We start from the raw sequence: 57,671 nt of genomic DNA, 5'->3' as shown, positions 1-57,671 counted from the left end.
CCCGAAGTGCTGGCAATCAAGGATAAGGGTTGCGCTCGTTGCGGGACTTAACCCAACATTTCACAACACGAGCTGACGACAGCCATGCAGCACCTGTCTCAGAGTTCCCGAAGGCACCAAAGCATCTCTGCTAAGTTCTCTGGATGTCAAGAGTAGGTAAGGTTCTTCGCGTTGCATCGAATTAAACCACATGCTCCACCGCTTGTGCGGGCCCCCGTCAATTCATTTGAGTTTTAATCTTGCGACCGTACTCCCCAGGCGGTCTACTTAACGCGTTAGCTCCGAAAACCACGGCTCAAGGCCACAACCTCCAAGTAGACATCGTTTACGGCGTGGACTACCAGGGTATCTAATCCTGTTTGCTCCCCACGCTTTCGCATCTGAGTGTCAGTATCTGTCCAGGGGGCCGCCTTCGCCACTGGTATTCCTTCAGATCTCTACGCATTTCACCGCTACACCTGAAATTCTACCCCCCTCTACAGTACTCTAGCCTGCCAGTTTCAAATGCTATTCCAAGGTTAAGCCTCGGGCTTTCACATCTGACTTAACAGACCACCTGCATGCGCTTTACGCCCAGTAATTCCGATTAACGCTCGCACCCTCCGTATTACCGCGGCTGCTGGCACGGAGTTAGCCGGTGCTTCTTCTGCAGCTAACGTCAAGAATGGTGTCTATTAAACACCACCCCTTCCTCACTGCTGAAAGTACTTTACAACCCGAAGGCCTTCTTCATACACGCGGCATGGCTGCATCAGGCTTGCGCCCATTGTGCAATATTCCCCACTGCTGCCTCCCGTAGGAGTTTGGGCCGTGTCTCAGTCCCAATGTGGCTGATCATCCTCTCAGACCAGCTAGAGATCGTCGCCTTGGTGAGCTCTTACCTCACCAACAAGCTAATCTCACCTGGGCATATCTTGACGCGAGAGGCCCGAAGGTCCCCCTCTTTGGCCCGAAGGCGTTATGCGGTATTAGCCATCGTTTCCAATGGTTATCCCCCACATCAAGGCAATTTCCCAGGCATTACTCACCCGTCCGCCGCTCGTCAGCAAAGAAAGCAAGCTTTCTTTCTGTTACCGCTCGACTTGCATGTGTTAGGCCTGCCGCCAGCGTTCAATCTGAGCCATGATCAAACTCTTCAATTAAAGTTTTTTGTGGCTCAATGAATACTGACTTCAAAACTGTTATTTACCGAAGTAAATACGTAATTTTAAAGCTATTACCATTCCAACAGAATGGTAATGAATTGACTGTGCCAAGATTAACAAAGTTAATCTCGATTGGTCACTCAGTTCATTGAAACCAATTGTGCTTCCTAAGAAGCTATTGATTATCATCAACGAGTGCCCACACAGATTGATAGGTTTAAATTGTTAAAGAGCTTTGCTTTCAGTGCGTTAGCACTTAGGCAGGACGCGTATATTACGCTACCCACTTTGAAAGTCAACATAAAATTCTAAACATTTAAAACTTTATGGTGACTTGCTTGATTCTTCATCAAGCAAGCGAGATTAAAGCTTGGCGATGACCTACTCTCACATGGGGAAACCCCACACTACCATCGGCGCTATTTCGTTTCACTTCTGAGTTCGGCATGGGATCAGGTGGGGCCAAAATGCTATGGTCGCCAAGCAAATTCTTTATGACTACCGCTTACGCGATACTCATGCAATCTGGAAAGCTGTTTTTATGGCTTCTACAAAGCCGTTCTCACACACTCAAGTACTCATTTGAGTCCGTTACAAAACCTTTTTGGTGTTGTATGGTTAAGCCTCACGGGCGATTAGTACAGGTTAGCTCAACGCCTCACAACGCTTACACACCCTGCCTATCAACGTTCTAGTCTCGAACAACCCTTTAGGACGCTTAAAGCGCCAGGGAGAACTCATCTCAAGGCTCGCTTCCCGCTTAGATGCTTTCAGCGGTTATCGATCCCGAACTTAGCTACCGGGCAATGCGTCTGGCGACACAACCCGAACACCAGAGGTTCGTCCACTCCGGTCCTCTCGTACTAGGAGCAGCCCCTTTCAATTCTCCAACGCCCACGGCAGATAGGGACCGAACTGTCTCACGACGTTCTAAACCCAGCTCGCGTACCACTTTAAATGGCGAACAGCCATACCCTTGGGACCGACTTCAGCCCCAGGATGTGATGAGCCGACATCGAGGTGCCAAACACCGCCGTCGATATGAACTCTTGGGCGGTATCAGCCTGTTATCCCCGGAGTACCTTTTATCCGTTGAGCGATGGCCCTTCCATTCAGAACCACCGGATCACTATGACCTGCTTTCGCACCTGCTCGAATTGTCATTCTCGCAGTTAAGCGGGCTTATGCCATTGCACTAACCTCACGATGTCCAACCGTGATTAGCCCACCTTCGTGCTCCTCCGTTACTCTTTGGGAGGAGACCGCCCCAGTCAAACTACCCACCAGGCACTGTCCTCATTCCCGATAAGGGAACCAAGTTAGAACATCAAAACTACAAGGGTGGTATTTCAAAGACGGCTCCATGCAAACTAGCGTCTGCATATCAAAGCCTCCCACCTATCCTACACATGTAGGTTCAATGTTCAGTGCCAAGCTGTAGTAAAGGTTCACGGGGTCTTTCCGTCTAGCCGCGGGTACACTGCATCTTCACAGCGATTTCAATTTCACTGAGTCTCGGGTGGAGACAGCGTGGCCATCATTACGCCATTCGTGCAGGTCGGAACTTACCCGACAAGGAATTTCGCTACCTTAGGACCGTTATAGTTACGGCCGCCGTTTACCGGGGCTTCGATCAAGAGCGTCGACCGAAGTCTAACCCCATCAATTAACCTTCCGGCACCGGGCAGGCGTCACACCGTATACGTCATCTTACGATTTTGCACAGTGCTGTGTTTTTAATAAACAGTTGCAGCCACCTGGTATCTGCGACTCTTTTCGGCTCCAAGAGCCAGTCTCTTCACCTATATAGAGCGTACCTTCTCCCGAAGTTACGGTACCATTTTGCCTAGTTCCTTCACCCGAGTTCTCTCAAGCGCCTTGGTATTCTCTACCCGACCACCTGTGTCGGTTTGGGGTACGATTCCTTACAATCTGAAGCTTAGAGGCTTTTCCTGGAAGCATGGCATCAATGACTTCACACCCTTAGGTGCTCGACGTCGTGTCTCAGCCTTGAGTATCCGGATTTACCTAAATACTCAGCCTACGCACTTGAACCTGGACAACCATCGCCAGGCCCACCTAGCCTTCTCCGTCCCCCCATCGCAATTGTAAGAAGTACGGGAATATTAACCCGTTTCCCATCGACTACGCTTTTCAGCCTCGCCTTAGGGGTCGACTTACCCTGCCCCGATTAACGTTGGACAGGAACCCTTGGTCTTCCGGCGTGGGGGTTTTTCACCCCCATTATCGTTACTCATGTCAGCATTCGCACTTCTGATACCTCCAGCAGACTTCTCAATCCACCTTCAACGGCTTACAGAACGCTCCCCTACCCAATGCGATAAATCGCATTGCCGCAGCTTCGGTTTATTACTTAGCCCCGTTACATCTTCCGCGCAGGCCGACTCGACTAGTGAGCTATTACGCTTTCTTTAAATGATGGCTGCTTCTAAGCCAACATCCTAGCTGTCTGAGCCTTCCCACATCGTTTCCCACTTAGTAATAATTTGGGACCTTAGCTGGCGGTCTGGGTTGTTTCCCTCTCCACGACGGACGTTAGCACCCGCCGTGTGTCTCCCGGATAGTACTTACTGGTATTCGGAGTTTGCAAAGAGTTGGTAAGTCGGGATGACCCCCTAGTCTTAACAGTGCTCTACCCCCAGTAGTATTCGTCCGAGGCGCTACCTAAATAGCTTTCGGGGAGAACCAGCTATCTCCGAGTTTGATTGGCCTTTCACCCCTAGCCACAAGTCATCCGCTAATTTTTCAACATTAGTCGGTTCGGTCCTCCAATTGATGTTACTCAATCTTCAACCTGCCCATGGCTAGATCACTCGGTTTCGGGTCTATATCCAGAGACTGTGCGCCCAGTTAAGACTCGGTTTCCCTACGGCTCCCCTAAACGGTTAACCTTGCCACTGAATATAAGTCGCTGACCCATTATACAAAAGGTACGCAGTCACCCCACAAAGGAGGCTCCTACTGCTTGTACGTACACGGTTTCAGGTTCTATTTCACTCCCCTCACAGGGGTTCTTTTCGCCTTTCCCTCACGGTACTGGTTCACTATCGGTCAGTCAGGAGTATTTAGCCTTGGAGGATGGTCCCCCCATATTCAGACAGGATATCACGTGTCCCGCCTTACTCGATTTCACCACAAATACGTTGCCGGTTACGGGGCTATCACCCTGTATCGCGTGCCTTTCCAGACACTTCACCTGACGCATAAATGGCTTAAGGGCTAATCCGGTTTCGCTCGCCGCTACTTCCAGAATCTCGGTTGATTTCTTTTCCTCGGGGTACTTAGATGTTTCAGTTCTCCCGGTTCGCCTCATTAACCTATGTATTCAGTTAATGATACCTGCTTATGCAGGTGGGTTTCCCCATTCGGACATCGTAGACTCAAGTGGCTCTTACTGCCTCATCTACGCTTATCGCAAGTTAGTACGTCCTTCATCGCCTCTGACTGCCAAGGCATCCACCGTGTACGCTTAGTCACTTAACCATACAACCCAAAAAAGTTTTGGATTGATGAATCAAATCACCAAGGTTTGTCTGCATAACTCTTTGCTTTCACTTTGAAAAGTGAAGACAAAAAGGACATGTTGCAGACTCGATATTGCCGGACTCAATTTTGAATATTCACTGAAAACAGTGAATCCAAGAACACTTGAATGTGTTTTTGTTTATTTCATCTAGAACACTAGATGAAATAATTGAGAACTTTTACAAATACTCTTCTAAAAGAGTATTTTGTCAGCTTTCCAAATTGTTAAAGAGCAGAGTATTTCTTATAAAATACACTTTCTAAAGATTTTCAGCGTCAAAAATGCCAACCACGCACGTTTTAGTAGTGGTTTGGAATTGGAATCCAAAAATATTTAGAGAGTGGTGGGCGATACCGGGTTCGAACCAGTGACCCCCTGCTTGTAAGGCAGGTGCTCTCCCAACTGAGCTAATCGCCCATGGTATTTTAATTCCCATGGAAGGAATGGTGGGTCGTGCAGGATTCGAACCTGCGACCAATTGATTAAAAGTCAACTGCTCTACCAACTGAGCTAACGACCCAATGGTATCCCGTAGGGGAGTCGAACCCCTGTTACCGCCGTGAAAGGGCGGTGTCCTAGGCCTCTAGACGAACGGGACACTAAGATACTCTTTGCTTTGTCTAAACCATATCAATCTGTGTGAACACTCATCGCAATAATCATTTCGTATTAAGGAGGTGATCCAGCGCCAGGTTCCCCTAGCGCTACCTTGTTACGACTTCACCCCAGTCATGAACCACAAAGTGGCAAGCGTCCCCCCGAAGGTTAAACTACCTGCTTCTTTTGCAGCCCACTCCCATGGTGTGACGGGCGGTGTGTACAAGGCCCGGGAACGTATTCACCGTGGCATTCTGATCCACGATTACTAGCGATTCCGACTTCATGGAGTCGAGTTGCAGACTCCAATCCGGACTACGACGCACTTTTTGGGATTCGCTCACTTTCGCAAGTTGGCTGCCCTCTGTATGCGCCATTGTAGCACGTGTGTAGCCCTACTCGTAAGGGCCATGATGACTTGACGTCGTCCCCACCTTCCTCCGGTTTATCACCGGCAGTCTCCCTGAAGTTCCCACCCGAAGTGCTGGCAATCAAGGATAAGGGTTGCGCTCGTTGCGGGACTTAACCCAACATTTCACAACACGAGCTGACGACAGCCATGCAGCACCTGTCTCAGAGTTCCCGAAGGCACCAATCCATCTCTGGAAAGTTTTCTGGATGTCAAGAGTAGGTAAGGTTCTTCGCGTTGCATCGAATTAAACCACATGCTCCACCGCTTGTGCGGGCCCCCGTCAATTCATTTGAGTTTTAATCTTGCGACCGTACTCCCCAGGCGGTCTACTTAACGCGTTAGCTCCGAAAGCCACGGCTCAAGGCCACAACCTCCAAGTAGACATCGTTTACGGCGTGGACTACCAGGGTATCTAATCCTGTTTGCTCCCCACGCTTTCGCATCTGAGTGTCAGTATCTGTCCAGGGGGCCGCCTTCGCCACTGGTATTCCTTCAGATCTCTACGCATTTCACCGCTACACCTGAAATTCTACCCCCCTCTACAGTACTCTAGCCTGCCAGTTTCAAATGCTATTCCGAGGTTAAGCCTCGGGCTTTCACATCTGACTTAACAGACCACCTGCATGCGCTTTACGCCCAGTAATTCCGATTAACGCTCGCACCCTCCGTATTACCGCGGCTGCTGGCACGGAGTTAGCCGGTGCTTCTTCTGCAGCTAACGTCAAGAATGGTGTCTATTAAACACCACCCCTTCCTCACTGCTGAAAGTACTTTACAACCCGAAGGCCTTCTTCATACACGCGGCATGGCTGCATCAGGCTTGCGCCCATTGTGCAATATTCCCCACTGCTGCCTCCCGTAGGAGTTTGGGCCGTGTCTCAGTCCCAATGTGGCTGATCATCCTCTCAGACCAGCTAGAGATCGTCGCCTTGGTGAGCTCTTACCTCACCAACAAGCTAATCTCACCTGGGCATATCTTGACGCGAGAGGCCCGAAGGTCCCCCTCTTTGGCCCGAAGGCGTTATGCGGTATTAGCCATCGTTTCCAATGGTTATCCCCCACATCAAGGCAATTTCCCAGGCATTACTCACCCGTCCGCCGCTCGTCAGCAAAGAAAGCAAGCTTTCTTTCTGTTACCGCTCGACTTGCATGTGTTAGGCCTGCCGCCAGCGTTCAATCTGAGCCATGATCAAACTCTTCAATTAAAGTTTTTTGTGGCTCAATGAATACTGACTTCAAAACTAAAATTCATCCGAAGATGAACGTAATTTTAAAGCTATTACCATTCTAACAGAATGGTAATGAATTGACTGTGCCGCTATTATTTCTACTTTTGAAAAAGTAAAATCAAAACCGCTCAAGGCTGTTTCTCAATAGCTTTGGTCACTCAGTTCATTGAAACCAATTGTGCTTCCTAAGAAGCTATTGATTATCATCAACGAGTGCCCACACAGATTGATAGGTTTAAATTGTTAAAGAGCTATCTTCCAGAGTAACAGGCGTTACTGCGAAAGAGGCGGCCATTCTATAGATTTTAAAGCTCGTGTCAAACACTTTTTTAAAATTTCTTTTTAAGCTTTTCAGCTTTTTGAACACCCTTACTAACAAATTGAAATGCTTAATTAAGCTTTCCCGTGTCAGCGAGGTGGCATTATAGAGATCGAGCTCACATTGGCAAGCGCTTTTTCATGTTTTTATCTGTTTTTTATTTGTTTGGCTGTTTTTTACACTTAACGTGTTTTTTATAAGCAAAAATGCCCCTTATTATGGGATCAAATAAGAAAAGAATAGAGAGATGTGTATGAGTTCGCTAAGAAGTTATCAGGGTATCGCGCCACAATTGGGCCATCAGGTCTATATCGACGAGAGTGCGGTCATTATTGGTGACATTCATCTGGACGATGATTCCAGCATTTGGCCGTTTGTAGCTGCTCGCGGCGACGTGAATCATATCCGTATTGGTAAACGGACTAACATCCAAGATGGCAGTGTATTGCATGTCACTCATAAAAACGCAGAGAATCCGGATGGCTACCCACTGATTATCGGTAATGACGTTACCGTTGGGCATAAGGTGATGTTACACGGGTGTACTATCCATGATCGGGTTTTAGTTGGAATGGGCGCCATTGTTCTTGATGGCGCCGTCATACAAGAAGATGTCATGATTGGTGCTGGGTCTTTAGTGCCACCAGGTAAACTATTACAAAGTGGTTACCTGTATGTCGGAAGTCCAGTGAAACAGGTTCGTGTCTTAACCGAAAAGGAAATGGCTTTCTTACGTCAATCGGCTCAGAACTATGTAGCCAATAAGCAGGCCTTCTTAACGGCGGTTAAGCCAGTGAAATCATAACTTCGATTTCCCCTGCTTCATTGTAAGCTTCATCTTCTATTTGTTCTTCCGCAAGGTCTTCAATATCGAAACGACATTCTTCGAATCGTTGCAGAGCTTGCGGCCCATCTAATACTGGTCGTTGAGATAAGGCTTCAAGTCCCGCTTTACTTATCCAGCATTCTATCAACGCTCCGCCTTGCTGAGCAGTAAAGCCGACACTTTGACGTTGCTCATCCCAAACTTTCATCTCTGTAAACAAGATTGATTGATTCATGGTTACCCTTCTAAGTTACGACGCAACTCTAATAGTATTTGACGAGCGCCAGGACGTAAGCCTCGCCAAAGCATAAAACTCTCTGCTGCTTGTCCAACGAGCATCCCTAGACCATCGAATGTCTTGGCACAGCCATGATTCACCGCCCACTGATTAAAAACCGTTAATCCTTTTCCGTACATCATGTCGTAACTCACCGTTGACTGAGATACAACACTGCCATGTACTTCAGGGAGCTTTCCTTCCAAACTGGCTGAGGTTGAATTAATAATAATGTCAAATGGCTCAGTGACCTCTGTCATTGGGGAGGCACTGATTGCGCCATAGGGGCCAAACTGCTCGGCGAGTTGTTGGGCTTTACTTAATGTTCGATTGACCACGGTAATCTGCTTAGGGCGTTGATCTAAGAGCGGCTTTAACACACCGCGAGCGGCGCCACCAGCACCAATCAGCAGGATCTTCGCGTCTTTTAATAGGACTTGATTCATCAATAAATCTTGAACAAGCCCTTCGCCATCGGTGTTATCGCCAAGAATGCCGCCATCACTTAGATATTTAAGTGTATTTACCGCTCCTGCCAATTGAGCTCGCTCGGTCAAACGGTCCGCATATTGATACGCTTCTTCTTTAAAGGGAACGGTCACGTTGCATCCTTTACCGCCTTCGGCAAAAAAAGCGTTCATCGCGGGAACGAAACCATCAATAGGCGCGAGTTCTGCGGTATAGACCATTGCCTGCTCAGTCTGACGAGCAAATAAGGTATGAATAAATGGAGATTGGCTGTGTCCGATAGGATTACCGAACACCGCGTACTGATCATTATAATTGTCCATAGTAGGCCTTTATTCAAACAGAGCGGTTCATTCTCCGCTCTATTACGATAGGGATACCTATCACCACTCTCGTGGCGTAAGATAGTCATTCAACCGAGCTTCTGCACTATCGTCTTCTGGTCGATAGTTATATTCCCAACGCACTAATGGTGGCATCGACATGAGTATCGACTCTGTGCGACCACCGGATTGCAAGCCAAACAGGGTGCCACGGTCATAGACGAGATTAAACTCAACATAGCGCCCACGGCGATAAAGTTGGAATTGTCTTTCCCGTTCACCAAAAGGCAGTGCCTTACGTTGCTGCACAATGGGCAAGTAAGCTTGTGCAAATCCTTTACCGACGGCTTGCATATAGGCAAAACACGCATCAAACCCCCATTCATTAAGATCATCGAAGAACAATCCGCCGATGCCACGGGTTTCCTCACGATGAGGTAAATAAAAGTATTTATCACACCATGCTTTATGTTCCGTGTATACATGCTCTCCGAATGGTGCACATAAATCTTTGGCGGTTTGATGCCAAAACTGACAATCTTCATCAAAAGGATAAAATGGCGTTAAATCAAAACCACCGCCAAACCACCATACTGGCTCCTCGCCTTCTTTCTCGGCAATAAAGAACCGCACATTGGCATGAGAGGTCGGCACATAGGGGTTATTGGGGTGAATGACTAATGAGACTCCCATTGCTTCAAAACTGCGCCCAGCTAATTCAGGGCGATGTGCAGTGGCCGAGGCGGGAAGTTGCTTACCAGTCACATGAGAAAAATTCACACCGCCTTGTTCAAACGTCTCGCCATCGGTCAGCACCCGTGAACGGCCACCACCCCCTAACTTTTCTCCGGGTTCGCGTGTCCATGCGTCTTCTTTAAACGTCGCATGACCATCCATCGCCTCTAACTGTTGGCAAATCTCATCTTGCAAAGACATCAAGAAGGTTTTGACGGCTTCTTTATTAACTACTGTCATCGTTTTCTCCTGTGCTAGAAGGCGGACTGGCTGCCTACCCCTGCCTTACTATATGTAGTGTTTTCGCATCACGAATTTCTGTCGGCCTCTCTCGGCCCCCGGTCTCACCCGCTAATATCGCCCCCAGCCCATGACGCAATTGCTGTTCAACGTCCTGCGTGGTCATACACGGCGGCATCCCGGACAGATTGGCGCTCGTTGAGGTAATCGGTTTTCCATAAGCCTGACACAAAGACTGGACCAAAGGGTGATCACTCACTCGCACTGCCACAGAGTCAAACTGTCCTGTCACCCATGATGAGACATGCTCGCTTGCGGGCATGATCCACGTCACTGGCCCAGGCCAAGTCTGTTTTACATGAGCACGCTGCTCTTCTGTTAGTACGTTTTCATTCACATACGGCAACAGCTGTTCATAGTTAGCAGCGATTAAAATCAAGCCTTTTTCCTTGGAACGCTGCTTTAATGTCAGAAGCTTTTGTATTGCCAACGGATTGTCTGGATCACATCCTACACCAAATACCCCTTCCGTTGGGTAGGCAATCACCTCACCGCGCACTAATGCGGATACCGACTCTTGTATATTATTCACGGCATGACCTGTTCATTCATAGAAATCTGTCTCTAGTTTACAAACTATTCGTTTGATCAGCGAAAGCAAATTGCGTGTAATAGTCAATCAGAGGTCCATCTTGCGCGCAAACGTTTGCTTGATGATAAAATCCTCGTATAATGCCGGCAGTTCGCTTATTTATTTTAAAAGTTTACAGGAGTTGGAGATGAAAGTAGGAATTATCATGGGATCACAATCCGATTGGCCAACCATGAAACTCGCGGCAGAAATGCTCGATAAGTTTGGTGTTCCTTACGAAACCAAAGTTGTATCTGCGCACCGAACCCCCCAACTTCTGGCAGATTATGCCACCAGCGCGAAAGAACGCGGAATCAAAGTCATTATTGCCGGAGCGGGCGGTGCGGCTCATTTACCGGGGATGACCGCGGCCTATACCAGTATTCCGGTTCTAGGTGTGCCAGTAAAATCGCGTGCGTTAAAAGGAATGGACTCTCTACTCTCCATCGTGCAGATGCCAAAAGGGATTGCCGTGGGCACACTAGCGATTGGTGATTCTGGCGCGGCGAACGCTGGCATTCTCGCGGCGCAAATTATTGGTACTCATGATGACTCTGTCATGCAAAAAGTCGAAGCGTTCCGCACAGAACAAACCAACACGGTTCTAGCCAATCCAAACCCAGAAGAGGAATAAGGCATGCATGTATTGGTTTTAGGTGCAGGACAGCTGGCTCGCATGATGTCTCTCGCTGGGGCGCCACTCAATCTGACATTAACGGCTTACGATGTGACCACAAACCGTGTCGTGCACCCACTCACTCAGGCGACGACACCACAAACGCTTGAACAAGCCATCGCAGATAGTGATGTGATTACCGCGGAATTCGAACATATCCCCGATGACATTCTGGCGACGTGTGAGAAAAGCGGTAAATTCTTCCCAACCTCACAAGCGATTAAAGCCGGTGGCGATCGCCGCATCGAAAAAGCGCTGCTTGATGACGCTGGCGTAAAAAACGCAACCTACGCCATCATTCATACGCGAGCGGATTTTGAGCAAGCGATCGACACTGTGGGGATTCCTATGGTGCTGAAAACAGCGCTCGGTGGTTATGATGGCAAAGGACAATGGCGCTTGAAAGATCGCGCACAAGCCGACGCCATTTGGAAGGAGATGCAAGCATGCCTCGATGATGCCAAGCAACAAGCGATCGTCGCCGAGCAGTTTGTTCCATTTCAACGTGAGGTCTCACTCGTCGGAGCCAGAAATGCCAACGGTGATATTGAAACCTATCCATTAGCTGAAAATATTCATGTCGATGGTGTGTTGAGTTTATCTACAGCCATCGATGCTCCGGATTTGCAATTACAGGCAGAAACCATGTTTGCCGCCGTCGCTAAACGCTTAGATTATGTTGGTGTGTTAGCTCTGGAGTTTTTTGATGTGAATGGCGAACTGCTGGTCAATGAAATCGCACCACGTGTCCATAACTCTGGTCATTGGACACAACAAGGCGCAGAAGTCTGCCAATTTGAAAATCATCTCCGCGCTGTCTGCCATTTACCCTTAGGCAGTACCAAGCTGGTGCGCGAAACCGCAATGATCAATATTCTTGGGGAAGACTCATTACCCCCCGAATTGATGGCGATGGAAGGATGCCACATTCATTGGTATGGAAAGAGTCAGCGGCCGGGACGCAAAATGGGTCACATCAACTTAACCGCCGATTATCCGGGGCAACTCCAGCGGAAACTGTGCGAAATTGCCAATTACTTAGATAAGCAGGCGTTTCCGGCGGTGCACCGCCTCGCAAAAGACATCCAAGACTGATTGATTACCATAAAAAACGGCGCTCATCGCGCCGTTTTTTATTCGAAGATTCTCACTCATCGCCATCGTTTGACTGATAATGACCACACTGACGATTCGCGCATTGGTGCTTAATGCCCGTTGCGGTTTTCTTTTCCACCAACAAACCAAACCCACACGCCTGGCATGTTCCCTCAACCGGTGGGAGATTGACGGCGAACTTACATTTAGGATAACCGCTACACGCATAGAACATTTTGCCAAAGCGGTTTTTACGTTCAATCAAATGCCCATCGCCACATTCAGGACACACAAACTCGACTTTTGCTTCATCTTCGCTCGCACCATCGATCGATTCGATATGATGGCATTCAGGATAGTGGCTACACCCGATAAACATGCCATAACGCCCTTGGCGCAGAACTAACTCATGACCACACTCAGAACACGGCACCCCAAGAGCCTTAATAATGTGTCCGTCATTTTGATGCAGCGGTTTAATATAATCACAGTCGGGATATTGGCTACACCCTAAAAAAGGGCCGCGTTTACCGTGACGGATGACTAATTCATGCCCACACTGAGGACAAGACTCATGATGAGTAGCCTGTCCTGTGTGTGTGAAAAGTTGTGGATCAATTTTACCGCTCATAAACCTATCATTACCTAGTGAAGAATGCCTTGCTCTTTGCTGTATAGCAGCTCTTCCATCAGCGTATAAGCGTTTTCGTTACCGGGGACATTAAACAGCACCATGAGAATGATCCATTTTAAATCATCCAAACCAAATTCATTGGTTTCTAATCCCATAATACGGTCAATGACCATTTCTCGTGTCTCGGGTGTTAGCACTTTAATCTGCTCAAGAAACAAGATAAAGCCACGGCATTCCACATCCAATCGCATCATTTCTTTCTGAGCAAAAATACGTACCGAGGTGTCGGCGCTCACCGTCAGAGCTTTATGCTCATCCGTTTGCTGTAATGCCGCCAAATCTTCTAACCAATTAAGCGCTTTGTAGATGTCTTTCTTATGAAACCCTGCTCGAACAAGCTCTTCTTCGAGTTCATCTTGATTCACTTGCAACTCAACATCACTATGAATGTAAGTTTCAAAAAGATACATTAAGATATCCATCATCATCGCTAGCCCCTCCCCTTACGAATATAACCACCAGATACCGCAACAACGTGCCCAGAGAGTTCAAGCTCTAAAAGCTGCGTCATGACTTCATGCACAGGTATATTGGTCCTGCTTGCAAGAATATCAACCGGGGTGGCCTCTTCTCCTACGTTAGCGAAGAGCTCAGGAAATGGCAATTGTTCTTCACTCTCAGGCGGAGAAAAAAGTGCTTGCTGCCTTGTTTTTTGCTCAGTAAGCGCCCAATTTACAAACGTCGTTAATTCTTCGAGGATCTGCGAGGCATTTTGTACCAAACTCGCCCCTTGGCGAATTAAATCATTACTCCCACTATGGTTGGCTTGATAAATCGATCCAGGCAACACAAAGACATCACGATCTTGCTCTGTCGCATAACGCGCAGTAATTAACGAGCCACTTTTCAGCGCCGCTTCTACCACTAAGACACCGAGCGATAAGCCACTGATAATGCGATTTCGTCGAGGAAAGTGCACCGCTTTCGGAGGGGTTTGTGGACAAAACTCGGACACCAATGCTCCACGCTCGATGATGCGAGAGGCTAAGCGTCGGTGGCGGGCAGGATAAACTTGCGCGAGGCCGCTACCCAATACCGCGATGGTTTTGCCACCTCCTGCTAACGCGCCGTCATGGGCATGCCCATCAATCCCCAACGCTAAGCCACTGGTTATCGTCATGCCATGGTGCGCTAACTCCTCGGCAAATTGATAAGCCGATTTTTGTCCATCAACAGAAGCGTTACGGCTGCCAACCATGGCCACTTGTGGTTCTGTTAAGCATTGTGGATCGCCTTCCACAAACAAAACACTTGGCGCCGCAGAGATGGATTTGAGCAACGGAGGATAGGTTGAATGCAGAGGTGTAATGATATGTCGCTGCGCTGAAGCTGCTTGCCATGCTAAGCATTCATTCACTTGTTGATGTGCATGTTGGGTTAAATAGTCAATTTGATCCGCTTTTAAGCCTACCGCTTGCCACTGTTGCGGAGAATACTGCACCAAATGATGCGGGGCATCGATACTCAATAACCGCGCCAAACGTTTTGGCCCTAAGCGTGGGACAAAACTCAACATTAACCAAGCCATAAGCACTTCTTCTTGCAACATTGCAACGCTCCTTTAAAGAGAATCTCAGTGCGTCTCCCCAGACCATCGCGTCATGAAAGCCTATATGCAGAGTTAACACCTTATAACTTAATTAAAAAACGTTAAAAACCCTATAATAAATAGGGTAGAATAAGCCAACAAAAAGTCGGGTTATTCAATGTAAAAAACTCAGAATTTGAGCTTAGATGCTGTCATTTAGGGTCTAAAATGTCTAGAATTGAGCCAATAAGCTTTTTACTGCTTCGGCACAGTTCAACATTTGAGAAGATATGTCTGTATTAAACGTATTAACATTCCCTGATGACCGCTTACGCACCGTTGCGAAACCGGTTGAAGAAGTGACACCTGAAATCCAAAAAATCGTCGATGACATGATTGATACCATGTACGACGAAGAAGGCATTGGCCTTGCCGCGACTCAGGTTGACATTCATCAACGTATTGTTGTGATCGACGTATCCGAGACTCGTGACCAACCTTTGGTGCTTATCAATCCAGAAATCATCGAAAAGCATGGTGAAGATGGCATTGAAGAAGGCTGTTTATCCGTACCTGGGGCTCGTGCCTTGGTGCCACGCGCCGCTGGCGTCACGGTAAAAGCACTGAATCGCGATGGTGAAGCCTATCAATTAGAAGCGGATGAGCTTCTTGCTATTTGTATTCAGCATGAGCTGGACCACCTTGAAGGTAAGCTGTTTGTTGATTACTTATCGCCTTTGAAACGTAAACGTATCAAAGAGAAATTAGAGAAGATCAAACGCATCAACGAAAAGAATAAAAACTCATAGAGAGGTTGCTACCTTGAGCCAATCATTACGTATTGTGTTTGCAGGTACTCCGGATTTCGCCGCCCGTCACTTGGCGGCGTTATTGTCTTCGGAGCACGAAGTTATCGCAGTGTATACTCAGCCTGATCGTCCAGCAGGCCGAGGTAAAAAATTAAAAGCCAGTCCTGTCAAAGAGATGGCTTTAGCGCATCATATCCCCGTTTATCAGCCAGAAAACTTTAAATCTGACGAAGCGAAACAAGAACTAGCAGCCTTGAATGCTGACCTGATGGTGGTGGTTGCTTATGGATTATTGCTTCCTAAAGTCGTTCTGGATACCCCGAAACTCGGCTGCATTAATGTGCATGGCTCTATCCTGCCTCGTTGGCGTGGCGCTGCACCGATTCAACGCTCTATTTGGGCTGGTGATCAAGAAACCGGTGTTACGATAATGCAAATGGACGTGGGCTTAGATACGGGCGATATGCTCAGTATTGCTACCCTGCCAATTGAGAGCACCGATACCAGTGCCACCATGTATGAGAAACTGGCTGAGTTAGGTCCACAGGCATTAGTCGATTGTCTGCACAGTATCGCCGCTGGCACCGCGCAGCCGATCGAGCAAGACGATGAACAGGCCAATTACGCCAAAAAACTGAGTAAAGAAGAAGCCCGTATTGATTGGCACTTAGCCGCGGATGCGATTGAGCGCTGTATTCGGGCATTCAATCCGTGGCCAATGAGTCACTTCTCGGTGGAAGACAATGCCATTAAAGTCTGGCAAGCGCGTGTTGAGCCAACACACAGCGAACAACCCGCTGGCACCATTCTACGTGCCGATAAAACGGGGATTTATGTGGCAACAGGCAAAGATACATTGGTATTGGAAATGCTGCAAATACCCGGTAAGCGCGCCATGGCGGTACAAGATTTACTGAATTCGCGTGCCGCTTGGTTTGAAGTCGGCACACAATTGAATTAATCTCTCGCTCCCATTGGGTCGGTATTGTTTATAAATAGGTTTGCAAATGAATGTTCGTGCTGCGGCAGCTCAAGTTCTTTTCGAGGTCGTTGACCAAGGTTATTCTTTATCAGCAGCGCTACCTGCTGCCCAGCAAAAGATAAAACCGCGTGACCATGCACTACTGCAAGAGATTTGCTTTGGTGCTTTACGCTTTTTACCTCGCTTGGAATCAACAGCGAATGCCTTAATGGATAAACCATTAAAAGGCAAACAACGCGTCTTTCATCATTTGATTTTGGTCGGGATTTATCAGCTCAGTTCCATGCGTATCCCTGCGCATGCCGCCGTGGCTGAAACAGTAGAAGCCACGCGCACATTAAAAGGCCCACGTTTACGTGGTTTGATTAATGCTGTGCTGAGAAATTATCAACGCCAACAAGCCACACTCGATGCACAAGCGATGAGCCACGATGCTGGCCGCTATGGTCACCCAAGTTGGCTACTGTCGTTGCTCAAAGAAAGCTACCCCGATGATTGGCAAGCCATTGTCGACGCGAATAACATCAAAGCCCCGATGTGGCTACGTGTGAATCGTGCCCACCATACCCGAGACGAGTATCAAGCCTTACTATTAGCGCAAGACATTGAAAGTACTCCTCACTCACAAGCCGAGGACGCACTCAAACTAGAACGCCCGTGTGATGTCACCTCGCTACCAGGCTTTGCTGAAGGTTGGGTTTCGGTACAAGATGCCGCCGCGCAGCTGGCGTATCACTACCTGACACCACAAGATGGTGAACGGATCCTAGATTGTTGCGCCGCGCCCGGTGGGAAAACCGCTCACATTCTCGAACGAACTCAAGCGAAGCAAGTTGTCGCCATTGATAGTGATGAAACTCGCTTAAAACGCGTGCATGAAAACCTAGCACGCCTGCAGTTGGAGGCCAACGTTCTATGTGGTGATGCAAGAACACCACAAAAATGGTGGCAAGGTGAACAGTTTGACCGTATTCTACTCGATGCTCCCTGTTCAGCCACGGGGGTCATCCGCCGTCATCCGGATATCAAATGGCTGCGTCGTGCCAACGACATTGAAGCGCTTGCCAGTCTGCAAAGCGAGATTCTCGATGCGATGTGGCAACAGTTAAAACCGGGCGGAACATTAGTGTACGCGACATGCTCAATCACACCGCAAGAAAACCGCGATCAAGTGACGGCATTTCTTAAGCGTACCGCGGATGCGAGCCTAGTTGGCTCAGAAGCGGACAATCCTGGTCGTCAAATCTTACCAGGCGAAGAGGACATGGACGGTTTTTACTACGCCGTACTCATCAAACAAGCGTAATTTTGACAACAAAGGCAGCGTCACGCTGCCTTTGTTATGAATGAAAGAGAACTGAGTATGAAAATCATCATTCTTGGAGCAGGCCAAGTCGGTGGCACTCTGGCAGAGAATTTAGTCGGCGAAAATAACGATATCACCATCGTCGATAAAAGCAGTGAACGTCTGCGTGAACTGCAAGATAAATACGATTTACGGGTAGTCACCGGGCATGCCAGTCATCCCGATGTATTGCGTGAAGCGGGAGCGCAAGATGCCGATATGCTTGTTGCGGTCACCAATACCGATGAAATCAATATGGCTGCGTGTCAGGTCGCCTTTTCTCTTTTCAATACCCCGAACCGCGTCGCGCGCATCCGTTCGCCGCAATATCTCGCCGAAAAAGAAGCCTTGTTTCAATCCGGTGCGGTGCCTGTCGATCACTTAATTGCTCCCGAAGAACTCGTGACTCGTTATATTGGACGTTTGATTCAATATCCAGGCGCGCTGCAAGTGGTGAGCTTCGCCGAAGAAAAAGTCAGTCTCGTGGCCGTTAAAGCCTATTATGGCGGGCCATTGGTCGGTAACGCTTTATCGGCACTGCGCGATCATATGCCTCATATTGATACCCGCGTTGCGGCTATTTTCCGACAAGGCCGCCCTATTCGTCCTCAAGGAACCACCGTGATTGAAGCGGATGATGAAGTGTTTTTTGTCGCGGCCAGCAACCACATTCGTTCGATTATGAGCGAACTGCAACGCCTCGAAAAACCCTATCGCCGTATTATGATTGTCGGCGGAGGCAACATCGGCGCAAGTCTGGCGAGAAAACTGGAACAGACCTATAGCGTCAAACTTATCGAACGTAGCTATCAACGAGCGGAACAGTTGTCGGAAGAACTGGAGAACACCATTGTGTTTTGTGGTGACGCCGCCGATCAAGAACTGTTAACCGAAGAAAACATTGAGCAAGTCGATGTATTTATCGCCCTGACCAATGAAGATGAAACCAATATAATGTCGGCTATGCTCGCTAAGCGTATGGGCGCCAAAAAGGTGATGGTCTTGATTCAACGCGGTGCGTATGTCGACTTAGTGCAAGGCGGCGTGATTGATGTGGCCATTTCCCCGCAACAAGCCACTATTTCCGCGTTGTTAACCCATGTACGCCGCGCTGATATTGTCAACGTCTCTTCATTACGCCGAGGCGCTGCCGAAGCCATAGAAGCGGTGGCTCATGGCGATGAGTCGACGTCGAAAGTGGTTGGCCGTGCGATTGGTACGATTAAGTTGCCTCCCGGTGCCACCATTGGTGCAGTTGTGCGTGGCGACGAAGTCCTCATTGCGCACGATAATGTGGTGATTGAGCAAAACGACCATGTCGTCATGTTCCTTGTGAACAAGAAATACGTGCCGGATGTAGAAGCTCTTTTCCAACCCAGTCCATTCTTCTTATAGGTTATTGGCGTCATGCTGAATCTGCGCCCCATATTATTTGTTCTCGGGTTAGTGTTATCAAAACTCGCGATGTTTATGTATGTGCCGGCTCTTGTGGCTTTTATTACTGGCACTGGTGGCTTCTTGTCTTTTGCTCAAGCCATTGTCATCACTCATATTGCCGCCTTTGGCTGTTTAACCATGGGCCGAACCAAGAACTTTCGTCTCAATGTTCGTGACATGTTCTTGATCACAAGTTTGGTGTGGACCATCGCCAGTGTGTTTGCAGCGCTGCCGTTTGTCTTTATTAACCACATCAGCTTTACCGACGCTTACTTTGAAACCATGTCAGGCATCACCACGACAGGCTCTACCGTATTAAGCGGTTTAGATACCATGGCTCCGAGCATTTTGTTATGGCGTTCACTGCTGCAATGGCTTGGCGGGGTCGGATTCATCGTAATGGCGGTCGCGGTCTTACCGATGCTCAACGTGGGGGGGATGAAGCTGTTCCAAACCGAATCATCCGATTGGTCCGACAAAAGTAGTCCGCGCGCCAAAACCGTCGCCAAGAACATTGTCTCGGTCTACTTGGTGTTAACCATCTTGTGTATTATCAGCTACATGATTACCGGCATGACCGCATTTGAAGCCATCAATCATGCCTTTACGACGCTTTCAACCGGAGGGTATTCGACCTCAGATGGGTCGATGAATCACTTTTCGAAAGGCACCCATTGGGTGGCGATTGTGTTCATGTTTTTGGGCGGTTTACCTTTTTTGCTGCTCGTGTCATCGGTCAACAAACGTCGCCCCATGGATATTATTCGAGATGCGCAGGTTAAAGGGTTTTTCTGGCTATTTATGATTGCCAGCTTTACGATCGCGATATGGTTGCACCTGAATAATCATTACGCCTTTATCGATGCGCTACGGGTCTCTATGTTCAATATTGTGTCTGTGGTCACCACCACCGGATTTGGCTTAGATGACTTTACTGCGTGGGGCGCTCTGCCCAGTACGTTGTTTATCTTTTTAATGATGACCGGTGCGTGTTCCGGGTCGACCGCTGGCGGTATCAAAATTTTTCGCTTCCAGATCGCCATGGCGTTGTTAAAAAAACAAATGATGAACCTCATCCATCCGTCTGGCGTATTCATCCAACGCTATAACCAGAGACCCGTAAATGAAGATATCGTGCGTTCGGTTGTGGCTTTCGGAATTACATTTATCATCACCATTATTGTCATCGCAGCGGCCCTGTCTTCTATGGGCTTGGATCCGATCACCAGTATTTCTGGCTCGATTACTGCGGTAGCCAACGTTGGACCAGGCATGGGCGATATTATTGGTCCCACCGGTAATTTTGCCCCATTACCCGATGCGGCTAAATGGGTATTAAGTTTTGGTATGCTAATGGGACGATTAGAAATTCTGACCATATTGGTGCTGTTTTTCCCAGCATTCTGGCGCAGATAAGGATCAATATAATGAAACGATTGTGGGTTTTTTGCCTGAGTTTATCCAGTGGCCTTGCGGGGGCCACACAAATGGTGACGCTGCAAGATGGACGCAAAGTACAACTCAACAGTGACTTTACATGGCAGTATGTACAACAGCAGACGGACAGTGCAATGCAGGCATCACCAACACAACCGGCTGATCTTGCAGCGCCAATTATCGCCCATAAGATGGAGCGCGCACTCATTACCGTCGATAAGCCAACCCCTCTGATGCAGTTGAGTCGCTCTGACATTGATGTGGTTTTAGGCGCCACCACCTATCAGGATGGCAACCTGAGTATTCCCACCGCCTTAACCAATCAAGGGCAACAGTCGGCTATTGAGGTCACCCTTCAATGGCAAATCCGCAATCAGCAAGATGCCGTGATTCGCTCAGGAAAACAGGTAATTTGGCAGTCCATTAAACGGATGGGATCAACCTACCTTCGTCCTGCCACATCACAGGCTGGCAAGACGCTGCATATTGATGTGGCGGCTAATCAGTATCATACCTTTGCCGCCGAGATTAGCCATATCGAGCTGCGCTAGCTACAGCGGGGTAACGTACAAGTAAATCCCCAAGAAATGGCAAACGCACCCGCCTAACACAAACCCATGCCAAATCGCATGATTGTATGGGATGCGTTTTGCCACATAGAAAATGACGCCAAGCGAATACACCACGCCGCCTAACGCCAGCAACACCAGCCCTCGCATATCCACATGCAGTGCTAATTGATAGACCACGATCAATGACAGCCATCCCATCACCAAATACGAATACAACGAGAAACGTTTAAAGCGATAGACAAAGGCTAACTTCATAATAATGCCGAGTAACGCAATCCCCCAGATAATCCCCATCAACCAAAATGCCAAAGGAGTCCGCAAGCCGACGAGAAGAAACGGGGTATAGCTGCCTGCAATCAGTAAATAAATCGCACAATGATCAAACGTTTTTAGCCAACGCTTGCTCTTCGGATTCGCGATCGAGTGATACAGTGTCGAGGCGAGAAATAACGCGATAATACTCGCCCCGTAGACAGAAAAGCTGAGAAACGTTAAGGAATCCGCCTGCAGCGAGTGCGCTTTCAGTAGCAGCAGTACCAGTCCCACAATGCCGAGTAATAACCCGATACCATGACTAACCGCATTCGCCAGCTCTTCCTTCTGACTATAACTTTGTGACATAAGCTTCCCCACAGTGAATCCATCGCTAGGATCAGCAGTATGTCACATTGAGCATACACTTGTAAGCTGAAATTATCATCATGAGAACACCACCTCACTTTCGCAATGCGCAAACACCGCCGCTAACTGCTCGACTACGTCTGCGTGCGATAACTCGGCGTGTAAACTGACATGACGAAGGTAATGACCTTGTGCGACAGCACTGCCAAACATCGTTACTTCACCACGCTGACGGCGATCGATATCGAACCACAGTTGTAAGGTATCCTGATCGCGACACATAAAGATGGTGAGTTCTCGCAAATAACCGTGGAAAGGTCCATCAATCGGCACCCACTCAAATGTCTGTCCAAAGGGCGACCATAAGCCGTCACAAGCTTCGCAACGCACTTGGCGTAAGCGAAATCCCAATGACTCTAAATACGAAAAGATGCTATCCATCAAAGCATCCGGCCGAACAGTGAGCGACTGGTATTCCACGGTCTGCTTACCACGCTCATCAATAATCGTACTTTCAAGCCAGAGTTTTGACTCATCAATGGTGAGCGGTGTATTCCACGGTACCGTCACATCCACCGAAAGATCTTGCCGCTGACCGCCCCCCAATTCGAATGAACGACTTTGTTGCCATTGCCAGAGTGAATACCAGCTTTGTTCACGTGTGGCTACGGCCGTGTCTTGGTCTTCTTCCATGGATGAAAGGCCAGGCTCTGACCAATACCAGCACTGAAGATTAACCTTAACACTCTCAATACGCTGTGAACTGCTTCCCCCATATAAATGGACGGTCATTGTCTTACTTTGCCCAGGGCATAAAACATGATCGGTCACTTCCGCATCCACTTTTGCCTCACCAATACCAAGATTGGACAATGTCTTTTTCAATAAGGACATCAGAACCTCCTCCCCGATGGATTTATCCCATAGTAACGACAATTATTTGCGAAATTCAATCCGCTCTAGCACAGAACTAATGCTTTAGTATAAATTTAATTGGTTAGATATCGACCTATTTAAAGCAAAGTGCTACTCTTTATGTCAGATATGATGCATATCTCATCCTGAGCAATTATTTATGGAACGGCATAGGCCAGCAGAGTGAATGTGATCGCATAACGGTCATTTTACTCATTATTGTTTAGGTCATTTTTCGGCAAGGGAACGTCTAAAAATTAGGCAACACAATGCGACCAGCAAGCGTCAGATTTTCTCAGCCAAACCGTAGTGCCTCACGTCGTAGAAACGGCTTTGCATATACTCAAATGGCGAAAAAATCGACACCAAAAACAGCAACACCCGTAGAAAAAACGCTTTACACCAGCAATACCATCAACCCAAAAATTGATAATGTTGTTAAAGCAGCATAACGATTAAAAAGCGCAGTTCCTCGTCCTGCGCTTTTTTCTTGTCTATCTATTGGTCATATACGCGGCAATTTGTTAGTTTATAGATTAAACATTACAAAAATTGTGGGAATAACGATGACCTGTCACCGAATTGAAGAATTATTAGCATTACTGGAACCCGAGTGGAACCAAGCCTCCGATCAGAGTTTAGTTCAATTTCTCATGACCTTAGCCAAAGAAGCTGGCTGGAATAAGCCACTCGAAGAATTGAGTGATGATGTCCTTATCTATCATTTAAAAATGCGCCATCAAGATAAAAAAGCCGCGATTCCGGGATTACAAAAAGACTACGAAGAAGATTTTAAAACAGCGATCTTACGTGCACGTGGCCTCATCGAGTAACTCCTCATTCATGATGCGGTGCAACCTTGGCCTTGAAAAAGAATATCCAAATCTCTGCAAGCAATATCGCACTCACCTAGGTACAATGCATTGAGTATTCATTGTCTTTGGTATACCTATGACTCAAGCTGCAACGTTTCACTTTAATTCGCTCACCCCTGATTGCATGTGGAATGCCTTAGCCAGTATAGGTATTCGTGCCGAGTCTGGCTTATTACCGCTCAATAGCTATGAAAATCGCGTCTATCAGTTTACTGACGAAGAACGCCAACGCTACGTCGTCAAATTTTATCGTCCACAGCGTTGGTCTGATGAACAAATCCTCGAAGAACATCTGTTTTCGCAAGAATTGGTAGAGCATGAAATTCCGTTAGCGGCTCCCTGTCTCATTCAGGGTCACACTCTGCATCACTATGAAGGCTTCCGTTTTGCCGTTTTCCCAAGCGTCGGAGGTCGCCAATTTGAGGTCGATAACGAATCACAGTTGGAAGGGGTTGGTCGCTTTTTAGGGCGTATCCATCAAGTCGCAGGCAGTCATCAATTTCAGCATCGCCCTAATCTGGGACTCGACGAATATGTCTATCAGCCGAGAAAACAGCTTGAAAATGCAGCGTTCATTCCCGATTACCTACAAAAAACCTTTTTTAGCGATCTGGATACATTAATTCACGAGCTCGAAGCACATTGGTCTCATGACTTTACACCCATACGTTTGCATGGCGACTGTCATCCAGGGAATATACTATGGCGTGACGGCCCGATGTTTGTCGATTTAGATGACGCAAGAAACGGCCCTGCGGTACAAGATTTGTGGATGCTACTCAGTGGTGAGCGTCACGAAAAAATTATGCAACTTGATCTCCTTTTGGAAGGCTATCAAGAGTTTTGCGATTTCGATATGAACCAATTGAAACTAATTGAACCTTTACGTGGTCTACGAATGGTCAATTATATGGCATGGCTTGCAAAACGTTGGGATGATCCGGCCTTTCCGCTTGCGTTTCCTTGGTTTAATGATGCCAAATATTGGGAGAATCAAATTCTTGCCTTTAAAGAACAAATTGCGGCATTATCAGAACCATCACTATCCGTAATGCCAAACTGGTAATATTGCTTGAACAACTACATGGAGTGAACAATGAAAAAACTGATTGCACTAGCTGCAACGCTACTATTGAGTGTATCCGCTCATGCAGCGCAATTTAAACAAGGGGTGAACTACAAGGTTTTAGACCAAACACACTCAAGCCAACCAAGTGTCGTCGAGTTTTTCTCTTTCTACTGTCCGCACTGTAATGCCTTCGAGCCTATCGTGTCTAAACTGGATAGCCACTTACCTGATGGTGTGCACCTCAATAAAAACCACGTGTCTTTTATGGGGGGTGACATGGGCTTTAACATGAGCAAAGCCTTCAATACGATGGTGGTCCTAGGTGTACAAGACAAAATGATTCCTGTCATGTTTGCACAAATCCACCAGCGTCATAATCCACCAAAAGATGTAGCAGCCTTAAAACAATTATTTGTCAATCAAGGTGTGGATGGTAAAAAGTTTGATAATGCCTTTAATAGTTTTGCGGTAGATTCTATGGCGCGTCGTTCTGACCAAGACTTTGATGCAAAAGGCTTAACTGGCGTACCTTCCGTGGTTGTGAACAATAAATATCTCGTTCAAATTGGTAGCATTAAATCCGAGCAGCAATTCTTCGATCTCGTGAACTACCTACTGAAAAAATAGTGCGGCGCACATCGCCTGACATCCGATCGAAAAAGGGAGCCTATGGCTCCCTTTTTCTTATTGAGTCTTGTCTCATGCTCAACACATTACGATTGATTAATGCGCTTCAACGCTTCGTCTTTGTCTTGCCACACGTTTCCTAGCCACTGCTGAAACTGACGCTTAAAACGCTTGTCATGGAAATAATCACCCGTGACATTCTCATCCACTGGCAGTAAACGCACACGCACAACAATGCGGGTCATTTTGCCCATCAACATATCTTTAAATGGCCTATCGCGATTGTCAGGATACGCCAATGTCACGTCGATGATCTTATCAAACTGCTCTCCCATTGCCGCCAGTGTATAGGCTATCCCACCGGTTTTGGGCATTAATAAATGCTCATAAGGCATCGGGGACTTTTGCCGTTTTTGTTCGGTAAAACGAGTGCCTTCAACGTAATTCACCACCGTTGTCGGTTGATATTGAAATTTCTCACACGAGCGCCGAGTGGTCGCCAAATCTTGGCCTCGCTTCTCCGGATGGCGCAATAAGTAGGCTCGGCTATAACGGCGCATAAACGGCATATCTAACGCCCAACAGGCCATTCCAATGAAAGGAACATATAACAATTGCTGCTTTAAAAAGAACTTAGGCATCGGAATCCGATCTTTAAACACACTGCACAGCACGACAATGTCTGTCCAACTTAAATGGTTACTGATCAGCAGATACCAGCTGTCTTTTCTGAGATCCTCAAGCCCTTCGATATCCCATGTGACTCGATTCGATAGACTCAAAATTTTGAGGTTGACTGTGGCCCATAACCACATTGATTGATCCGCAACATGGGTTGCCAGTACTTTAAGACGAGGCGTTGGCAAAAAGACTTTTACCACGGCAACCATAAATATAAATAACGAATTAACAGCCGTGTTTATCAATACCAAAAACACATTTATTAACAATAACAAGTAAGCCAGCATAACATCACGACAACCGCACAAAAAAACAGCGGGGTATTATACTCGCTAAACGGATTTATGACATATCTGTTTTCATGGTCAGACGACTAACAAACGGCCTGATCAGTCATTTGTTTTAATAGTCGATCCATGGCTCGGTAACCTAATGCTTCGGCCAAATGAGCCCGCTCAATTTGTACCGTACCTTGCAGATCAGCAATCGTGCGCGCGACTTTAATAATGCGGTGATAGGCTCGAATCGACAAACCAAGGCGATGTAACGCCGCTTCCAAAAACTCCGCATCCGCTTGCTTTAATGGGCAGTATTGATCGATTTCACGGCTTTGCAATAAGGCATTCACTTTCCCACAACGGGCTAACATAAGGCTTCTGGCCCGTAAAACCCGCTGCCGAACAGTGGCAGTACTCTCACCGCGATCACCGCCATGAGCCAAAGTCCCTTGTGGTAGCGCCGGAATTTCTATCGACATATCAAAGCGATCTAACAACGGGCCAGATAAGCGTCCTAAATAACGTAACACCGTTTGTGGATTCGCTCCGACCGTTTCCCCCTCATAAAAGCCACTCGGGCTGGGATTTAATGCTCCCACCAGTTGAAAGCGAGCGGGAAAGCGGGTTTTTCCTTGCGCCCGAGAAATAATGATCTCTCCCGATTCCAGCGGTTCCCGTAATGAATCGAGTACCTTACGCTCAAACTCTGGCATCTCATCGAGAAATAATAAGCCATTATGAGCGAGGGAAATTTCTCCAGGGCGAGGGATGGAGCCACCGCCCACCAGCGCGGCCATGGAACTGGAATGATGGGGTGAGCGAAATGGCCGTAACTTCCAATTATATTGGTTGATATCTTGATGAGTGAGTGACGCTACCGATGCGGTTTCAATGGCTTCCTCATCGCTCATTTCAGGTAACAAATCGCATAATCTTGATGCCAACATGGTTTTACCAGTGCCCGGAGGCCCGATAAATAATACGTTATGGCTTCCGGCAGCCGCAATTTCTAAGGCACGTTTACCTTGTTGTTGACCAATGATGTCTTGTAAATCCCGACCTTGCTTGGGCGGTGCCTCAGTAATAGGCGCTTGATATAAAGACAAACGGTCTTGACCACACAGTTGGGCACAGACTTCCAATAATGTTTGCGCAGATTTATGCTCAGCATCGGTGACCAAGGCCGCTTGGTCACCGTTTTGCTGTGGCACCACCAAAGTACGCTGCGCTCGTTTGACGGCTAACGCAGCAGGCAACACACCTTTCACTGGTCTTAATTCACCAGATAACGCCAGTTCACCAACAAATTCATAGTCTTTCAACAAGTTGGCAGGAATTTGCTCTGACGCCGCAAGAATCCCCAGTGCGATTGGTAAATCAAAGCGGCCTCCTTCTTTCGGTAAGTCGGCCGGCGCCAAATTGACCGTGATAAACTTGAGCTTTAACGGGAAAGATTTATACTCGTTGTTTCAAGGCTTAAGGTTAATATCTATGCAAAAAATAATATATCCCTATGTTCGATTTTCGAGCGAAAAGCAATCGGCTGGTCATTCTCATGAAAGACAGATCGAGAAGATAAAAGAGTATGCCTCTGTAAACGGCTATGAGGTCAATGATACGCTAAATTTAAGAGATTTAGGGGTAAGTGCCTTTAAAGGAAAAAATGCTGAAAAAGGGGCTTTAGCGGCTTTTTTGAAGATGATTGAAGATGGAACTATCCCAACCGATGGAACATCTTATTTATGCATAGAACAATTTGACCGTTTATCACGCCAAACCGTAGATGAAGCTTATTCTCTATTTCGTAAGATATTAATCTCCAACGTAAACATTATTACCTTAATGGATGAGAAGGTTTACACAAAAAAAAGTTTAAATGAAATGGTTTCTATCATTTCATCTTTGCTTTTGATGGAACAGGCAAACGTAGAAAGTGATAAAAAATCAAAGCGAGTTTCAGCAGTATTTAAAAAGAAATTAGAAAAATTAAGAAATGGAGAAAAAATCCAATTTGCTTATATGTTGCCAGGTTGGATTGACAACATAGGCACGAAGCAAGATCCAAACTTTATCATTAATGATCAAGTCAAAACGGTAAGAATGATAATTGATATGTATCTTGGTGGTGAAACGATGGGACATATAGCAAGAATTTTAAACGAGAAACAGATTCCACAATTTGCCAGAAAAAAAACAAAAAACGCAATTAGTTCTTGGAATAGCGGAAAAATATCTCATTTATTAGTTAATAGGTGCTTAATTGGAGAGTTAAAAATAAGCAAAACCGGAGAAGTAATTAAAGACTATTATCCCTCTGTTATTTCAAAGGATGAGTGGGATATCATCCAATCTACCAAAAGAACGAATGCAACAATAAAAGTTGCAGGAAGAAAAACTATAAACATCTTCCAAGGTCGTTTATTTTGTGCAGATTGTGGAAATAAATACTATTTTGAAACAGATGATAAAACAGGGAAAAATGGAAAAAAATATATATACCATATGCTTAAATGCAGTGGAAGGCGTTTCCACTCGTGCAATTCGAAAAGTATAAAATATGATGATTTAACAAGTAATAATTTATTTTTCTTTGAAAAAGTTTTAGATCAAAAAACAGAAGATTATTACAATAAAATTAAATTAGAAGTTTTCCAATTCGAAAATCAAATAGAAGAATTGAAAAAGGAGCAAAATGAATTAGATTTATTGTTAAATAACAAATCAATTAACTTTACAGCCCACGCAATCGCAAACTCAAAAATATTAGACCAAATTGACATTTTAGAAAAAGATATTGCACTAAATAAACAACATATAGCTTTTACAATGAATACTAATATGATCGATAAATTTGATAAGAATGATCCTGTTAGCGTTGCCAAAGCAAAAAAGTTCATAAAAGACAATTATGCAGGTATTTTAATATCAAGTAAGTATGGAACAATAATTAGTTTAATGAAGAGTGGACAATTTATCATTAACCCTATACCTAATCGATTTGATGATAGTATACCCAAAGCATCTTTACAGCTTTTTGAGATAAAAGAACAAATACAGAACCAAGATAAGAAAGGTTTACTTGATGGGAAACTAAAAGAACTGTTAGACGCATTTAATTTTTTAGATAGATTTGAATAGGTTTTCTATAATTTAAAATTTCGCTACGCTCAATTTTGGTCAATCAGCTTATGAGCGCAGCGATAAAAATGACTCTTTATTATTCTTTTCTTTCTTAATATATTGTCTTCATTAATTATTATAGTCTTCATTAAATAGGATGACACTTTGGGGTATATGTTAAAGACACTTAGGGATATATGTCAAAGACACTTGGGGTAATTAGAAAAAGACAGATTGGGGTATTGACTTAAAATTATAATATGTATTAATAAGATTATGAAAATAAAAAAGCCCTCATATAAATGAGAGCAATTTTATTAAAACTTCCGGCAAGAAGAATATATAGTTTTATTTATACAACACTTTTATAAAAAGTCAACATTAATATTATTTTATTCTTTGTGAAGTTAACAAACAAATAAGGAATAAATAATATGAACAATAACCAATTTTTAGCATTACCTAACGAGATTATGAATAGAGATAACCCCTTACATTATGAATTATTTAACTTTAATAACAACATCGATTTTAAAGTATTTTTAATGGTCTTATCAATTTCAACAATGATGTATAAAGATAATGGCTTAAAAAAGCAATCATTTAGTATAAATGGACTTTTAAGCAGAAATAGTTATCTTCCAAGATCTAAATTAAATTTCGATAAATTAGAATCTATTATTAATGAGTTTGGTGAATCACCTTTTTTCAAAAAAATATGTGTGACAAAATCATTAATGAACCCAAAAACAGAAAACGGTTTAAACAATGAAGAAGATATAATTAAACATACATTAACGAATTCATTAAAAAAAGTTGTTGAATTAGAATTGTCCGATGAATACATAAAAACGCTTAATAATAAAAAATCAGGTTTTAATAAGGTTAGATTAGATGAATTAAAAGCTTGTAGAGATGTAAAAGCTACTAAGTTAAAGGTTATAACATTAATGAAGCCAACAGGATATTTACATTTAAACTACTTATTAAAGGTTTTATCTATTAAAAACAATTTAAACAGAAGTGATAAAATCAGACAAGTTAGAAGAGCATTTAATGGCATAAAATTAGAGTTTGAATATAAACATCCAAAAAATCAAAATGACGAAATAAAACCAGAACATTTTAGATTTTATTACGACTCCACACAAAAAACAGAAAACGATTTAAAAAATGAAGAACTAAATAATATACTATTCTAAAAGAGATGTATAATCATCTCTTTATTATTATCTTTTAAGCTTATTTTTGCTTTTAACAGGATCAGTAATATCATCATTACCAATATTTCCAGATTTTAAAACCTGAGTTATTCTTAAATTACTTGGTAAATCTTCAACATTATTTATTGCTTTATTTTCTGTATACTCTGCTATTTCTTTTATTTTTTCTTTTTCCTTGTCATCACAATTATTAAATAAATAAAAAGAATCCGATAAAATATTTTTTAATTTAAAATCTAATTTTGTGTCAAAATAATTTTTAACTGAAATAACATAATCAAACATTTTTATTTTAAATCTATCAACAAAACCAAGATCCTCATTCAATGTTTTTTTAACTTCTAATGATTTGTTAATAACATCGAGTTCAACATTCTTTTGAGATATATTTTTATTAATTAAAACCTTTTGCTGTTCAAACTTTTTATTTTCATCTTCAATTTGTTTTTTTATTTTGAATTTATTATCTTCAAGACTTTCAATGTTAGTAGTTAACTTATCAATTTCATCATTTAACTTTTCAACTTCTTTTTTATTTCTAACAGCATTATCTCTTATTTTTTCACCTTTATTTTTTAGACTTCTAGCATTATTAAGTATTTTTTCTCTTTGTTTGTTAATTTTATTTTTTTCTTTTTCAGCTTCATTTTTTATAATTAATGAATTTTTAGCCTCCTCTTGAAAATAGGTATATAAATTATGGCTTCGTTTTGATTTAGGAAGATCAGCTTCTGCTTTGATTTTTTCTCTCAATTGCTTTTCTTCTTCTGTTCTTTCTTTTATTCCAAGTCTAAAATCATAATTATATTTTTCTAAAATTTTGTTTGCGTGTTTATAAAATTCTTCTTGAATTGCTTCGCCTGATAATTCTCTTAATATTTCACCTGCCTTACTCCATTTTTGACCATCATATTTAAACTCTTTACCCTGCTTTCTTGCCATTTTTAAACCTAGTTGAAAACTATAATCAGGTAAATCAAAACGGTTTGTTTTTCTGCTTAAACCAGATCTTAAAATGTGAATATGGTCATCAGTTGGTTTGCCTTTTCGTGTTCGTTCGTCTTTATGTAGAACCCCGCAAATGATGCCGTAATCGCTGAAATGCTGCTCTTCCCAAGCCTGCATAATCTCAATCATATGATCGTCTTGAATGGCTTTGTCGTTGTGTCTAGGCAGCTTAAATAGCACATCTTCACAAAAGATAGATTTGACGTTTGCCGCTTCATTTCGGCTTTTGTTTTTTCCCATTTCTGCAAGCTTTAAAAGCTTTTCAAAGTTTTTTCTTTTTGCAGATAGTGAAGATATTTTTATCTCTTTTGGTGGATTAGAATAAAAATCATAAGCTTCTTTTATTAAGTCATTATCAAAATTAGTATATTTTTTTTCTTTTGCACTTTTAAAAATAATTGCTTGTTCTTTTAATTTTGAAAACTTCAATTCTTCATCTGTTAATTTATCAATATTAATTTTTGACAAATAGGTTATTGATTTAATAATTGCCTCACGTTCCTTTGTTGAAAGTAAGTCTTTATTATTTTCATCAGAAATATCTTTCAACTTTTCAAAAACTTCTTGGGAAGTTTTGAAAATGTTCTCTGTGTGAATTTCTACATTTGTTTTAGTTTCATCTTTTGGTTTACTAAACCAATTTTCATTTTTCTCGGTAAAAGAAAAATCAGAATTGATTAGTAAATTATTTTTTGATTCTTCTGGAAAGAAATCTTTTTTGTATTGTTCTGTTTCAGGTTTGTAATTACGGAAGTAATGATTTAGTAAGTTTCTTAATTTATTTTTTTCAAGGCATTTTAATCTTTTGCCTTTAAATAATGCTGTCGATATTTGCATACGCTTTTCCTTATTTTTGATTAAAATTTTTAAAAGTTTACCCGACTAGTTTATGAGACACTTTTACTGCTTGCAGAAAATGGCTTATAACCTATAAAGGGTTTTTTATTACAAGCCATTTTTTCAAATGTCTCATATTAATAAATTACCACTAATATATTATTAATCAAATTGATGTCTTTTTTTATATATACCAACCCATGATATATGGGTTAAAAAAGCCCTTTCCTAACCATTGATTTATGAGGAGAATTTACTCCCCATTATTTTTATTATCCTTTAAAAAAATCTTAATTTCATTTTCTTTTGAAATTAAATCATTTCTTAACTTTTTTCGTTCTTTTAAAAAATCGCTATATTGAATTTCAAAAAAACTTTTGACTTCTTCTATTACTTCTTTTTCCAAAACCTTATCAAATTTCATTTTTGAAATATGAAAACCAAATTTTTTCTTTTTGTTTTGTAATTTAGAATTTAGATTATTCTTATTTAATAATGTTAATAATCCTTTCATTGTTGGCGAAATATCAAATAAAACTTTTGAAAGACCTTCATACATTGTTAATGTAAAATAACCAATACTATTTTCATATTCATTTTTTAAATATTCTAAAATACTTAACATTAAAATATTTTTATAATTACGAACGCAACCGCTAATCTTTCCACCAATAGAAGCAAAATGAGAGGCGTAATTATTTGAATAATGTTCTTGAAAGTCAAAATTTGGGTTATTTTTATTATTATTGAACTCCTCCAATAACTTATTTAAAAGTTGTAATTTTTCGTTATACAACCCTTTTATTTTGTCTAAATTTGAACTTTTTGACTCATTTATCACCGTATAATCAAAATTAATCATTTTGAACCGCCAAAATTTGTTGGTAAAAAATTTCATTTGGGTAAATATTGGTCAATGTCCAAATTGCATAGCCATAATTTACTTCGTCAAATGATACTAAATCACTGATATCAAAAGGTTTCCCTTGATATAAATTCATAATAAAATCGTTTAGACGTGGATGTTTTATTGCTTGATCGATGATCTGTTGTTCTGTTGGATTTCCGTCTTGTCTAAAAACTTTTATGATTGCGTTATGTCTATATATATTCATATATTTGCTCCTTACCTTATTAGTTTAAAAAGGGCTTTTATAACCCTTGAATTATTATTTAACATACTATTTTTATTTGTCAAATGTGAAACCCGACTTTTTATATATAACGTCTTATTTATCAAATGGATTGAAATATACAAATATTAAAATACTACTGTTTAATAAATAATTTCATATCTTTAAAAAGGGCTTTTATAAGGGGTGATTTATGATTGGGCTTTGGATTTTAAATTATAGCGATTTTTAATTGAAATATATTCACCATTTCCATTAAAAATTGTCTAGCCTATAAGAAACTTGAATTATTTTTTTAAATAAAGGTTTTTATTGCAAACCATTTTGGCGTGAGAGTAATGTTTAGCAGTCCAATGTAACCAACTCAAGTCAGTTACATTGGATTAATTAGCAAAAGAACTTAATAGCTAAAGTCAAGTTTTCAATTTTACTGGTATCTCCTTCCATAATAGCTTTATGTAGAAGACCAGATAGCATAGAGTCTCTTGTATCTTCAGGTATAACACAAGGACTCAAAATACCTCGAGATTTAGGATATGTCTCCCAATGAATACCTAAAGATTTATATCCTCCATTATGCATATGCTTATGATCGTACCAGCCTATGATTAATGTCAGTCCATCATCAAAGTAAACTTCTTTTGTATTTTTCCAATATGAAATCATTTTCTTATCTAGTTTGCTCTAGCCTTAATCCCTGCAAATACATAAGCCATTTGTGCGGCAGTGGTTTTATTTAAGATAGATGCATCAAAGTTAAGTTCATTTGCATATGCAACTTGAAGGGATTGAACAGGTCTTTGCGAGTCCTCAAAAGAAGTTCCATCAGCCCAAGTGTTTTTTACTTGAACATTGTCAATTTGAAATGTGCTATCTTGATTAAGTGTAAACTGGAAAGTCTGCGTGTTGGTGGTAACGTCTAAAGCACCGCTGTTACGATCTCGCTCCGAAGATAGTTCTTTCATTTTATCCATAAACGAAGATATTTTATGCTTACACGAAAACTCAACAACTTTGATACCGTTATCTGTTTGAAATGAATCCCACTTACTACTTTCGCAGCTTTTCCAATTATCTAACGCATTGCCTATTGTTATGGTTTTATTAAAATCCATAACTCCATTTTTGACGATATCAATATCACTTTCACCACACCCAGTTAAAGATAAAATTAATGGGGCAGTAAGCCAAAGGCGCTTCATAGCTTTTCTCCAAATTAAAATGGTCAGTTTGTGCTGGAAATTGTCAGCGTAATGTAAACTAATGCATTATTACATACCTTTTAAAGGTTCAACTAGTCATTGATATATAAATCTATCTGTATATATACCTAATTCATAACATCCAAGATAAAAATGTGATCTAGAGCTTTTTACTACTCCCATTCCTCAGAATGTCTGAAATTTTAGTTGCACAGCTCTGATGGGTTTCCCAGTGCATAAACGTGTTTAATTAAGACTATTAAGTTTACTCTGATGGTTGGTAAGTCTTCTCTTTCGAAAATCCCCTCTTTATTAGCATCTAATAAAAGCAATTTTTCCCTGTAATAATAAAGTTAATTGTAATACGCTTGGCCGGAAATTCAAATTCTGAATTCAAAATCGCACTGCGTACTCTATCCCGTGACTCTTTCACCGTGGTTTCTGGTAATCCAACCAAGGTAAAAGCGGGCATACCGCTGCTGATATGCACTTCTACCGTTACAACCGGCGCTTCCACTCCCACACTGGCTCGACTGTGTATTATCGCTAACCCCATACTGATTATCCTTTGGCTCAAAGTCATCATCATCAACCGCGGCAATACTTTCTCGGTTGATCGTAATGGTTATACAGGAGAATAACGGAAGGAAAGTATGAAAAAAGGAGGAGTAACCGCATGTGAGTCGACAGTTTATCGCCGTGCTTCCCCCGACAGGCCACTAATATAACGTTGCAGACGACTGGCACATTATGGGTATGCGTTTCAAAACCATTCAGGCTGTAGATACATACTTATTCAATGAATCGTAATGGTTATACATACGCTATCAATACTAGAAAATATAAAAAAGAATCAGTTTTTCCTTGTCAGCGTGCCATTTTTTATGATAACACTAGAGGTACAGGAATTGCTGACTAAAAAACCAACCATAAGAAAGCATATAATGATTAAAAACGCTCACAACTTTTCTATTATTCGCCTAGTACTCGTGGTCATTATTGGCACCGCGCGGGGGCTCGTGAGCGCAAGGTAACGTACCGAATTCTAAGAACCCCCGCACTGAAAAGTTCGGGGGTTTTTTTATAACAAAAATAGACAGACAGTCCTCAATCTGATTTTTCTTTAATCAGACTTAACTGGAAGAACGGGAGACGCACATGATGTGCAAACACAACAGAGTAAAAAGCGACGGAAAAAGCGGTTGCCAAGGAGGCTACAATGACAGGTGCTGAGTTAGTTGTTGCCGCTTTAAAAGAGCAAGGCATTGATACCGTATTTGGTTATCCTGGCGGGGCCATCATGCCCATCTATGATGCCTTGTATGATGGCGGTGTCGATCATATCTTATGCCGGCACGAGCAAGGTGCAGCCATCGCCGCGATAGGCAAGGCTAGAGCAAGCCAAGACGTCGCCGTTTGTATGGCAACCTCCGGACCGGGAGCCACCAATTTGGTGACAGGCCTTGCCGATGCCATGCTCGATTCCGTTCCTCTCGTTGCGATTACCGGTCAGGTCGCAAGCTCTCATATCGGCACCGACGCATTCCAAGAAATGGATGTGATTGGAATGTCCCTTTCTTGTACCAAACACAGCTATCTAGTCACCGATATTGCCGATCTTGCCGACACGCTCATGGAAGCCTTTCAAGTCGCAGTCAGTGGTCGCCCAGGCCCGGTACTGGTCGATATTGCCAAAGATGTTCAGTTAGCCCATACCGACAGCGATACCTTCCCTCGCTTTACTCCTCCCGCTATGCCGATTGCCGATGTTGCTCAACTCGCACAAGCTCAATCGATGATGGCGGCCAGTGAACGTCCGGTATTGTATGTTGGCGGTGGTGTACAGCTGGCCAAAGCGACCGAGAGTGTACGTCAGTTTCTCAATGCCAATCCAATGCCATCGGTCAGTACGCTAAAAGGACTGGGGACGGTTGAACGTCATGATCCTCATTACTTAGGCATGCTCGGCATGCATGGCACCAAAGCGGCCAACCTCATCGTACAAGAATGTGACTTATTAATCGTCGTAGGGGCACGCTTTGATGACCGAGTCACGGGTAAATTAGAAACCTTTGCTCCTGAAGCAAAAGTCATTCATATCGATATTGATGCGGCAGAGTTTAACAAATTACGTCAAGCTAATGCGGCTTTGCGTGGCGATATCAATGTCATCTTGCCTCAACTGTCACTCGCTTGTGATATCAGCGCATGGCAGCAACATAGCCAAGTATTACGCAATGAATACAAATGGCGTTACGATCACCCCGGTGAACCGATTTATGCTCCGCTGCTTTTAAAGCAATTGTCCGATATGATGCCAGAATCGACCATCGTCTCTACCGATGTCGGTCAACACCAAATGTGGGCCGCCCAGCACATTCAGCCACGTGACCCTCAAAACTTCATTTCATCCGCAGGCCTTGGCACCATGGGATTTGGTTTACCCGCGGCTTTGGGCGCTGCGGTGGCGCGTCCCAACGATCAATCCGTTCTGATCTCTGGCGACGGTTCGTTTATGATGAATGTCCAAGAATTAGGGACATTAAAACGCCGTCAAATTCCGGTAAAAATGGTACTGTTAAACAATCAGCGTCTTGGCATGGTCCGACAATGGCAATCCTTGTTCTTTGATGGTCGCCATAGTGAAACCATCCTAGATGACAACCCTGACTTTGTCATGCTAGCTAAGGCCTTTGATATTCCTGGTAAAACAATTTCCAAAAAGTCAGAAGTGGAACCCGCACTGCGAGAAATGTTGGCCAGTAAAACTGCCTATTTATTGCACGTCGATATCGATGAAGAAGAAAATGTGTGGCCTTTAGTGCCACCCGGCGCTTCAAACAGCGATATGTTAGAAAACACCTAGGAGAAGGGATAATGCAAAGATATCTAATTGACATCAAAGCCGATGACAAACCCGTTCTACTAGAACGTGTACTACGTATTGTTCGTCACCGAGGTTTCATCGTTCGACAAGTCGCGGGAACCCAAAACCATGCGAGTAAAATCGCCAGTGTGGAAGTCATTGTCGATAGCGACAGACCCATTACCACACTCACCAATCAAATAGAAAAACTTTGGGATGTCATGACCGTTGATGTGACAGAAATCAGCCTTGATGAACTCCCAAACAATAACTTACAACAAAGAATTAGCGCTTAAGGAAGGCAAACATGACAACGCAAACTGCAGAATACATCTGGTTCAATGGCGAAATGACATTATGGGAAAACGCGACCGTTCACGTGCTTTCTCATGCCTTGCATTACGGCACATCCGTCTTTGAAGGTGTACGTTGCTACAACACGCATAAAGGGCCAGCAATTTTTCGCCACCCTGAACATGCGCAGCGCTTAATTAACTCAGCAAAGATTTATCGTTTCCCTATTCCCTATTCACAAGAAGAGATCATGGAAGCGACACGTGAAACCTTACGTGCCAACAAACTCAATGACGCGTATATCCGTCCGCTTGCTTTCATGGGCAATGTGGGCCTAGGTGTCTGCCCTCCTGAAGGTTCCGATCTGGATCTCATCATTGCCGCGTTCCCTTGGGGAGCTTATCTTGGTGAAGAAGCGTTAGAAAATGGTATCGATGCGATGGTATCCAGCTGGAGCCGTATGGCTCAAAATACCATCCCAACCGCAGCAAAAGCGGGTGGTAACTACTTATCATCACTACTTATCGGTAGTGAAGCTCGTCGTCACGGCTACGATGAAGGCATTTCACTCAATGTCGATGGCTATATTTCTGAAGGGTCTGGCGAGAATATCTTTGTCGTGCAAAATGGGGTCATCTACACCCCGCCACTGTCGAGCTCAATTTTACCCGGCATTACTCGTGACAGCATCATGGTATTGGCCAAAGACCAAGGTTATGAAGTTCGTGAAGCCAACATTTCACGTGAAACCTTGTACTTAGCGGATGAGATTTTCCTAACCGGAACCGCCGCAGAAATTGTTCCTGTGCGCAGCGTTGACCGTATCTCGATTGGTGAAGGCAAATGTGGGCCAATCACCCAAGCCATGCAAAAAGCGTTCTTTGGCTTATTTGATGGGACAACAGAAGATAAATGGGGTTGGTTAGACTTCATCAATCCACAGGAAAAATAAGGGACTATTATGCCTAAGTATCGTTCAGCAACCACCACTCATGGCCGCAATATGGCAGGGGCACGCGCTCTATGGCGTGCCACTGGCGTGAAAGACAATGATTTCGGCAAACCGATCATTGCTGTGGTTAACTCGTTCACGCAATTTGTACCGGGCCACGTTCACTTAAAAGACATCGGTCAATTAGTGGCGAAGCAAATCGAAGAAGCGGGTGGGATCGCGAAAGAATTCAACACGATCGCAGTCGATGATGGTATCGCGATGGGACACGGGGGCATGCTCTATTCGCTGCCTTCTCGTGAATTGATTGCCGATTCCGTCGAGTATATGGTCAACGCACACTGCGCGGATGCCATGGTGTGTATTTCCAACTGTGACAAAATCACTCCCGGAATGCTCATGGCCTCCATGCGCTTAAACGTACCGACGATTTTCGTTTCTGGTGGCCCAATGGAAGCGGGCAAAACCAAGCTGTCGGATCAAATCATTAAACTGGATTTGGTCGATGCAATGAAACAAGGCGCGGATCCGAAAGTCTCAGACGAACAAAGTGAACAAGTCGAACGCTCAGCCTGCCCAACATGTGGCTCTTGTTCGGGCATGTTTACTGCCAACTCGATGAACTGCCTAACCGAAGCACTAGGGCTTGCTCAGCCGGGTAATGGTTCCATGCTCGCCACCCACAAAGACCGAGAGCAGTTGTTCATCAATGCAGGTCATCGCATTGTGGAACTGACTAAACGCTATTACGAACAGGATGATGCGACCGCGCTACCACGCAATATCGCCTCTAAAGATGCCTTTGAAAATGCCATGGCGCTTGATATTGCGATGGGCGGCTCAACCAATACGGTTCTGCACCTACTCGCCGCAGCGCAAGAAGGTGAAATCGACTTCGATATGGACGACATCGATCGCCTATCTCGTCAAATTCCACATTTGTGCAAGGTCGCCCCCTCAACGCAAAAGTATCACATGGAAGATGTGCATCGCGCTGGTGGCGTGATGGGCATTTTAGGCGAATTGCAACGCGCAAGTCTGATTGCCGAAGACACCCGAACCATTTTAAATCTGTCAATGAAAGAGCAGTTGGCGCAGTATGACATCATGCAAACCGACTCAGCCGAAGTGAAAAACTTCTTCCGCGCTGGGCCTGCCGGCATTCGTACCACCCAAGCTTTCTCACAAGATTGCCGCTGGGATACGCTAGATGACGATCGTCAAAATGGCTGTATTCGTGAACGCGCCAGTGCCTTCAGTCAAGACGGCGGTCTTGCCGTATTGCAGGGCAATATCGCTCTCAATGGCTGCATAGTAAAAACCGCGGGGGTCGATGAAAGTATCCTAACCTTCAAAGGGCCTGCCGTGGTTTTTGAAAGCCAAGATGATGCGGTTGAAGGTATTTTAGGTGGGAAAGTCAAAGCGGGTGATGTCGTCATCATTCGCTATGAAGGACCTAAAGGCGGTCCGGGCATGCAAGAAATGCTCTACCCGACCACTTACCTAAAATCGATGGGCTTAGATAAGGACTGCGCATTATTGACCGATGGTCGCTTCTCTGGCGGGACCTCCGGTTTGTCGATTGGCCACGCGTCTCCAGAAGCCGCGAACGGCGGAGCGATTGGTTTGGTCAACAATGGCGATATGATCTCTATCGATATTCCAAACCGAACCATTGAGCTCAATATCTCTGATGCAGAACTTGAGTCACGCCGTCGTGCTCAAGATCAATTAGGCTGGAAACCCGTCTCTCGCGAGCGCGAAGTCTCCTTTGCTTTGAAAGCCTACGCCAGCATGGCGACCAGTGCAGACAAAGGTGCCGTTCGCGATAAAGCGAAACTGGAAGACTAAGGATAAGGTCATGAGCATGGAGCAACTTAGTGGCGCAGAGTATCTGCGCCATATCATCAAAGCCCCCGTCTATGAAGTCGCGCATGTGACGCCACTTCAAACAATGACGAACCTCTCAGAGCGTTTGGGCAATCATATTCAAATCAAGCGTGAAGACCGTCAACCCGTGCATTCTTTCAAATTACGTGGCGCTTACAACATGGTGTCATCTCTGTCGAAAGAACAGCAAGAGGCCGGCGTAATTACCGCCTCTGCGGGCAACCACGCTCAAGGCATGGCGTTATCGGGGAAAAAACTGAATATTCTCACCACGATTGTGATGCCAAAAACGACGCCGGATATTAAAGTCTCAGCCGTGCGTGGGTTTGGTGGCAACGTGGTGTTACATGGCAATAACTTCGATGAAGCAAAAGCCGAAGCCGAGCGTTTAGCCGCGCTGCACAACTATACGTTTGTGCCACCATTTGATCATCCGCTTGTCATTGCTGGACAAGGCACGATTGGCTTGGAGCTGTTACAGCAAAACAGTCACCTCGACTACATTTTTGTGCCGGTCGGTGGCGGTGGCCTAGCCGCGGGCATCGCGGTATTAATCAAACAACTGATGCCAGAAATCAAAGTGATCGCCGTAGAGCCTGAAGATTCTTCTTGTTTGAAAGCCGCATTAGATGCAGGAGAGCCAGTAGTACTCGAGCAGGTCAGCTTATTTGCAGAAGGGGTCGCCGTGAAACGCATTGGCGATGAAACCTTCCGCCTGTGCCAAGAGCATCTGGATGGCCATATTAGCGTCTCCAGTGATGAAATTTGTGCCGCCGTCAAAGATATCTTTGAAGACACGCGTGCGATCGCCGAACCGTCGGGCGCGGTAGCCTTAGCTGGATTGAAAAAGTATGCGGCGCAGCAGCAACTCTCAGATAAGAACCTAGCGACCATTTTGTCTGGTGCCAATACCAATTTCCATGGATTACGCTATGTATCGGAACGTTGTGAACTGGGTGAAAAACGTGAAGGTTTGTTAGCCGTAACGATTCCAGAACAGCCCGGTGCCTTTTTCAACTTTTGCGAAGTGATACGTGGTCGAGCAGTCACCGAGTTTAACTACCGTTATAGTGATGACCAACTGGCCAATATTTTTGTGGGTGTTCGCCTGATGGGCGGTGAAGAAGAACTCGCTGGTATCATCGCGGATCTTCGTGAGGCCGGGTATCCGGTGCAAGATCTTTCCGATGATGAAATGGCCAAACTGCACGTGCGTTATATGATTGGTGGCAAGCCATCCAAACCACTGCAAGAGCGTCTCTACAGTTTTGAATTCCCTGAGTATCCTGGTGCGCTATTGAAATTTTTAACCACACTCGGTACCCACTGGAATATCAGCTTATTCAATTACCGCAACCACGGCGCCGACTATGGCCGTGTATTATGTGGCATTGAATTAAATGACAGTGATTTATCACGCTTTGCTGCGCATTTAGCCGAGCTTGGATATCAATACCATGATGAAACGAATAACCCTTCTTATCGCTTCTTCTTGTCTAAATAAGCCTTGTTAAACGTCAAACGCCCCAACCCTTCTGGCTTGGGGCGTTTTTTATCCACGTTGCCCTTATAGTCAGCCTTTCACCGCCGTCAGCATGAATACTGCGCCCCTTCCATATTGAATATTTTTCCTTCACGAGTATCATCAACCGCCTTAACGATTATTCCAGTAGGTTACCCATGAGTTTATCCAACGCAGAAGCAACCAAGACATTAGACGCTGAAGGCCTACGTTGCCCAGAACCGGTAATGATGGTTCGCAAAACCATCCGTAATATGCAAGACGGCGATACGCTGCTGGTAAAAGCAGACGACCCATCCACCACCCGAGATATCCCGAGCTTTTGTCGGTTTATGGATCACACACTGTTGGACGCGCAAACCGACACGTCACCTTATTTCTATTTGATTCAAAAAGGCTTGGCATAAGTTGGATAGGGAGTCACGACTCCCTATCGAATAACAGCGATTTATTATTGATCGAAATGGTCGCGGCTTTCATGACGCAGTTGTTGGATTTCTTGGCGTAAGGTGCGAATTTCGTCGTGCATCGGAATCAAATGCGCGACACGAATCCAAGATTCAACCGCTAATCCCGTCAAGATAAACGCCCCAACCACCATTGGCATCCACAAATCGGTTAGGGTCATCCCTAAAAAGGTCAGCAGCAACCCAAACGTAAACAAATAGCTTTGGCTCTTGGCGGTCATTGATGTGTAGCGCGTTAACATAGTCTTCCCTCACCACATGGCTTTACCTTGCTCAAGCATAGCAGTCACAGAGGCGAAGGTACGGTGATCTAACACGAATATTGACATCAAATTCCCCGCCGTCGACCCGTTAGTAAAAGGCAGAAATCGCCGCCAAACCAACAAATACCAAAGCAGTCACTTTACGGATGATTCCTAGCGGTAAACGGTTTGCCGATAATTTACCAATCAAGACCACTGGCACATTCGCCAACAGCATACCAATGGTGGTACCAATAATGACCCACATCAGTTGGTGACTATAGTGCGCACCTAGAATCGACGTGGCGATTTGCGTTTTGTCACCGATTTCGGCAATAAAAAAGGCAATAAAGCTCGCCACAAACGGACCACGTCCAGAGATCGCTTCCTCTTCATCCAGTTTATCGGGAATCAATACCCAAATCGCCATGCTTAAGAAACTGACCACCACCACCCACTTTAAGACTTCAGGGGTTAAATAGTCGGCGACAACCACGCCTAACCACGCGGCTAAAGCATGATTGAGTAATGTCGCTGATAAAATAGCGAGAATAATTGGAACAGGACGACGATAACGGCTGGCAAGCAGCAAAGACAATAGCTGGGTACGGTCACCAATTTCTGCCAAGGCAACAGTGGTTAAAGAAATAACTAAAACACTCACGACATACTCATTGGAGGCAGGGATTTATTATTAAGAACCATAGACAAACTCACTCCCCACCCCTGGTTTGTGATGTTTGTCTAAGGTCTTGCTAAACTTGGTGGGCACCAAGCCTCGAACGCCACGCTGATGGGCAGCGATTATGTTGACGAACGAACTCAATCTCAAAATCGATTGAGTAAGCTACTCCCCAAAGACGGCTGAATAATATCGTTCCACTAAAAAAACTACAAGTTGAAAAGTGGTGAAAATACGTCATTCACGCGTAATGTCGGTATTTATGCACGAGCATGACGCGCACTTATGCTCATTGCCCAAGAATTAAACAAGATTACCCCTACTTTGTCGTGCAAGATCTCGGTATACTTGAAGACTATTTTTATTCATTTCAAACATAAGATTCGCGCGAACCTGACTATGCAAAAATACGATATCAAAACCTTTCAGGGAATGATCCTCGCGCTGCAGGATTATTGGGCCCAACAAGGCTGCACCATTGTACAACCGTTAGATATGGAAGTCGGTGCAGGTACATCTCACCCAATGACATGCTTGCGTGCGATTGGTCCTGAGCCAATGGCAACCGCTTACGTTCAACCCTCTCGTCGTCCGACTGACGGTCGTTATGGTGAAAACCCTAACCGTCTTCAACACTACTACCAATTTCAAGTTGTAATTAAGCCTTCACCAGACAACATTCAAGAGTTGTACTTAGGCTCATTACAGGTATTAGGCGTTGATCCACAAGTCCACGACATTCGTTTCGTCGAAGATAACTGGGAAAACCCAACCTTAGGCGCTTGGGGTCTGGGCTGGGAAGTTTGGCTAAACGGCATGGAAGTGACTCAGTTCACCTACTTCCAACAAGTCGGCGGCCTTGAATGTAAACCTGTGACCGGTGAAATCACTTACGGTATTGAGCGTCTTGCTATGTATATTCAGGGCGTGGACTCGGTTTATGATCTTGTTTGGACTGACGGACCTTTAGGCAAAGTGACTTACGGTGATATTTTCCACCAAAATGAAGTGGAACAGTCAACGTATAACTTCGAACATGCCGATGTCGATTTTCTATTCACCTTCTTCGATCAATGTGAAAAAGAATGTCAGCAGCTTGTGGCGCTAGACACTCCACTGCCACTGCCAGCCTACGAGCGCATCCTAAAAGCCGGTCATGCGTTTAACTTGTTAGATGCACGTAAAGCGATTTCTGTCACCGAACGTCAACGCTACATTCTACGTATTCGCGACCTTACCAAAGCCGTCGCAGAAGCGTATTACGCATCTCGTGAAGCGCTTGGTTTCCCAATGTGTAAAAACTCGAATCAGGCATAAGGGGCAGAAAGGAATTATGGCACAAGAATTTTTAATCGAGCTCGGAACCGAAGAGCTACCACCAACCCAGTTACGCACATTGGCTGAAGCCTTTGCAAGCAACATGGAATCTGAGCTACAGCAAGCAGATATCAGCCAAAACGGCATTAAATGGTATGCAACACCTCGTCGCTTAGCTCTCAAAATTACCGAACTTGCCGCGTCTCAACCGGATAAAGTGATTGAGAAACGCGGGCCAGCGGTCAAAGTTGCGTTCGACGAAGACGGTAACGCAACCAAAGCCGCACAAGGCTGGGCTCGCGGCAACGGCATTACCGTTGAGCAAGCTGATCGCGTCAAAACGGATAAAGGCGAATGGCTTCTGCACAAGCAAGAAGTCAAAGGTCAACCGACTCAAGACATCATTGTCGGCCTGATTGAGCGTGCATTAGCTCACTTACCAATAGCCAAACCGATGCGCTGGGGTAACGAAGACACTCAGTTTATTCGCCCAGTAAAAACCCTGACGATTCTGAGTGATGACACGCTCATTGAAGGTGAAATCCTTGGCGTAAAATCTGCGCGTACCCTGCGTGGACACCGCTTCATGGGTGAGTCTGAATTTACCATCGACTCAGCGCAGCAGTATCCGCAAATCCTTGAAGAGCGTGGTAAAGTCATTGCCGACTATGATGCACGTAAAGCCACGATTATTGCCGATGCGCAAGCCGCCGCCATCAAATTAGGTGGGCGTGCCGATCTGGAAGACGACTTAGTCGAAGAAGTCACAGGACTTGTTGAATGGCCAGTGGTCTTAACTGCGACCTTTGATGAGAAGTTCCTCGATGTCCCTGCTGAAGCCTTGGTCTACACCATGAAAGGCGACCAAAAGTACTTCCCTGTATACAGTGATGACAACACGCTACTGCCCAACTTTATCTTTGTCTCCAACATTGAATCAAAAGAGCCGCGTTTTGTTATCGAAGGGAATGAAAAAGTAGTTCGCCCTCGTCTGGCTGATGCGGAGTTCTTCTTCAATACCGATCGTAAAGAAAAACTGATTGATCGTCTACCTATGTTGGAAAAAGCGATTTTCCAGAAAAAACTGGGCACAATCAAAGATAAAACCGATCGTATCACTGAATTAGCGGGCTATATTGCCGACAAGCTCGGTGCCGATGTTGATCTCGCAAAACGAGCGGGCTTACTGGCAAAATGCGACCTAATGACCTCGATGGTATTTGAGTTTACCGATACTCAAGGTGTCATGGGTATGCACTATGCTCGTCACGATGGCGAAGACGACGTCGTTGCTGTCGCACTAAACGAGCAATACATGCCTCGTTATGCGGGTGACCAACTACCGAGTGACGGTGTATCTGCCGCCGTGGCCATGGCCGATAAACTCGACACGATCGTAGGCATCTTTGGCATTGGTCAAGCACCAAAAGGTTCCGATCCCTTTGCCCTACGTCGTGCCTCACTCGGTGTACTCCGTATCATTGTCGAATACGGCTATGATCTTGATTTAGTGGATCTGATTTCCAAAGCAAAATCACTGCTGGGTGACAAACTGACCAACGATAAAGTGGAATCAGACGTACTCGATTTCATGCTCGGTCGTTTCCGTGCTTGGTATCAAGATGAAGGCTTTAGCGTCGATAGCATCCAAGCGGTGTTAGCGCGTACGCCAACCAAACCGACTGATTTCGACCAGCGCGTCAAAGCCGTGTCGTACTTCCGCGGTCTGGAAGAAGCCGAAGCCTTGGCAGCAGCCAACAAGCGGGTGGGTAACATCTTAGCGAAATTTGATGGCGAATTGGCTGACGACATCGATCTCTCGTTATTACAAGAAACGGAAGAGAAAGCACTGGCTGAAGCCGTATCGGTAATGAGTGAGGCTCTTGAGCCTGCGTTTGCAACCGGTAACTATCAAGAAGCATTGACTCAATTGGCCGCTTTGCGCGCCCCTGTTGATGCGTTCTTCGACAATGTCATGGTGATGGCTGATGACCCAGCGTTACAGAAAAACCGTCTGACTATGTTGAGCCTTTTGCGTAACTTATTCTTGCAGATAGCCGATATTTCATTACTACAAAAATCCGCATAATGCGCTGATTGTTGTGATTGAAAGACCTAACGTTCTACGTTGGGTCTTTTTTTTGAACCAACAATTTTTCGTTGCGCAAGTATTTCAATCCGGTATGGTCACTCATACTAACTCGATGGTGCGTTCCCATCCTATAACAATAAGCAAATACGACAATCAGGTATTTATAGAATGACATTTTCAACATTTGGCGAGAAATTTAACCGCAACTCAGGGATCACCCAACTAATGGGCGACCTCAATGATGGGCTTAGAACACCCGGTGCTATTATGCTGGGTGGAGGAAATCCGGCCGCGATTCCTGACATGCTGTCCTACTTTCACACCACATGCGAAGAGATGCTCCAAGATGGCAGTCTGATCGCAGGCATGACTAACTATGACGGTCCTCAAGGCAAGAATGCGTTCATTGAACAATTAGCCACCGTCTTAAAAGCACGCTATGGATGGAATATTACCGCCAACAATATCAGTCTCTCGAACGGGAGTCAGAGTGGCTTTTTTTCACTATTTAACCTGTTTGCGGGCCACCAGCCGGATGGCTCCCATAAGAAAATTCTTTTACCGTTAGCACCTGAATACATTGGCTACGGCGATGCTGGCATTGATGACGATATTTTCGTTTCTTACCATCCAGACATCGAATACTTAGATAATGGTCTGTTTAAATATCACGTTGATTTTGAACAATTACACATTGATGATTCAGTGGCTGCGATCTGTGCTTCCCGTCCAACCAATCCTACGGGTAACGTCCTGACTGATGAGGAAATCCACAAATTAGACCAACTCGCACGTGATAACAATATTCCGTTAATCCTTGATAATGCATACGGACTGCCGTTTCCTAATATCATTTTTGAAGACGTCGAGCCGTTTTGGAACGACAATACCATTCTGTGTATGAGCCTATCAAAGTTAGGTTTACCGGGATTACGCTGTGGGATTACTATCGCGAGTGAAGAAATCACGCAAGCGTTAACGAACATGAATGGGATCATCAATTTGGCACCAGGTAGCATGGGCCCCGCCTTCGCATTACGTATGCTTGAAAAGAACGACCTGCTGCATCTGAGCGAAACCATCATTAAGCCGTTCTATTATCAGAAATCACTCCAAACCGTCGAAATGTTACAACAAGCCATTCCCGACCCGCGTTTTCGGATCCATAAACCGGAAGGGGCGATTTTCTTATGGCTGTGGTTTGATGAACTGCCCATCACGACCATGGCGTTATATCAACGCCTTAAAGCGCGTGGTGTCTTGATTGTTCCAGGTGAGTATTTCTTTATTGGACAAAAAGAAGAATGGTCGCATGCCCATCAATGTTTGCGCATGAATTACGTTCAAGATGAAGTGCAGATGAAAGAAGGCATTCGTATTATTGCCGAAGAGGTCAACCAAGCCTATCAAGAGGGGAACGGTTTACCTCACGTATAAAATAATAAGAGCGCCAATTGGCGCTCTTTTACTACTTTACATCATGTTAAATGATGAACCTTACTCTTCACTTTCTAGTAAGGATTTACCGTTAATGGCAATTTTACGCGGCTGATTCGCTTCAGGAACTTCGCGTTCCAAATCAATGTGCAGTAAGCCGTTTTCCATCACTGCGCCAGTGACTTTAACGTAATCCGCTAATTGGAATTTACGCTCGAAATCGCGTTCAGCGATGCCTTGGTAGACATAGTTTTTGCCTTCCTCAACGTTACGTTCACCACGCACAATCAATGTGGTTTCTTGCTGAGTAATATCTAAATTCTCTTCAGAGAACCCAGCAACCGCCATGGTGATACGGTATTGGTTTTCTTCTTTCTGTTCGATGTTGTATGGAGGGTAACCGCCCTGAGTATTTTTCGCGGTCCCTGTCTCCATTAGGTTCAACAGACGATCAAAACCAATGGCATTACGGTATAAAGGAGTAAAATCTAGTGTTCGCATAATAACTATCCTCTTGTTTCTTAAGCAATAGCCCCAACTTTATCTTGGGGATGGCATCTCATTCGTTAGACATGAGGCCATTTACGAGTTGTATATAACGGCGATAAACCCTCTCATGAGCAATCTATCGAATCCGTTTCCAGAGGCCCTATCGGCATCCTCTTCACAACTATATATAAGGGCAGCCAACCCACTTTCAAGGGAAAAAAATGAATTTTTTCTTTTTTGCTTAAAAAACCACCGCTACCGATTTAGGGAGCGAGCAAATAACCAGAGCGAATCACCGCACTACCGGCAACATTCCCGATCAACATCCCCGCGGTGGCAATGCGCCGTCCGTTTCTCGAATACACATAACCCGATTGCACGGCTCGAATCGCTTCGACGCGATCACTGAGAGGATCAATCACCTCCGCGAAAACGTCTCCCGCTTCAATCCAATCGCCCGGGCTGACATGATGCACTAATATGCCAGCACAAGGCGTCGATACCATTTCTACCGCGCCCAAATCACTGCTTGGTGCCGTCCCTTCGGGCAAACAGGACGCTTGTCCATCAGCGGCAATGACACCCAGCCATTCGAGGTAGCGCAGAATGGCAGAGCTCTCTTGATGCGTCACATTCGCTTGACCTCTTAATTCCACGGTCGCAGCAATACACCCTTGCGGAACCACATCACCAAAACACTCCGTCAAGCGTTGCCAGACCATATCAACACTGCAATCAAATGGTGCTCCGCCCGTTTCATTCGCTAACAAATTGGCTTGAGAGCCTAATAAGCGCGCCAGTGGCTCAATACCTTGCCATGAATAATAGGTGCTGTATAAATGCAATGCCGCTTCAAAGTCACAATGTAGATCCAACATGACATCCGCGTCGCAACTCAGTTGTTGTAAGCTTTTTTGCAATGAGCCAAGTTCAGTGGTTGGCTGCCACGTCGCAAGGCTCTGCCGCATTGCGTCACGTATCACGCTCTGATTGTGTGCAAGATCCTCATTCAATTGCGGCTCAACGATCGCTTTCACCTCGGCAAACGTATCAAAATAATGACGGTTAAAGTTCTGCCCGGTTTCTAAGTGATAGCGTCCCAAATGCACATCCATTAAATGCTGGTTTTGACCAATAGGATTCGCGATAGGAACTAACACCACTTCTCCTTGCAAGCGGCCGGCTTGCTCTAGTTGAGTAAGCTGTTGCTTCAGTTTCCAACTGACTAACATCCCTGGAATTTCATCGGCATGCAATGACGCTTGGATGTAGATTTTCTTTCCCTGTCCAGCAAGGCCGAAATGAAAGCTCTCTAAGTAACGCTGTGTACCGAGTGTCGGTGATAATAACGGAGTTTGCTGACGTTGCATGGCTAACCTCTACACATAAAAAAGCAGACTGCTCTTCGAACAATCTGCTTTGGTTATATCGATTGAATTATTTATGATAAAGCTTCAAATCACCAAAGTAGTGAGACTGAATACGGTCATAGGTGCCATTGTCATGCAAGGCTTGTAATGCCTGATTCAATTGCGCCGCAAGTTTGGTATTGCTTTTTTTCACAGCAATCGCTGAATCGGCAGGTAGCAATACGTCTGACACCTGTTGGTTAGAAAACCCGCGATTCTTTCCTGCCTCGATAAAGGTAAATTGTGCTTGAATCATATCTTGGAATGAGGCATCAATACGTCCATTGACTAAGTCAGCATAAACTTGGTCTTGATCTTGGTAAGTTCGTACCTCAACTCCATGTTTTGCAAAGCGCTCACGCACGTAATGCTCTTGCATGGTGCCTTGTTGAACACCGACCACTTTTCCCTGTAAGGACTCCGCGGTAGGTTTTAAATGCGCTTGAGTACGGCTGAGCATGGAAGAATAGCCAGTCCATACGGCATTGGTAAAGGTCACTTGTTTGCGACGCTTGTCCGTGACGCCTAATGCAGAGAAAACCGCATCAATTTTATTGACGTTAAGGCTTGGGATAAGGCCATCAAAATTAGACTGAACCCACACGCACTTTTTATGCATTTCTTTACATAATGCATTACCGAGATCGATCTCAAACCCCGTTAACGAACCATCGGGTTTTTTATATTCGAAAGGCGCAAAGCTTGCCTCAACACCAAAGCGAATCGAATCTTGGGAAGTTGCCATACTCGCGGATGAAAATAAAGATAACCCTAAAAACAACCAACTCAACTTTTTCATTACGTTTATTCCGATTGAATATATATTTATTTTTACTGTTTTTTTATTCTATATAAAAAAGTCAGTAAAGTCGATATACAATATAATCATTTAAACGGTGAGTCAGAAGAAGGCAGCCAACCGCGGATACCATAAACATAGCGCCCAATAAAAAGCCACTCCGAAGAGTGGCTTAAATCGAGCTTACCGCAACAATGCAACGTTAGACGTCAAGGTTGGCCACTTTCAAGGCATTGTTCTCGATGAATGCACGACGCGGTTCAACTTGATCACCCATAAGTGTGGTAAACAGTTCATCCGCACCCACAGCATCTTCAATGGTCACCTGCATCATACGACGAGTTTCAGGGTCCATGGTGGTTTCCCAAAGTTGCTCTGGGTTCATTTCCCCAAGACCTTTATATCGAGAAATCGCTAAACCACGGCGGGATTCTTTCATCAACCAATCAATCGCTTCAGCGAAGCTATTGACGCTTAATGTCCGCTCGCCACGTTTTACATACGCCCCTTCTTCAAGCAAGTTATCTAGCTCTTCAGACAGATCGGCGATTTTCGAGTATTCACGTGAATTTAATAGATCGACACTCAGCAGATATTCATGAAGCACACCGTTGGTACGAACTTTAATTCGTGGCACGTAGCATTGGTTCGCTTCATCATGTTCAACTTCAAAGTGATATTGGCTAATACCAATCGCTTTGCCATTGAGCTGAGTGGTTAATTGTTCAGCCCACGCCGCCACTCCAGCTTCAGTTTGACGCATTTCTTCGGTCAAACGAGGCACATAGGCAAACTCATACACAAGAGTATGTGGGTAACGACGGCTCATACGTTGAGTCAGTTTCACCACTTCATTATATTCTTGAACGAGTTTCTCTAATGGCGCACCCGCCATCGCAGGCGCATCGGCATTCACATGTAAAGACGCGCCATCCAACGCTAACGAGATTTGGTATTGCGTCATCGCATCTTCATCTTTGATGTACTGCTCTTGCTTGCCTTTTTTCACTTTATAAAGCGGTGGTTGAGCAATATAAATGTAGCCTCGCTCGATCAACTCTGGCATTTGACGATAGAAGAACGTCAACAGTAGCGTACGAATGTGCGCACCATCGACGTCCGCATCGGTCATAATGATGATGTTATGGTAACGCAGCTTATCTGGGTTGTACTCATCGCGACCGATACCACAGCCTAGCGCGGTGATCAGCGTTGCCACTTCTTGTGAAGACAGCATTTTATCAAAACGGGCTTTTTCAACGTTCAAGATCTTACCTTTCAACGGTAAGATAGCTTGGTTACGACGATCTCGGCCTTGCTTGGCAGAACCACCAGCCGAGTCCCCTTCCACAATGTATAATTCAGAGCGGGTAGGATCTTTTTCCTGACAGTCGGCCAGTTTACCTGGTAGGCCAGCCAAATCTAATGCGCCTTTACGACGTGTCATTTCGCGAGCTTTACGAGCGGCATCACGCGCACGAGCGGCATCGATGATTTTAGAACAAATCACTTTGGATTCAGTGGGATGTTCTGCCAGGTACTCAGACAGTTTTTCACCCATTGCCGATTCAACGGCAGACTTCACTTCAGAAGACACCAATTTATCTTTGGTTTGGCTGGAGAACTTAGGATCTGGCACTTTTACCGAAATTACCGCTGTCAAACCTTCACGCGCATCATCGCCGGACGTCGCAGTTTTCGCTTTTTTACTGTACCCCTCTTTATCCATATAAGAATTCAGAGTTCGAGTTAAAGCTGAGCGGAAACCCGCTAGGTGGGTACCACCATCGCGCTGAGGAATGTTGTTAGTAAAACAGAAAATGCTTTCTTGGAAAGAGTCATTCCATTGCATGGCGACTTCCACGACGATGCCATCGTCGCGTTCCATATCAAAGTGGAAAACTTTGGCATGAATCGGCGTTTTATTGCGGTTTAAGTGAGTCACAAACGCACGAATACCACCTTCATATTTGTAGTGGTTTTGTTTGTCTTTTTCACGTTCATCACGCAAGTGGATGGAAACACCAGAGTTCAAAAATGAGAGTTCACGTAGGCGTTTCGCCAAAATTTCATATTGGAATTCAATATTGGTGAACGTTTCAGCACTTGGCCAAAAACGAATCGTTGTACCGGAACGTTCCGTATCACCAACAACTTCTAATGGTTTGTCAGGAATACCGTGATGATAGGTTTGGCTATTAATTTTTCCATTGCGATGAATGGTTAGCGTTACTTTTTCCGATAAAGCGTTAACCACGGAAACACCGACACCGTGCAAACCACCAGAGACTTTATAAGAGTTATCATCAAACTTACCACCTGCGTGCAGTACAGTCATGATTACTTCAGCCGCAGACATCTGTTCTTCTTCGTGCATCTCAGTTGGGATACCACGACCGTCATCGCTGACAGACACAGAGTTATCTTCATGGATAGTTACGACGATATCTTTACAGTAACCCGCTAACGCTTCATCTATTGAGTTATCCACCACCTCAAAAACCATGTGGTGCAGACCGGTGCCATCATCGGTGTCGCCGATGTACATCCCTGGACGCTTACGTACCGCATCCAGACCCTTCAGTACCTTAATACTCGATGAATCGTAATTATTCGACATGAGTTACTCTCTCACTATTTTATCCTTGCTCTATTGTGCCATGTTCCACATGAAACATCTTGCTATTTGATTCAATCATGTCGGCAACTTGGTTTTGCGTAATAGAGCTTACAAATACTTGAGCCCCCGTCGATTTAAAGCAGTCCGCAAGACGCTCACGACGTTGGCTATCTAATTCGGAAGCAAAGTCATCAATTAGATAAATGCATTGCTTTCCCGTCAGTTCGGTTAGGTGTTGTCCCTGCGCTACCCTTAACGCACAGACCATCAACTTCAACTGACCTCGAGATAGGACATCTTCAACAGGCGTCCCACCGACTTTAATTTTTAAATCGGCTTTATTAGGTCCACTAAATGTGTAACCCAACAATTGATCGCGCTCAAAACTCTTTTCAAGAAGTTCACGATACGGTGTGTCCTTGTCCCAACCTCGATAATATTTTAAATCAATATCAAACTCGGGAAGAAACACCTGACACAAGGTTTGTGCGACCGATGAAATCTGTTCTACATATTGACGGCGCCACACGTCAATATTGTCAGCTAAACGTGCCAACTCTTCATCCCAATAACTTAACTCGCGATAATGAGTGGCGGTTTTTAACAGTGCGTTACGCTGCTTGTTCAGGCGCTTGAATCGCCCCCAAGCATCATAAAATGCAGGTTCCGAATGAAAGACCCCCCAATCTATGAACGCACGTCGTTGTTTCGGGCCGTCCGTTAATAAATCAAACCCTTCGGGATGAATTAACTGTAGCGGTAAAACATTCGCTAATTGCGCAATTTTTTGTCCAGATTGACCGCCTATTTTAACCTCTGTTGAGCCATCACGCTGCTTATTAATGCCAATGGGTAACTCAAATTGATCCGAGTTCAAAAAACGGCCATGAACAAACAGTTCATGCGTATTATTTTGGATGACTCGACCGGTCAAATTACTCTTAAATGATCGGCCGTGACCTAATAAATAAATGGCTTCAAGGAGGCTGGTTTTGCCACTCCCATTCGGGCCAATAAGAAAGTTAAAGCCTGCCGATAATTCGATATCACAGGCTTTAATATTTCGAAACTGCTGGACAACAAGACGAGTGAGAGGCATTACTCGACAACCGCGCTAAACATATTAAAGGCGAATCGGCATAACAACATACATTGCGCTGCTGTCATCGACATTTTCAATTAACGTACTGGCGTTGGCATCCGACATCGATATGCGAACATTCTGACAGCGCAGGGTATTGAGCACATCCAAGACATAACTGACATTAAAGCCAATCTCAATATCGTCACCTTCAAAGGTCACATCGAGAATTTCTTCCGCTTCTTCTTGTTCTGGGTTGTTCGCCGTAATCCGCATTTCAGTTCCAGTCATATTGACTCGAACGCCACGAAACTTCTCATTCGATAGAATTGCAGCGCGGGAAAAAGACTGACGTAACTCATCACAGCCTGCTTGCAAGACCTTGTTGGTGTTTTGTGGCAATACTCGGCGATAATCAGGGAAACGGCCATCAACAAGCTTAGATGTGAAGATAAAATTATTCACTTCTGCACGAATGTTCGCGTGTCCAATTTGCAAGGTGACGGGCTGCTCTGGCGCATCCAAGAGTTTAACCAATTCCAAAATCCCTTTGCGCGGCACAATTAATTGCGTCGCGGCAATGTCAGCCTCCAGCGGCATCGTTGACACCGCCATGCGGTGACCATCGGTGGCGACGGAACGTAACACCTTGTCGTCCACTTCAAACAGCATACCATTAAGGTAATAACGGACATCCTGTGTGGCCATGGAAAACTGTGTTTTTTCAATCAAACCACGCAAGTCGCCTTGATTGACAACCAATTCAACATCGCTTTGCCAATCTTCAATATTGGGAAAATCTTCTGCTGGCAAGGTGGCTAATGAGAAACGGCTACGTCCCGATTGCAAATGGACTCGCTCACTCTCTAAACGCACCGTAATGATCGCAGAATCGGGCAAACCACGACAAATATCGAGAAACTTGCGAGCTGGAACCGTCACCGCACCCGCTTCGAATTCACCTTCAAGCGTTACACGACTCACCAATTCCACTTCGAGATCGGTCGCGGTCATCAACAATTGGTTATCTTCTACTTTCAGTAATAGATTACTCAATATAGGTAACGTTGCCCGGCCTCCTAATGAGCCTGACACTTGTTGTAGAGACTTAATTAAGTGGCTACGTTCAATGGTAAATTTCATAGTTAACTCTTAAACGATGGAATATATCTACGCAAATAATAGCGCGATCCTAAGAAGAAAGCGTTCGGATCAAGTTAGAATAATCTTCTTTGATATCATGGCTCTCTTCTCGTAATTGTTCAATCTTACGGCAAGCGTGCAACACCGTGGTGTGGTCGCGACCACCAAAGGCATCACCAATCTCTGGCAAGCTATGATTGGTCAGTTCCTTGGCTAATGCCATGGCTAACTGACGAGGACGTGCCACGGAACGAGAACGTCGTTTCGATAACAAATCGGCGACCTTAATTTTATAGTATTCCGCGACGGTCTTTTGAATATTATCAATGGTGACGAGCTTCTCTTGCAAAGCCAGTAAATCACGTAATGCTTCACGCACGAAATCGATGGTAATCGGCCGTCCGGTAAAGTTCGCATTCGCAATCACGCGATTGAGTGCCCCTTCTAACTCACGAACATTCGAACGCAGTCGTTTCGCAATGAAAAAAGCTACTTCATCGGCTAAGTGAATTTGATGCGCTTCGGCTTTCTTCATCAAGATCGCCACGCGCGTTTCTAATTCAGGCGGCTCGATCGCCACCGTCAACCCCCAACCAAAGCGCGATTTAAGGCGATCTTCAACCCCATTAATCTCTTTCGGATAACGGTCAGACGTTAAGATAATTTGTTGGTTACCTTCTAATAAGGCATTGAAGGTATGAAAAAACTCTTCTTGAGAGCGCTCTTTGTTGGCAAAAAATTGGATATCATCAATCAGCAAGGCATCGACACTGCGATAATAACGTTTGAATTGTTCAATGGCGTTATTCTGTAGCGCTTTAACCATATCCTGAACGAAACGCTCAGAATGCATGTACACCACTTTTGCATTGGGATTATTATCCACAATCGCATTCCCGACGGCATGCAATAAGTGAGTTTTACCTAACCCGGTGCCACCGTATAAAAACAAGGGGTTGTATGCGCTGCCTGGATTGTCCGACACTTGCCGAGCTGCAGCTAAGCCCAATTGGTTCGATTTACCTTCAACAAAGTTGTTAAACTTATGCTTCGGATTGACATTCGAACGATGGCGAATACTTTCCATCGCTTCTTCATCATCTTCCCACGTTTTATGAACAGGTTGACGACGAGCGAGCTGGGCGGGAGCCGAAGACTCGGCCGCTACATCCGCAGGTGAGCGAGTAGGCGCAGGTTTGGGCGCCTCAATCGGACGACTCCCGACTTCAAAACGCAAGTTCGGGATATCGTGCCCGCAATGCTCTTGCAGCAGACGATTAATATGATGAAGATACTTATCGCGTACCCAATCGAGCACAAAGCGGTTCGGCGCAAACAAAGTGAGAGTATTGTCATTAAGCTCCGCTTGAAGCGGACGAACCCACATACTGAATTCTGTTGCTGATAGCTCTTCTTGAAGCTGTTGCAGACATTGCAACCAAAGCGAAGACGACAC

General features: G+C 44.7%; 47 protein-coding genes, 3 tRNA genes, 4 rRNA genes, 2 pseudogenes and 1 riboswitch (1 of these 57 running past the window's edge). Of the genes and pseudogenes, 23 read left to right on the top strand and 33 right to left on the bottom strand.

Annotated features, from left to right (window positions below):
- From EAE30_RS05355 to EAE30_RS05325, 7 genes are all read right to left on the bottom strand, one after another.
- Window positions 1-1,142, bottom strand: a 16S ribosomal RNA gene (locus tag EAE30_RS05355) (it extends 402 nt beyond the left edge of the window).
- A gap of 371 nt (window positions 1,143-1,513) precedes the next feature.
- Window positions 1,514-1,629: ribosomal RNA gene (gene rrf, locus EAE30_RS05350) — 5S ribosomal RNA — on the bottom strand.
- A 130-nt stretch (window positions 1,630-1,759) separates the two neighbouring features.
- Window positions 1,760-4,649: ribosomal RNA gene (locus EAE30_RS05345) — 23S ribosomal RNA — on the bottom strand.
- Between the two features lie 384 nt (window positions 4,650-5,033).
- Window positions 5,034-5,109: transfer RNA gene (locus tag EAE30_RS05340), tRNA-Val, on the bottom strand.
- Between the two features lie 27 nt (window positions 5,110-5,136).
- Window positions 5,137-5,212, bottom strand: a tRNA-Lys gene (locus EAE30_RS05335).
- A 2-nt stretch (window positions 5,213-5,214) separates the two neighbouring features.
- A tRNA-Glu gene (locus tag EAE30_RS05330) sits at window positions 5,215-5,290 on the bottom strand.
- A gap of 72 nt (window positions 5,291-5,362) precedes the next feature.
- Window positions 5,363-6,906 (bottom strand): 16S ribosomal RNA (locus EAE30_RS05325).
- Together the 16S, 23S and 5S rRNA genes with 3 tRNA genes alongside form the textbook arrangement of a ribosomal RNA operon.
- 596 nt (window positions 6,907-7,502) lie before the next feature.
- On the opposite strand from EAE30_RS05325, the gene EAE30_RS05320 reads away from it, so the two are divergent.
- The gene (locus EAE30_RS05320; RefSeq protein ID WP_123017265.1) at window positions 7,503-8,054 is read left to right on the top strand and encodes a gamma carbonic anhydrase family protein; all 552 of its coding nucleotides are present in this window, start codon (window positions 7,503-7,505) and stop codon (window positions 8,052-8,054) included.
- Here the strand turns inward: EAE30_RS05320 and EAE30_RS05315 are convergent.
- From EAE30_RS05315 to tsaC, 4 genes are read right to left on the bottom strand one after another with little or no spacing between them, the layout of a single operon-like run.
- Window positions 8,035-8,310, bottom strand: coding sequence for a DUF1488 family protein (locus EAE30_RS05315; protein ID WP_123015067.1), 276 nt, complete (start codon window positions 8,308-8,310; stop codon window positions 8,035-8,037). The genes EAE30_RS05320 and EAE30_RS05315 overlap by 20 nt on opposite strands.
- 2 nt (window positions 8,311-8,312) lie before the next feature.
- A complete protein-coding gene (gene aroE / locus EAE30_RS05310; protein WP_123015066.1) occupies window positions 8,313-9,143 on the bottom strand; it encodes a shikimate dehydrogenase in 831 nt (276 codons plus the stop codon).
- A gap of 60 nt (window positions 9,144-9,203) precedes the next feature.
- Window positions 9,204-10,118, bottom strand: coding sequence for an oxygen-dependent coproporphyrinogen oxidase (gene hemF / locus EAE30_RS05305; RefSeq protein ID WP_123015065.1), 915 nt, complete (start codon window positions 10,116-10,118; stop codon window positions 9,204-9,206).
- A gap of 34 nt (window positions 10,119-10,152) precedes the next feature.
- The gene (tsaC, locus tag EAE30_RS05300) at window positions 10,153-10,710 is read right to left on the bottom strand and encodes an L-threonylcarbamoyladenylate synthase type 1 TsaC (protein WP_123015064.1); all 558 of its coding nucleotides are present in this window, start codon (window positions 10,708-10,710) and stop codon (window positions 10,153-10,155) included.
- Window positions 10,711-10,897: 187 nt separating this feature from the next.
- Here tsaC and purE point away from each other — a divergent pair, with 187 nt between their 5' ends.
- Together purE and EAE30_RS05290 are read left to right on the top strand one after the other, a co-directional pair.
- Entirely contained in the window at window positions 10,898-11,383 is a 486-nt protein-coding gene (gene purE, locus EAE30_RS05295) for a 5-(carboxyamino)imidazole ribonucleotide mutase (protein ID WP_123015063.1), read from the top strand.
- A 3-nt stretch (window positions 11,384-11,386) separates the two neighbouring features.
- Window positions 11,387-12,520 (top strand): 5-(carboxyamino)imidazole ribonucleotide synthase, encoded by a 1,134-nt coding sequence (locus EAE30_RS05290; RefSeq protein WP_123015062.1) that lies wholly within the window; start codon window positions 11,387-11,389, stop codon window positions 12,518-12,520.
- A 52-nt stretch (window positions 12,521-12,572) separates the two neighbouring features.
- Here the strand turns inward: EAE30_RS05290 and EAE30_RS05285 are convergent, their stop codons facing one another.
- From EAE30_RS05285 to dprA, 3 genes are read right to left on the bottom strand one after another with little or no spacing between them, the layout of a single operon-like run.
- A complete protein-coding gene (locus tag EAE30_RS05285) occupies window positions 12,573-13,151 on the bottom strand; it encodes a DNA topoisomerase family protein (protein WP_123015061.1) in 579 nt (192 codons plus the stop codon).
- 14 nt (window positions 13,152-13,165) lie between these two features.
- On the bottom strand, window positions 13,166-13,639 hold the full coding sequence (locus tag EAE30_RS05280) for a DUF494 family protein (protein WP_199287092.1): 474 nt from the start codon (window positions 13,637-13,639) through the stop codon (window positions 13,166-13,168).
- A 5-nt stretch (window positions 13,640-13,644) separates the two neighbouring features.
- Window positions 13,645-14,760, bottom strand: coding sequence for a DNA-processing protein DprA (dprA, locus tag EAE30_RS05275; protein ID WP_123017264.1), 1,116 nt, complete (start codon window positions 14,758-14,760; stop codon window positions 13,645-13,647).
- Between the two features lie 272 nt (window positions 14,761-15,032).
- On the opposite strand from dprA, the gene def reads away from it, so the two are divergent.
- From def to EAE30_RS05245, 6 genes are read left to right on the top strand one after another with little or no spacing between them, the layout of a single operon-like run.
- A complete protein-coding gene (gene def, locus EAE30_RS05270) occupies window positions 15,033-15,551 on the top strand; it encodes a peptide deformylase (protein ID WP_123015059.1) in 519 nt (172 codons plus the stop codon).
- A gap of 13 nt (window positions 15,552-15,564) precedes the next feature.
- Window positions 15,565-16,512, top strand: a complete 948-nt coding sequence (gene fmt / locus EAE30_RS05265; protein WP_123015058.1) for a methionyl-tRNA formyltransferase — start codon at window positions 15,565-15,567, stop codon at window positions 16,510-16,512.
- Window positions 16,513-16,558: 46 nt separating this feature from the next.
- Complete coding sequence (gene rsmB, locus EAE30_RS05260; protein WP_123015057.1) at window positions 16,559-17,839, top strand: 16S rRNA (cytosine(967)-C(5))-methyltransferase RsmB; 1,281 nt, start codon at window positions 16,559-16,561, stop codon at window positions 17,837-17,839.
- A gap of 57 nt (window positions 17,840-17,896) precedes the next feature.
- Window positions 17,897-19,273 carry a Trk system potassium transporter TrkA gene (trkA, locus tag EAE30_RS05255; RefSeq protein ID WP_123015056.1) on the top strand — a complete coding sequence of 459 codons (1,377 nt, stop codon included), beginning with the start codon at window positions 17,897-17,899 and terminating at the stop codon, window positions 19,271-19,273.
- Window positions 19,274-19,285: 12 nt separating this feature from the next.
- Entirely contained in the window at window positions 19,286-20,731 is a 1,446-nt protein-coding gene (locus EAE30_RS05250) for a TrkH family potassium uptake protein (RefSeq protein WP_123015055.1), read from the top strand.
- A gap of 11 nt (window positions 20,732-20,742) precedes the next feature.
- Complete coding sequence (locus tag EAE30_RS05245; RefSeq protein ID WP_123015054.1) at window positions 20,743-21,303, top strand: DUF3157 family protein; 561 nt, start codon at window positions 20,743-20,745, stop codon at window positions 21,301-21,303.
- On the opposite strand, the gene trhA is transcribed toward EAE30_RS05245, so the two are convergent.
- Both trhA and EAE30_RS05235 read right to left on the bottom strand, forming a co-directional pair.
- Window positions 21,304-21,945, bottom strand: a complete 642-nt coding sequence (gene trhA, locus EAE30_RS05240; protein ID WP_123017263.1) for a PAQR family membrane homeostasis protein TrhA — start codon at window positions 21,943-21,945, stop codon at window positions 21,304-21,306.
- 78 nt (window positions 21,946-22,023) lie between these two features.
- Entirely contained in the window at window positions 22,024-22,839 is an 816-nt protein-coding gene (locus EAE30_RS05235) for a sporulation protein (RefSeq protein ID WP_123015053.1), read from the bottom strand.
- 587 nt (window positions 22,840-23,426) lie between these two features.
- Here EAE30_RS05235 and EAE30_RS05225 point away from each other — a divergent pair.
- From EAE30_RS05225 to EAE30_RS05215, 3 genes are all read left to right on the top strand, one after another.
- A complete protein-coding gene (locus tag EAE30_RS05225) occupies window positions 23,427-23,693 on the top strand; it encodes a YihD family protein (protein ID WP_123015051.1) in 267 nt (88 codons plus the stop codon).
- Between the two features lie 118 nt (window positions 23,694-23,811).
- Window positions 23,812-24,801 carry a serine/threonine protein kinase gene (locus EAE30_RS05220; protein WP_123015050.1) on the top strand — a complete coding sequence of 330 codons (990 nt, stop codon included), beginning with the start codon at window positions 23,812-23,814 and terminating at the stop codon, window positions 24,799-24,801.
- 30 nt (window positions 24,802-24,831) lie between these two features.
- Window positions 24,832-25,431 carry a thiol:disulfide interchange protein DsbA/DsbL gene (locus tag EAE30_RS05215; protein WP_123015049.1) on the top strand — a complete coding sequence of 200 codons (600 nt, stop codon included), beginning with the start codon at window positions 24,832-24,834 and terminating at the stop codon, window positions 25,429-25,431.
- Between the two features lie 86 nt (window positions 25,432-25,517).
- Here EAE30_RS05215 and EAE30_RS05210 read toward each other — a convergent pair whose 3' ends face one another.
- Window positions 25,518-26,399 (bottom strand): acyltransferase, encoded by an 882-nt coding sequence (locus EAE30_RS05210; RefSeq protein ID WP_123015048.1) that lies wholly within the window; start codon window positions 26,397-26,399, stop codon window positions 25,518-25,520.
- A gap of 86 nt (window positions 26,400-26,485) precedes the next feature.
- Window positions 26,486-27,829: pseudogene (locus EAE30_RS05205) on the bottom strand (YifB family Mg chelatase-like AAA ATPase); the annotation flags it as partial.
- 52 nt (window positions 27,830-27,881) lie between these two features.
- Between EAE30_RS05205 and EAE30_RS05200 the strand changes: the two are divergent.
- Together EAE30_RS05200 and EAE30_RS05195 are read left to right on the top strand one after the other, a co-directional pair.
- Window positions 27,882-29,528 carry a recombinase family protein gene (locus EAE30_RS05200; protein ID WP_123015046.1) on the top strand — a complete coding sequence of 549 codons (1,647 nt, stop codon included), beginning with the start codon at window positions 27,882-27,884 and terminating at the stop codon, window positions 29,526-29,528.
- A gap of 416 nt (window positions 29,529-29,944) precedes the next feature.
- A complete protein-coding gene (locus EAE30_RS05195; RefSeq protein WP_123015045.1) occupies window positions 29,945-30,712 on the top strand; it encodes a hypothetical protein in 768 nt (255 codons plus the stop codon).
- Between the two features lie 27 nt (window positions 30,713-30,739).
- Here EAE30_RS05195 and EAE30_RS05190 read toward each other — a convergent pair whose 3' ends face one another.
- The 6 genes and pseudogenes from EAE30_RS05190 to EAE30_RS05165 all read right to left on the bottom strand — a co-directional run.
- The gene (locus EAE30_RS05190; RefSeq protein WP_123015044.1) at window positions 30,740-32,578 is read right to left on the bottom strand and encodes a hypothetical protein; all 1,839 of its coding nucleotides are present in this window, start codon (window positions 32,576-32,578) and stop codon (window positions 30,740-30,742) included.
- A 253-nt stretch (window positions 32,579-32,831) separates the two neighbouring features.
- Window positions 32,832-33,440, bottom strand: coding sequence for a hypothetical protein (locus EAE30_RS05185; RefSeq protein ID WP_123015043.1), 609 nt, complete (start codon window positions 33,438-33,440; stop codon window positions 32,832-32,834).
- Complete coding sequence (locus EAE30_RS05180) at window positions 33,433-33,693, bottom strand: hypothetical protein (protein ID WP_123015042.1); 261 nt, start codon at window positions 33,691-33,693, stop codon at window positions 33,433-33,435. Before EAE30_RS05180 ends, EAE30_RS05185 begins: the two co-directional genes overlap by 8 nt.
- Window positions 33,694-34,098: 405 nt before the next feature.
- Window positions 34,099-34,377, bottom strand: coding sequence for a hypothetical protein (locus EAE30_RS05175; RefSeq protein ID WP_123015041.1), 279 nt, complete (start codon window positions 34,375-34,377; stop codon window positions 34,099-34,101).
- A gap of 8 nt (window positions 34,378-34,385) precedes the next feature.
- Window positions 34,386-34,913: a hypothetical protein gene (locus tag EAE30_RS05170; RefSeq protein ID WP_123015040.1), complete on the bottom strand. Its 528-nt coding sequence runs from the start codon at window positions 34,911-34,913 to the stop codon at window positions 34,386-34,388.
- Between the two features lie 352 nt (window positions 34,914-35,265).
- Window positions 35,266-35,469, bottom strand: a pseudogene (locus tag EAE30_RS05165) (magnesium chelatase domain-containing protein); the annotation flags it as partial.
- A gap of 663 nt (window positions 35,470-36,132) precedes the next feature.
- Here EAE30_RS05165 and ilvG point away from each other — a divergent pair.
- The 6 genes from ilvG (at window position 36,133) to tusA (ending at window position 42,844) form a co-directional block, all read left to right on the top strand.
- Window positions 36,133-37,779, top strand: coding sequence for an acetolactate synthase 2 catalytic subunit (ilvG, locus tag EAE30_RS05155; RefSeq protein WP_123015038.1), 1,647 nt, complete (start codon window positions 36,133-36,135; stop codon window positions 37,777-37,779).
- Between the two features lie 11 nt (window positions 37,780-37,790).
- On the top strand, window positions 37,791-38,075 hold the full coding sequence (gene ilvM / locus EAE30_RS05150) for an acetolactate synthase 2 small subunit (protein ID WP_123015037.1): 285 nt from the start codon (window positions 37,791-37,793) through the stop codon (window positions 38,073-38,075).
- An 11-nt stretch (window positions 38,076-38,086) separates the two neighbouring features.
- Window positions 38,087-39,025 carry a branched-chain amino acid transaminase gene (locus tag EAE30_RS05145; protein ID WP_123015036.1) on the top strand — a complete coding sequence of 313 codons (939 nt, stop codon included), beginning with the start codon at window positions 38,087-38,089 and terminating at the stop codon, window positions 39,023-39,025.
- A gap of 9 nt (window positions 39,026-39,034) precedes the next feature.
- Window positions 39,035-40,876 carry a dihydroxy-acid dehydratase gene (gene ilvD / locus EAE30_RS05140; protein WP_123015035.1) on the top strand — a complete coding sequence of 614 codons (1,842 nt, stop codon included), beginning with the start codon at window positions 39,035-39,037 and terminating at the stop codon, window positions 40,874-40,876.
- A 10-nt stretch (window positions 40,877-40,886) separates the two neighbouring features.
- Window positions 40,887-42,419 (top strand): threonine ammonia-lyase, biosynthetic, encoded by a 1,533-nt coding sequence (gene ilvA / locus EAE30_RS05135; RefSeq protein WP_123015034.1) that lies wholly within the window; start codon window positions 40,887-40,889, stop codon window positions 42,417-42,419.
- Window positions 42,420-42,595: 176 nt separating this feature from the next.
- The gene (gene tusA, locus EAE30_RS05130) at window positions 42,596-42,844 is read left to right on the top strand and encodes a sulfurtransferase TusA (protein ID WP_123015033.1); all 249 of its coding nucleotides are present in this window, start codon (window positions 42,596-42,598) and stop codon (window positions 42,842-42,844) included.
- A gap of 44 nt (window positions 42,845-42,888) precedes the next feature.
- Here the strand turns inward: tusA and EAE30_RS05125 are convergent, their stop codons facing one another.
- Together EAE30_RS05125 and EAE30_RS05120 are read right to left on the bottom strand one after the other, a co-directional pair.
- The gene (locus tag EAE30_RS05125) at window positions 42,889-43,146 is read right to left on the bottom strand and encodes a SadB/YajI family lipoprotein (RefSeq protein WP_123015032.1); all 258 of its coding nucleotides are present in this window, start codon (window positions 43,144-43,146) and stop codon (window positions 42,889-42,891) included.
- A gap of 109 nt (window positions 43,147-43,255) precedes the next feature.
- Window positions 43,256-43,810, bottom strand: a complete 555-nt coding sequence (locus EAE30_RS05120; protein ID WP_123015031.1) for a TMEM165/GDT1 family protein — start codon at window positions 43,808-43,810, stop codon at window positions 43,256-43,258.
- A gap of 14 nt (window positions 43,811-43,824) precedes the next feature.
- Window positions 43,825-44,014, bottom strand: a riboswitch (yybP-ykoY riboswitch).
- 213 nt (window positions 44,015-44,227) lie between these two features.
- Here EAE30_RS05120 and glyQ point away from each other — a divergent pair.
- The 3 genes from glyQ to EAE30_RS05105 all read left to right on the top strand — a co-directional run bounded on the left by glyQ (window position 44,228) and on the right by EAE30_RS05105 (window position 48,674).
- Window positions 44,228-45,145 carry a glycine--tRNA ligase subunit alpha gene (gene glyQ / locus EAE30_RS05115; RefSeq protein WP_123017262.1) on the top strand — a complete coding sequence of 306 codons (918 nt, stop codon included), beginning with the start codon at window positions 44,228-44,230 and terminating at the stop codon, window positions 45,143-45,145.
- A gap of 16 nt (window positions 45,146-45,161) precedes the next feature.
- Window positions 45,162-47,234, top strand: a complete 2,073-nt coding sequence (glyS, locus tag EAE30_RS05110) for a glycine--tRNA ligase subunit beta (protein ID WP_123015030.1) — start codon at window positions 45,162-45,164, stop codon at window positions 47,232-47,234.
- Window positions 47,235-47,405: 171 nt separating this feature from the next.
- The gene (locus EAE30_RS05105; RefSeq protein ID WP_123015029.1) at window positions 47,406-48,674 is read left to right on the top strand and encodes a valine--pyruvate transaminase; all 1,269 of its coding nucleotides are present in this window, start codon (window positions 47,406-47,408) and stop codon (window positions 48,672-48,674) included.
- 60 nt (window positions 48,675-48,734) lie between these two features.
- Here EAE30_RS05105 and EAE30_RS05100 read toward each other — a convergent pair whose 3' ends face one another.
- The 7 genes from EAE30_RS05100 to dnaA form a co-directional block, all read right to left on the bottom strand.
- The gene (locus tag EAE30_RS05100) at window positions 48,735-49,175 is read right to left on the bottom strand and encodes an Hsp20 family protein (RefSeq protein ID WP_123015028.1); all 441 of its coding nucleotides are present in this window, start codon (window positions 49,173-49,175) and stop codon (window positions 48,735-48,737) included.
- Between the two features lie 251 nt (window positions 49,176-49,426).
- The gene (locus EAE30_RS05095; protein ID WP_123015027.1) at window positions 49,427-50,533 is read right to left on the bottom strand and encodes a succinylglutamate desuccinylase/aspartoacylase family protein; all 1,107 of its coding nucleotides are present in this window, start codon (window positions 50,531-50,533) and stop codon (window positions 49,427-49,429) included.
- 67 nt (window positions 50,534-50,600) lie between these two features.
- Entirely contained in the window at window positions 50,601-51,371 is a 771-nt protein-coding gene (locus EAE30_RS05090) for a transporter substrate-binding domain-containing protein (RefSeq protein WP_123015026.1), read from the bottom strand.
- A 202-nt stretch (window positions 51,372-51,573) separates the two neighbouring features.
- Window positions 51,574-53,991 carry a DNA topoisomerase (ATP-hydrolyzing) subunit B gene (gyrB, locus tag EAE30_RS05085; protein WP_123015025.1) on the bottom strand — a complete coding sequence of 806 codons (2,418 nt, stop codon included), beginning with the start codon at window positions 53,989-53,991 and terminating at the stop codon, window positions 51,574-51,576.
- 19 nt (window positions 53,992-54,010) lie between these two features.
- Window positions 54,011-55,090: a DNA replication/repair protein RecF gene (recF, locus tag EAE30_RS05080; RefSeq protein ID WP_123015024.1), complete on the bottom strand. Its 1,080-nt coding sequence runs from the start codon at window positions 55,088-55,090 to the stop codon at window positions 54,011-54,013.
- Window positions 55,091-55,114: 24 nt separating this feature from the next.
- A complete protein-coding gene (gene dnaN, locus EAE30_RS05075) occupies window positions 55,115-56,215 on the bottom strand; it encodes a DNA polymerase III subunit beta (protein WP_123015023.1) in 1,101 nt (366 codons plus the stop codon).
- Between the two features lie 49 nt (window positions 56,216-56,264).
- Complete coding sequence (gene dnaA, locus EAE30_RS05070) at window positions 56,265-57,671, bottom strand: chromosomal replication initiator protein DnaA (RefSeq protein WP_123015022.1); 1,407 nt, start codon at window positions 57,669-57,671, stop codon at window positions 56,265-56,267.

It is taken from the genome of Vibrio zhugei (assembly GCF_003716875.1).
Lineage (GTDB): Bacteria > Pseudomonadota > Gammaproteobacteria > Enterobacterales > Vibrionaceae > Vibrio > Vibrio zhugei.
This window is presented reverse-complemented; position numbering and strand designations above follow the sequence as displayed.

Excerpts from the sequence above, each read along its gene's own strand:
- ilvD (WP_123015035.1), top strand. The coding sequence starts at position 39,035 with ATGCCTAAGTATCGTTCAGCAACCACCACTCATGGCCGCAATATGGCA.
- EAE30_RS05320 (WP_123017265.1), top strand. The coding sequence starts at position 7,503 with ATGAGTTCGCTAAGAAGTTATCAGGGTATCGCGCCACAATTGGGCCAT.
- EAE30_RS05145 (WP_123015036.1), top strand. The coding sequence starts at position 38,087 with ATGACAACGCAAACTGCAGAATACATCTGGTTCAATGGCGAAATGACA.
- recF (WP_123015024.1), bottom strand. The coding sequence starts at position 55,090 with ATGCCTCTCACTCGTCTTGTTGTCCAGCAGTTTCGAAATATTAAAGCC.
- tusA (WP_123015033.1), top strand. The coding sequence starts at position 42,596 with ATGAGTTTATCCAACGCAGAAGCAACCAAGACATTAGACGCTGAAGGC.
- EAE30_RS05095 (WP_123015027.1), bottom strand. The coding sequence starts at position 50,533 with ATGCAACGTCAGCAAACTCCGTTATTATCACCGACACTCGGTACACAG.
- EAE30_RS05090 (WP_123015026.1), bottom strand. The coding sequence starts at position 51,371 with ATGAAAAAGTTGAGTTGGTTGTTTTTAGGGTTATCTTTATTTTCATCC.
- EAE30_RS05225 (WP_123015051.1), top strand. The coding sequence starts at position 23,427 with ATGACCTGTCACCGAATTGAAGAATTATTAGCATTACTGGAACCCGAG.
- EAE30_RS05105 (WP_123015029.1), top strand. The coding sequence starts at position 47,406 with ATGACATTTTCAACATTTGGCGAGAAATTTAACCGCAACTCAGGGATC.
- ilvA (WP_123015034.1), top strand. The coding sequence starts at position 40,887 with ATGAGCATGGAGCAACTTAGTGGCGCAGAGTATCTGCGCCATATCATC.
- ilvM (WP_123015037.1), top strand. The coding sequence starts at position 37,791 with ATGCAAAGATATCTAATTGACATCAAAGCCGATGACAAACCCGTTCTA.
- purE (WP_123015063.1), top strand. The coding sequence starts at position 10,898 with ATGAAAGTAGGAATTATCATGGGATCACAATCCGATTGGCCAACCATG.
- EAE30_RS05190 (WP_123015044.1), bottom strand. The coding sequence starts at position 32,578 with ATGCAAATATCGACAGCATTATTTAAAGGCAAAAGATTAAAATGCCTT.
- glyS (WP_123015030.1), top strand. The coding sequence starts at position 45,162 with ATGGCACAAGAATTTTTAATCGAGCTCGGAACCGAAGAGCTACCACCA.
- EAE30_RS05175 (WP_123015041.1), bottom strand. The coding sequence starts at position 34,377 with ATGATTTCATATTGGAAAAATACAAAAGAAGTTTACTTTGATGATGGA.
- ilvG (WP_123015038.1), top strand. The coding sequence starts at position 36,133 with ATGACAGGTGCTGAGTTAGTTGTTGCCGCTTTAAAAGAGCAAGGCATT.
- EAE30_RS05200 (WP_123015046.1), top strand. The coding sequence starts at position 27,882 with ATGCAAAAAATAATATATCCCTATGTTCGATTTTCGAGCGAAAAGCAA.
- hemF (WP_123015065.1), bottom strand. The coding sequence starts at position 10,118 with ATGACAGTAGTTAATAAAGAAGCCGTCAAAACCTTCTTGATGTCTTTG.
- EAE30_RS05180 (WP_123015042.1), bottom strand. The coding sequence starts at position 33,693 with ATGAATATATATAGACATAACGCAATCATAAAAGTTTTTAGACAAGAC.
- gyrB (WP_123015025.1), bottom strand. The coding sequence starts at position 53,991 with ATGTCGAATAATTACGATTCATCGAGTATTAAGGTACTGAAGGGTCTG.
- EAE30_RS05185 (WP_123015043.1), bottom strand. The coding sequence starts at position 33,440 with ATGATTAATTTTGATTATACGGTGATAAATGAGTCAAAAAGTTCAAAT.
- def (WP_123015059.1), top strand. The coding sequence starts at position 15,033 with ATGTCTGTATTAAACGTATTAACATTCCCTGATGACCGCTTACGCACC.
- EAE30_RS05245 (WP_123015054.1), top strand. The coding sequence starts at position 20,743 with ATGAAACGATTGTGGGTTTTTTGCCTGAGTTTATCCAGTGGCCTTGCG.
- dnaN (WP_123015023.1), bottom strand. The coding sequence starts at position 56,215 with ATGAAATTTACCATTGAACGTAGCCACTTAATTAAGTCTCTACAACAA.
- EAE30_RS05235 (WP_123015053.1), bottom strand. The coding sequence starts at position 22,839 with ATGTCCTTATTGAAAAAGACATTGTCCAATCTTGGTATTGGTGAGGCA.
- EAE30_RS05170 (WP_123015040.1), bottom strand. The coding sequence starts at position 34,913 with ATGAAGCGCCTTTGGCTTACTGCCCCATTAATTTTATCTTTAACTGGG.
- EAE30_RS05280 (WP_199287092.1), bottom strand. The coding sequence starts at position 13,639 with ATGATGGATATCTTAATGTATCTTTTTGAAACTTACATTCATAGTGAT.
- trhA (WP_123017263.1), bottom strand. The coding sequence starts at position 21,945 with ATGTCACAAAGTTATAGTCAGAAGGAAGAGCTGGCGAATGCGGTTAGT.
- aroE (WP_123015066.1), bottom strand. The coding sequence starts at position 9,143 with ATGGACAATTATAATGATCAGTACGCGGTGTTCGGTAATCCTATCGGA.
- glyQ (WP_123017262.1), top strand. The coding sequence starts at position 44,228 with ATGCAAAAATACGATATCAAAACCTTTCAGGGAATGATCCTCGCGCTG.
- rsmB (WP_123015057.1), top strand. The coding sequence starts at position 16,559 with ATGAATGTTCGTGCTGCGGCAGCTCAAGTTCTTTTCGAGGTCGTTGAC.
- EAE30_RS05100 (WP_123015028.1), bottom strand. The coding sequence starts at position 49,175 with ATGCGAACACTAGATTTTACTCCTTTATACCGTAATGCCATTGGTTTT.
- EAE30_RS05125 (WP_123015032.1), bottom strand. The coding sequence starts at position 43,146 with ATGTTAACGCGCTACACATCAATGACCGCCAAGAGCCAAAGCTATTTG.
- EAE30_RS05285 (WP_123015061.1), bottom strand. The coding sequence starts at position 13,151 with ATGAGCGGTAAAATTGATCCACAACTTTTCACACACACAGGACAGGCT.
- trkA (WP_123015056.1), top strand. The coding sequence starts at position 17,897 with ATGAAAATCATCATTCTTGGAGCAGGCCAAGTCGGTGGCACTCTGGCA.
- EAE30_RS05315 (WP_123015067.1), bottom strand. The coding sequence starts at position 8,310 with ATGAATCAATCAATCTTGTTTACAGAGATGAAAGTTTGGGATGAGCAA.
- EAE30_RS05250 (WP_123015055.1), top strand. The coding sequence starts at position 19,286 with ATGCTGAATCTGCGCCCCATATTATTTGTTCTCGGGTTAGTGTTATCA.
- EAE30_RS05210 (WP_123015048.1), bottom strand. The coding sequence starts at position 26,399 with ATGCTGGCTTACTTGTTATTGTTAATAAATGTGTTTTTGGTATTGATA.
- EAE30_RS05220 (WP_123015050.1), top strand. The coding sequence starts at position 23,812 with ATGACTCAAGCTGCAACGTTTCACTTTAATTCGCTCACCCCTGATTGC.
- EAE30_RS05290 (WP_123015062.1), top strand. The coding sequence starts at position 11,387 with ATGCATGTATTGGTTTTAGGTGCAGGACAGCTGGCTCGCATGATGTCT.
- EAE30_RS05195 (WP_123015045.1), top strand. The coding sequence starts at position 29,945 with ATGAACAATAACCAATTTTTAGCATTACCTAACGAGATTATGAATAGA.
- EAE30_RS05215 (WP_123015049.1), top strand. The coding sequence starts at position 24,832 with ATGAAAAAACTGATTGCACTAGCTGCAACGCTACTATTGAGTGTATCC.